This is a genomic window from Myroides phaeus, assembly GCF_900099675.1.
GTDB classification, from domain to species: domain Bacteria; phylum Bacteroidota; class Bacteroidia; order Flavobacteriales; family Flavobacteriaceae; genus Flavobacterium; species Flavobacterium phaeum.
This window is the reverse complement of record NZ_FNDQ01000019.1, coordinates 1-52,405: the sequence shown is the minus strand read 5'-3', so window position 1 is coordinate 52,405 and position 52,405 is coordinate 1. Positions and strand designations below refer to the sequence as shown.

Here is a 52,405-nt window from a genome sequence, read left to right as displayed (position 1 = left end):
TGTTTTATTTTTCTTTAAATGTACACCCCGATTGTCTTCTAAACCTTTAAATCCTTTGCTTTTAAATTTTCTTATCCATTGGAATAAGACAGAAGGATTTGAGATTCTATATCTAACACAGGTATCTGTCAAAGATAAATCACTATTTTGATGTTCCTGAATAATATGAATTTTTTCTTCTATAGTGAATTTGTTTTTGGAGATTCCATGTAATCCTTGTTCTCCATAAACTTCATATAGTTTAAGCCAAAAATAAAGGTTAAACTCACTGATTTTTTCTGATCGAGAAAGTCCCCTCATACTGTCTTTCCCTTCCAAAATAATAGTTACTATACGTAACTTAAATTCAAAATTGTATTTCTGTTTTCTACTCATAAAAAATGCCCCAAAAAGTGTCTAACTTTTTGGGGCATGTCTATTATATATGTCTTTTCTTTAAAAACAATCTAAAGTGTTTTGCTTTCGTATGAAGGGATTCCGTAGAAACTTTTGAACTTCTATCATTAAAGTTAGTAATAGTTTCTAAGTATTATATTTAGGAAGTCTTTAAAACGGTTTTAGAGAAGTGTTGTGAACATTATTAAAACATCACATCACTAGCTGAATCATATGTCTTTTTAATATCTGGTATACTTATATAATAATGTCATTAATAACTTCTTTGATACTTGTTTCGGACATTTACCACACAAATACCAAATATCTTCGGAAAAAAGGTTGTTTTTCGAGCCACTGTGGGGCTTGAGTGGTAAATGTCTCAAACAAGGTATGTTTAAGATTAAGCTTTGATATGTATTTTATTGCAAGTATAATCTAATGCATTATACTTTACATCTTCGTTTATTTTGCTTCTTATAGAAAAGCAATACTTATATTTAGTCCCTTATTTAGGGCTTTGGCTAGCTCTTTTTATTTCTTACTTAAATCAACTTCTTCTAATGGTATTAGTTTTGTTTTGTGTTTTACCTTATGGTAAATATAAAAGGCTAAGAAGAATGGAATACCCATATAGGTAATTAATATTGCTTGCCAATCAAACTTTCCTTCAAATATTAGTTCAGAATCTTGTCCGATAATTACTAAAATACACAATAACAAGGCAAATAAAGGTCCAAATGGGAACCACTTAGCTTTGTAAACTAAGTCTTTAACGTCTTTTCCTTGACGCGTATAAGCTCTTCTAAAACGGTAGTGACTAATTGCAATACCTAACCAAGCGATGAATCCAGTTAATCCAGACGCAGCAAGAATTAGGTCTACTGCTTGTGGGTGGACTGTTTGTATTAAGAAAATTAATAATACAATAACACCTGTTATAACTAATGCTATCATTGGAACTCCTTTCTTGTTGGCAGTACCAAATGCTTTTGCAGCCATTTTTTCTTTTCCCATCGCATACAACATACGAGTAGAGGCATATAAGCCTGAGTTACCAGCAGATAAGATTGATGTTAGAATAACTGCATTCATAATAGCTGCTGCAATAGCTAAGTGAGCGCGTTCAAATACTAAAGTGAACGGAGACTTTGCAATTTCTGTAATCTCAGCTCCTAATAAAGAAGGACTTGTGTACGGAATAATCAACCCGATTACAAAGATTGACAAAATATAAAATACTAAAATTCTCCAAAAAACTTGTTTGATTGCTTTAGGAATGTTTTTCTCTGGATTTTCTGATTCACCAGCTGTAATACCGATAAGTTCAGTTCCTTGAAAAGAGAAACCAGCAATTAAGAATACACCTAAAACAGATAAAAATTTACCTGAAAAACCACCACCTAAAAAGGGAGCCTCTTCTAATGTAAAGTTTTTCATACCAATATATTCACCTCCTAAAATACCGAATATAGTAAGTAGTCCTACACCTAAAAATAAAACTACTGTTACTACTTTAATTATAGCAAACCAATATTCTGACTCTCCATATGCTTTTACAGATAGCGTATTTAATCCAAAAATAATTAAGAAAAATAACAAGCTCCAGCCCCACGTAGGTAAGAAGTTCATAGGTTCCCAATAAGATACTACTACCGCAGCAATTGATATATCAACAGCTACTGTAATCACCCAGTTAAACCAGTAGTTCCATCCTAAAGCAAAACCAAGTGAAGGATCTACAAATCGAGCAGCATACGTACTAAAAGAACCAGATACAGGTAAGTATGTAGCCATCTCTCCTAAAGAAGTCATTAAGAAATATACCATTAATCCTATCATCGCATATGCCAATAAAGCCCCTCCAGGTCCTGCTTGATGAATTGCTTCTCCACTTGCCATAAATAGTCCTGTTCCAATACATCCACCTATGGCAATCATAGATATGTGTCTCGCTTTTAAACCACGAATTACTTTTGAGTTGTCTTTACCTTTTTCCATTTCTTAAATTTGGTACAAAAGTATAAAAACAAATTGTATTATAATTTGTAAAAACGCATAAAATATAATTTTTATTCAACAAAATGCTTGTTTATATGTGTTTTAGGTAATAAAACGAACTATTTTAAGTATGTTTGCTTGAATTATATTTAGTAGATTTGTGTAAAAACCAAATTAAATTCTCTTTGGTAAGGGGTAAAGAGAATATTATTAAGAATAATGCAATTAGACGAGTTTGTTTAAAAACTATGTCAAAAATGCTGTAGAAATTTTGCAAAGTGAAAAAATAAGTCAGTTTGTCAACAATACATTATAAGTATTGGTGTGTTTTTTCTCTTTTTAAAGGTACAATATGGCAGTTACTTGTTTCTTGGAACAACTATTGTTATAAAAATAGCTGTTGTTGCTGTTTTAAATAACCGTAGAATGGCAAATCAGCGAGCTATAAAAGGCATAATGTTTTAAAAAATGAAATAGCTTACTTTAATAATATTATAAAAGTATTTATAAATCAAAAGTTTACTCTTATATCTTGTAAAGTTGACTTTTTTAAATTCGCTAAAATTAGAAGAATAGCTTGGAAAGTTGTATTTTTGCCAAGTTTTATTTTTAACAACACAACAAATAAACGACTAAATGAAACAAACTAAGTATATTTTTGTTACAGGAGGAGTTACATCTTCTTTAGGGAAAGGAATTATCGCTGCTTCGTTAGCGAAACTATTGCAAGCACGTGGGTATTCCGCTACAATTCAAAAGTTTGATCCATACATTAACGTGGATCCAGGAACTTTAAATCCGTATGAGCACGGAGAGTGTTTCGTTACTAATGATGGAGCAGAGACAGATTTGGATTTAGGACATTATGAGCGTTTCTTGAATGTGCCAACATCTCAAGCGAATAACGTTACAACAGGTAGAGTTTATTTATCTGTAATCGAGAAAGAACGTAGAGGAGAGTTTTTAGGTAAAACTGTTCAAGTTGTTCCTCATATCACTAATGAAATTAAAGAGCGTATGCAATTACTTGGTAAATCAGGTGATTATGACATCGTTATTACTGAAATTGGTGGTACTGTAGGGGATATTGAATCATTGCCATACATCGAGTCTGTTAGACAGTTATTATGGGAGTTAGGAGATAACAATGCAATTGTTGTTCACTTGACATTAGTTCCTTATTTAGCAGCTGCAGGTGAGTTAAAAACAAAACCTACACAGCACTCGGTTAAAACATTGATGGAAAGTGGTATTAAAGCTGATATCTTAGTTTGTAGAACTGAGCACAACTTAAGTACTGAAATTCGTCAAAAATTAGCTCAATTCTGTAATGTAAAGCCAGAAGCAGTAGTACAGTCTATCGATGCTGATACTATCTATGATGTGCCTAACTTAATGTTACAAGAAGGGTTAGATAAAGTAGCGCTTAAAAAATTAGATTTACCAGAGAGAACTACGCCAGATTTAGTAAAATGGAACGAATTTATTCACCGTTTGAAAAATCCGAAACACGTAGTAAACATTGGTTTAGTAGGGAAATATGTAGAATTACAAGATTCTTACAAATCTATTTTAGAAGCATTAGTTCACGGTGGTGCTGAAAACCAAATTAAAGTGAACATTATTTCTATTCAATCAGATAATATTACTGCAAATAATGTTACAGAGAAATTGAAAAACTTAGATGCTGTATTGGTAGCACCAGGTTTTGGTTCTCGTGGAATTGAAGGAAAAATTGAAACTATTAAATATGTAAGAGAGAATAATATTCCTTTCTTAGGTATTTGTTTAGGTATGCAGATGGCAGTTATTGAATATGCAAGAAACATTCTTGGATTTACAAATGCTAATACTACTGAGGTAAACGAGAGTACTCAATATCCTGTAATTACGTTCATGGAAGAACAAAAGAATATTACAGATAAGGGAGGAACAATGCGTCTTGGTGGATGGGATTGTAAATTGAAAGAAGGAACTAAGGCATTCGATATTTATGGAGAAACAATGATTAATGAACGTCACCGTCACAGATATGAGTTCAATAATCAATATTTAGAAGATTTCGAGAAAGCAGGATTAGTAGCTTCGGGATGTAACCCAGATACAGGATTAGTGGAAATTGTAGAATTAAATACACACCCATTCTTTGTAGGAGTTCAATTCCACCCAGAATATAAGAGTACAGTAGCAAAACCACATCCTCTTTTTGTGAATTTTGTGAAAGCTGCTATGGAGAAAAAAACTAACTAAGTATATCACTTAGTAGAAGGTTAATTTCAAAAACACATTTGATAAATTACAAATTAAATAATGGAAGGAAAAAAAATAGATCGTAACAGTATTGTCGGCTTTGTTGTCATAGCCGGATTGCTGATTTGGATGATGTTTAACAATATCAACAAAGAGCAAGAAGCTATTGTAAAGGACAAAGAGATAGCGCAAAAAGAAGTTATTAAACAGATAGAGTCAGAAAGTATATCTAATGCAATAAGTAATCATGTAGAGAACGATTCTATTATGACTGAAGCGTTACGTTCGAAACTTGGTCCTTTCGCTTTTAGTGCAACTTTACCTTCTGCTCAAGAGGAGAAAACAGAGTTAAAAACTGATTTTCTTACTTTAGTAGTAGAAAATAAAGGAGGTAGCTTATCTAATGTAGTTGTAAATAAATTTGATAGTTTTAATAAAAACTCAGGGAAAACAGTTGAGTTAATTAAGGATGGAAATTCAAATTTCAACTTAGAATTACATACTTCAGATAATCGTGTGTTTAATACACAAGATTTATATTTTGAACCTGAAGTATCTAAAGAAGGAGAAAACCAAGTGTTATCTATGCGTTTAAAAGTGTCGGAAAACCAATTCTTGGAGTACCGTTACGTTTTAAAACCAAATGACTACATGATTGATTTCTCAATCCGTACACAAGGTTTAAACAAAGTTGTTGATTTAAGTAAAACTCCACAGTTAAAATGGGATTTAAAATCATATACTAATGAAAAAAGTATTTCTTACGAAAACCGTTATACTCGTTTATACTACGAATATGAAGGAGGTAAGGATAACGATTTAAGTCCTACAAGTAAAGACGACAATAAAACAGTAAAAGATGTTTCTTATATTGCATATAAACAACACTTCTTTACGTCAATCTTATTGACAAATAAAAACTTTACGTCTGTTGACTTAGTTTCTAAAAACTTAGTAATTGACGAAGATGTAGATACAGAATTTACAAAACAATTCTCAAGTACTATTCCTTTAGAATATTCAAACGGAGAGTTGAACTACGATATGAATATGTATTTTGGACCGTCTGATTACAAAATTTTGAAATCATACGACAAAAACTTAGACAATATCGTACCATTAGGATGGGGAATCTTTGGATGGGTTAACCGTTTCTTATTTATTCCAGTATTTGGATTATTGAGTTCATTCTTACCTTACGGTATTGCTATTATCGTATTGACAGTATTAGTGAGATTGTTAATTTCACCTTTAACTTACAAGTCATACGTTTCTCAAGCTAAAATGAAAGCTATTCGTCCAGAGGTTACTGAATTAAACGAGAAGTACAAAAATGACCCGATGAAGAAACAACAAGAAACAATGAACTTGTATTCTAAAGCTGGGGTTAATCCAATGGCAGGATGTGTACCAGCGTTGTTACAAATTCCGATTTTCTACTCGTTGTTCCAATTCTTCCCGTCTGCTTTTGATTTAAGACAGAAGAGTTTCTTATGGGCAACTGACTTATCATCATATGACTCAGTTTTAGAATTACCATTTAAAATTCCATTCTATGGAAGTCACGTGAGTTTGTTCCCATTATTAGCTTCTATTGCAATTTTCATCTATATGAAAATGACAACAGGAGATCAACAAATGGCGCAACCAGCACAAGAAGGTATGCCAGATATGAGTAAAATCATGAAGGTGATGATTTATATTTCACCATTAATGATGTTATTCTTCTTTAATAACTACGCGTCTGGATTGAGTTTGTACTACTTTGTTTCTAACTCTATTACTATCGGAATTATGTATGTGATCAAAAATCACATTGTAAAAGAAGAGAAGATTAAAGCTAAGATTGAAGAGAACAAAACTAAAAAAGACCGTCCGAAAGGAAGATTTCAACGTAAGATGCAAGAGATGATGGAACAAGCACAAGAGCAACAACGTTTGAAAGAACAACAAAATAAAAAGAAATAATCAAATATATTTTTTTACATTTAACACCCTTGATCTAGTTCAAGGGTGTTTTTTTTTATGAAAATAGCAATTATTGGAATGGGTAATATGGGTAGCACTTTTGCTAACGGTTTTATCAATTCACGTTTCATTCTTCCAGAAGATGTTTTAATCTATACGCGCTCTCAACGTGTAGCAAATGATAGTAGAAACATACACCAACTTTCTTATCGCTATGTATTGGATAGCGAATTAAGTAATCGTGATATCGTAATTATTGCTGTGAAACCACAGGATTTTAACCAATTGGCTTTAAATTTAAAGCCCTTCTTGAAGCCCGAGCAGATTGTAGTTTCTGTTATGGCAGGTATTTCAATTGAAGGAATAAAAGAGAAATTGGGTATTACTAAAGTAGTGCGTTCTATGCCAAACTTACCCACACAAATAGGTAAGGGGATGACAGTATTTACGGCTTCTGAGGAATTAGATAGAAAAGAGCTATTTATCATTCAAAACTTAATTAACACAACTGGTAAATCTGTTTATGTTGCAGAAGAAAATAAAATTGACGCAGCAACTGCGGTATCGGGTAGTGGACCAGCTTATGTGTTTTATTTTATGCAAGCAATGATTCAATCTGCTTTAGATTTTGGATTTGAACTTTCACAAGCAGAGTTATTGGTAAAACAAACCATTTCAGGAGCATTGGGATTATACGAGTCCAACTCTTTATCAACACAAGATTGGATAGCTAAAGTGTCGTCAAAAGGAGGTACGACAGAAAAGGCAATTGCTTTTTTTAATCAATGTGATCTTGAAAAATCATTGATTGAAGGAATAAACAAGGCTAAAGAACAATCTGAATATCTTGGAAACAAAATGAATCAAGAGTAAGGATAATAATATTAATATTTTCTTATCATAATTAAATGATAAGATAATTGAAAAGCTTTCTGTATTGTGGCATTTAATGTAAATTTGTTGCAATATTTTTTATTATGAAAAAAAGAGTAGTAGTAGGACTTTCAGGAGGGGTAGACTCAAGTGTTGCCGCTTATTTACTGAAAGAACAAGGATATGATGTAATTGGATTATTTATGAAGAATTGGCACGATGATTCAGTGACAATTTCTAATGAATGTCCATGGTTAGAAGATAGTAATGACGCCTTAATGGTGGCTGAGAAATTGGGTATTCCATTTCAAACAGTTGACTTAAGCGAACAATATAAGGAGCGTATCGTTGATTATATGTTTAACGAATATGAGAATGGACGTACACCAAATCCAGATGTTTTATGTAATCGTGAGATTAAGTTTGACGTTTTTATGAAAATAGCGTTGAGCTTAGGAGCAGATTATGTTGCTACAGGTCACTATTGTAGAAAAGGAGAGGAGGTAATCACTAAAGCTGATGGAACAGAGGAAACTGTTTATAAATTGTTGGCAGGTGTTGATCCTAATAAAGACCAATCTTATTTCTTATGTCAATTGTCACAAGAGCAGTTAGCAAAGTCTCTATTTCCAATTGGGGAGTTGTTAAAACCACAAGTGCGTGAGATTGCAGCTCAAATGGATTTAATTACGGCAGACAAGAAAGATTCACAAGGATTGTGTTTCATTGGAAAAGTGCGTTTACCTGAGTTTTTACAACAACAGTTGAAACCAAAAGACGGGTTTATCTACGAAATTCCTAAAGATGCCCCTGTATTTAAAGAATTAGAAGGAGTGGAGTATGCTACTTTAGAAGAGCAATTACAGGCAGAGGCTAAGGCTTTTGTGTACACACCAGAAATGGGTAAGAAAGTAGGAGAGCACTATGGAGCACACTTTTTTACAACAGGTCAGCGCAAGGGACTTAATGTAGGAGGTACGGTTGAACCCTTATTTATCATTGCTACAGATGTCAAAGATAATGTGATTTATACAGGTCAAGGGCATCAGCATCCAGGATTATTCCACAAATCACTTTTTGTAAAAGAGAGTGAAACTCACTGGATAAGAGAAGACTTAGCTTTAAAAGAAGGGGAGTCTATGGAGATTTATGCACGTATTAGATACCGTCAGCCATTACAAAAAGCGACTTTACATAAAGTTAAAAGTGGTATGTATGTACGATTTGATGAGCCACAATCTGCAATAACTGAGGGACAATTTGTATCTTGGCATATCGCAGACGAACTAATAGGTTCGGGGGTGATATCAAAAGTATAACCAACCAATCAAAAAATTATGAATAGAATTAAAGAACTCTTTGGCATCGAATATCCAATTATTCAAGGTGGAATGATCTGGAATAGTGGGTATAACTTGGCAAGTGCTGTAAGTAATAGCGGAGGACTTGGTCTTATTGGAGCCGGTTCTATGTATCCAGACGTACTTAGAGAACATATTCAAAAGTGTAAGAAAGCAACAAATAAGCCATTTGGTGTAAATGTTCCAATGCTTTATCCTAACGTTGAGGAGATTATGAATATCCTTGTAGAAGAAGGCGTAAAGATTGTTTTTACATCAGCAGGAAATCCAAAAACGTGGACCCCTTTTTTAAAGGAACACGGAATTACGGTTGTTCATGTTGTGAGTTCATCTAAATTTGCTTTAAAAGCACAAGATGCAGGTGTAGATGCTATCGTAGCAGAAGGATTTGAGGCCGGAGGACACAATGGAAGGGAGGAAACAACGACTTTTACATTAATTCCGATGGTTAAAGAGAGAATTTCGATTCCGTTGATTGCAGCGGGCGGAATTGCGTCAGGAAAGGGTATGCTTGCAGCTATGATTTTAGGAGCAGATGGAGTTCAGATGGGAACACGCTTTGCAGCATCAGTGGAGAGTTCTGCACATGATAATTTTAAAAATCTCTTATTAGATACACAAGAAGGAGATACAATGGTAAGTTTGAAAGAACTTGCACCAGTTAGACTTATCAAGAATGACTTCTATTTAGGATTACAAGATTTATATAAGAAAGGAGCTTCTGTAGAGGAGCTAAGAGAATACTTAGGACGTGGCCGTTCGAAAAAAGGAATGTTTGAAGGTGATCTTGTAGAAGGAGAACTTGAAATAGGTCAGATAGTTGGTCTTATTAATAAAATAGATACAGTTCAAAATATTATCACTGAGATAGTTGCTGAATATAACGAAGCGAAAAAAGGTCTCTATAATATTTAACATAGAAAATTAGTATATAAAAAAGTCATACATTATTTTTATAAATAATGTATGACTTTTTTGTTTTTTACCTCTAATATCATATATTTAGAAACTTAAAATAACATAACATAAAAATATTACTACTAAACCATGAGTTATTATAAAATAGAGAACCTTGAACAGTATTTTAAACATTATAAAAAATCTGTTCGAGAGCCACGTAAATTTTGGAGTAAAATAGCAGAAGAGAACTTTGTATGGTATCAAGTATGGGACAAAGTTTTTGACTTTGATATGGAAAACTCAAAATTTCAATGGTTTGTAAATGGTAAACTTAATATTGTAAAAAATTGTATAGATAGACATCTTGCAAAACGCGGAGATAAAGCAGCTATAATATTTGAACCTAATAATCCGGAAGAAGAGGCACAAACAATCACTTATAACGATTTATATATCAGAGTTTGTAAAATGGCAAACGTACTGAAGGATCAAGGTCTTAAAAAAGGAGATAGGGTTTGTATTTACTTACCAATGATTCCGGAGTTATCTGTAGCTATGTTAGCTTGTGCAAGAATAGGAGCAATTCACAGTGTGATATTCGCAGGATTTTCTTCATCTGCTGTTTCAAAACGAGTAAACGATTCTGAATGTAAGTTTGTTATTACATCAGATGGTAGCTTTAGAGGAAGCAAGACTATTCCGTTAAAGCCAATTATTGATGAGGCGTTAGTTAACTGTCCTTCAGTAGAAAGAGTATTAGTTGTAAATAGAACTGGTGCTGAAACAAAAATGGTAGAAGGTAGAGATTTATGGATAGAGCCATTATATGAAGAAGCTTCAACAAATCACGTAGCTCAAGTTATGGATGCTGAAGACCCTCTGTTTATTCTTTATACATCAGGATCTACAGGTTCACCTAAAGGAATGGTTCATACAACGGCGGGTTATATGGTACAAACGGCGTATTCATTCCGCAATATTTTTGACTATAAAGAAGAAGATATCTTCTGGTGTACAGCAGATTGTGGTTGGATTACAGGGCACTCATACATTGTTTATGGTCCTTTATTAAATGGTGCTACAACTGTAATGTTTGAGGGAGTTCCTTCTTATCCTACACCAAGCAGATTTTGGGATATCATTGATAAATATAAAGTTACACAGTTTTATACTGCACCAACAGCAATTCGTTCATTAATGACGGAGGATTACAAATATGTAAATTCACATGATTTATCAAGTTTGAGAGTGATTGGGTCTGTAGGAGAACCAATTAACGAAGAAGCTTGGCACTGGTACAATGACCATGTTGGTAAAAAGAGATGTCCAATTGTGGATACTTGGTGGCAAACAGAAACGGGAAGTATCTTGATTTCTCCGTTGCCTTTTATTACACCGACTAAACCAACTTATGCTACATTGCCATTGCCAGGTATTCAAGCTGTCTTGATGGATGAAAAACGAAATGAAATAGAAGATAATCAAATTGATGGAGCTCTGTGTATCAAGTTTCCATGGCCGTCTATGGCAAGAACAATTTGGGGAGACCACGAAAGATATCAAGAAACGTATTTTAGTCAATTTCCTGGTAAATATTTTACCGGAGATGGTGCATTAAGAGATGAAGTTGGATATTATAGAATTACCGGTCGTGCTGACGATGTTGTAATTGTTTCAGGACATAATTTAGGTACAGCTCCAATTGAAGACGCAATAAATGAACACCCAGCAGTTGCAGAAAGTGCGGTTGTTGGTTATAAGCACGACATTAAAGGAAATGCATTATATGGCTTTATTACGCTTAAAGTAGAAGGTGAATACCGTGATCGTGAAAACCTTATGAAAGAAATTAATAATCTTATTTCTAGTCATATTGGACCTATTGCCAAATTAGACAAGATTTTATTTATAGAAAGTCTTCCTAAAACGCGTTCTGGAAAGATTATGAGAAGAATACTTAGAGCTATCTCAAATGGAGAAACACAAGAATTTGGAGATGTTTCTACATTAATCAATCCAGAAGTAATTAAAACAATTATTGAAGGACATAATCAGTAGAAATACAGGTTTATAGATATAAAAGCCCTCGAATAACATCTTGATATTCGAGGGCTTTTTATTGATATGATATATTCAAGAGTTTATTATAAACTATACATTAATAACGCAATTGCAATAATGGCAATTATTAAACCTAAGACGTTCTTTTTACTAAGTTTCTCTTTAAACCCAAAATAACCTATTAAAGTTCCAAATACAATAACACCATAATTCATTCCTGCAAATACAATAGTTGGGTTTTGTGCAAAAGCTTTATGAGCATTTAGATAAAAATATATATTACCAAAATTTAAAACACCTATAATTAGCCCAAAAAGTAAAGTGTATTTTGTAATATTTAGTTTTGTTTTACTGAAAAAGCAGAATATGCCATAAAATAGTAAAGACAGTAATAAAGCAAGGATAAAGACAGAAGATAGAGTAGTTGTATAAGGAACAACTGAGTATAATGCCATTTGCTTAAATAGAATATCAATTACACCAAAACCTACAAATACTAAAATTAGATGTAATATATTTTTACTATTTATAGTAATTGCGTTTTTTTCTGCTTTACTAAGTATGAAGTAAACTGCTATAAAACCGAGAAATAACGAAATATATCTCAACAGTGTAATATTCTCTTTAAAAAAAAATATTGAAGCCATAATAGGAATAAAAAGAGACATTCGTTGAGCAATATCTGTTTTTAGAATTCCTGTATGCTTAATGCTTAAATATTGAAATATAAATATTGATGGTAGTAAAAGTCCTAAAACTAGGACCAATAGATAAGGGAAATTACTATCAACCATATTATAGTTAGGTTTAAAAATAAAACTCGATAAAGCTACAGTTGAAATATAGTTAATGATAATTATTTGATAAATATCAATAGGAAGTTTTTTGATTATTTTAAATAAAATTCCCACAGAAAGACTGCCAATAATACTCAATATAAGGTATAGCATTGTTTTAAAACTTAGGTTGCAAATATAAAGATTTAAAAGAATGTAGAAGTGTTAGGTGAGTAATTAAAACGATCTATTTTACATAATATGTATTATCGTATATTTAATATGTTAATTAAAAATATTTTGTTTGTAAAAAATTACTAAATTTGTAGAGATAGTGTTTTTTTTAAGCACTATGATTAGTAATTATAAAATAATGAAATGAATAATATTCCTCGTTTTAATAGCTGTGATTTATTAGATCAATATAATAATCATAAAGACTGTATAATCCTTGATTTAAAGGAAGTGATTGAATCTCAAAACAGTTTAGTTTCAATTGCCCACCATCATTTATTTTATCAAATATTATTTATTACAAATGGAACAGGTAAACATTTTATTGATAATAAGATATTTAACATCAATAAAGGTGATTTATTCTTTATTGCTCCTGCTCAAGTTCATAAATGGGATTTTAATGAGTCTACACAAGGCTATGTATTAAATTTCACTATTGATTTCTTTTATTCATATTTAGTTGATAAGGACTTTTTAAATAATTTTAAATTCTTTAGTCAACATAACACTGAAAATTTGTTCAAAGTTAATAAATTTTTCAATGAATTTGATAGAATGTTCAATAGTATAAAAATAGCTTTTAATAAAAATAAAAGAAAGGAATTCAATCTATTACATATTTATGTATTAGAATTACTTTTGACAGCTGTAGAGTTGTATGAAGCTAAAAATAAGGTGTCTGAGGACATAATACACCATTCAGCTTTGGTTAATAATTATGAAAAACTAATAGATAAACATTTTTATGAGCTGCGCTTTCCTAACGACTATGCAAAACTATTACATGTAAGCCCAAATTATTTGAATTCAAAATGTAAGAAATTTAAAGGTCAGTCTTCAGGTGAATTAATTAGAAATAGGATTTTATTAGAAAGTAAAAGATTACTTGTAAATACTAATTTAAGTGTTGCTGAAATTGCTTTTAAGCTTAGTTTTAAAGATAATTCTTATTTTTCAAGATTCTTTAAAAAACATATAGGTATTTCACCAGATGGATATAGGCGAAGTAAATAATAATCATAACAAATAGCCTGAAAACTAGTTTGTTTTCAGGCTATTTGTTATGGTCTTATAAGTAATTTTATAGAGTACCTTTCCAGTTCTCTTTTATATTATACCACAACTCTCCATTTTTAACTTCTAATGGACAATCAAAATTATTAGTATAAAGAGCACCTGTTCCTAATCCCTGTGGTAAATTTGACTGCAAAGTGTAGGTCCATTGTGCTATTGCATTCAGTCCTATATTACCTTCTAAAGCTGATGTAATCCACCAACTGATATTACGTTCTTCTGCTAGTTTAATCCATTCTAAAGTACCCTTAATTCCACCAACTAAACTTGGCTTTAAGATAATATATTGTGGAGTAATTTTATCTAATAAATCAGCTTTATCTTGATAGTTTATCACACCTATTAATTCTTCATCAAGTGCAATAGGCAAAGGAGTGTTTTTACATAGAACTGACATACTGTCATATTGCTTTTGTTTGATAGGTTGTTCGATACTATGTAGTTGTAATTCAGATAGTTGGTGTAATTTACTTAAAGCGTCACTTGGGGAGAAACCACCATTTGCATCAACTCTTAATTCAATGTCTTTTGAAGTAAAATGCTCACGAATATAACGCAATAATCCGAGTTCTTTTTCAAAATCGATCGCTCCGATTTTAAGTTTAACACACTTAAACCCTTGCTTTAACTTCTCATCAATTTGCTCTTTCATAAAGCCTTCTTCACCCATCCAAATCAATCCATTAATTTGAATAGAGTCCTCCCCTTTTGTAAATTTTGAAGGGAATAAAATATACGGGTTGTTACTTTCAAGTGATAGAAAAGCTTGCTCTATTCCAAATTGAATTGAAGGCCATTCAAGTAACTCATTCCATAATACTTCTTTTCCTAAATGGATATTTTGAACAACCCATTTTAGCTTGTGTTCATAATCAGGTCTATCATCAAAACTAAGAGAGCGCAGTATACCGCACTCTCCTATTCCTATTTTGCCATTATGTTCCAGTTTAATAAACCACGTTTCCTTTTCTGTAAGAATCCCTCTTGATGTTCCTGAAGGTCTCTTAAATTTAAGTAAATGTCTTTTATAACTTGCTTTCATAATTCTAATTATAATGTTAAGCTTTCTCCAATGTTTAAAAGCATTAAATCTTTTCCGTTTTCGAAAAACTTACGTTTAGCTTCTTCATGATCAATTTCAATATAACCAAACGTATCAAAGTGATAACCTAAAACCTTATCACATTGCACAAAATTTGAAGCAATAACAGCTTCGTTTATATCCATTGTAAAATTACTTCCAATAGGTAAAATGGCTAAATCAAGTTTAGTAAACATTGGTATTAACTGCATATCCATCGTTAATGATGTATCTCCTGCGATATAGATATTCTTGTTTTTACTTTCAATAACAAATCCTCCTGGCTGTCCTCCATAACTACCATCAGGAAAAGAACTCGAGTGTATAGCTGGAGTATATTTAAGTTTCCCGAAATCAAACAACCAGCTACCTCCATGATTCATTGGATGTGTTTGAAGTCCTTTAGCTTCATAATGCCCTGCAATCTCTGCATTTGATACAATTAGAGCATCAGGATTATTTTTTGCAATTCGCTCTACATCTGCGATGTGATCACCATGTGCGTGGGTAATTAAGATGTAATCAGCTTTAATTACATCTACGTCAATTGCTTTTGCCTCAGGTAATGGATTTCCTGTGATAAACGGGTCAACAATAATATTAATATCTTCTATTTGAATGCCTATACATGCATGTCCATAATACGTGATTTTCATAATTTATCTTTTTTAGAATACTAAAGCTAATGAAAATAAAACAGACAATAAGAAAGTTGATAAAGCAACAATCTTCATTTGTGTGTCTAATTCTTTAGGAATAGTGTTTTGTTTTACAAATATTAAATGTTTGATCAAAGGAATATAAGCTATTACAAATAGATAGTTAATAGCACTGAAACCAGCGTGTATTCCGTAGACTACTAATGCGGTTAGAGCGAATAGAATGATAAAATAATGGTATTTCTTAGCTCCTTCTCTTCCTAATTTAACAGCAAGTGTATTTTTGCCTACTACTTTATCTGCATCTAAGTCTCGCATATTGTTAATGTTTAAAACAGCAATACTCAAGTTTCCAATAGCAACTGCAGGCAAGATAACCCAGAAATCGAATATTTGCCCGTATAAATAGAAACTGCCTAATACACTTACTAATCCGAAAAAGATGAATACAAATAAGTCACCTAAGCCTCTGTAACCATAAGCTCCTTTTCCAACTGTGTATTTAATTGCAGCAACTACACACGCAATCCCTAAGACAAAGAAGAATAAAGAAGTAAAAAAATTGTCTTTACCGAATGATAAATAGATTAAGATTAATGCAACTATTAAAGAAAGGATTGATGTTACAATAACCCCTTTTTTCATTTGTTGAGCAGATAAGATTCCACTTTGCACAGCGCGTTGTGGACCAATACGATTTTCGTTATCAGTTCCCTTTACACCATCTCCATAATCATTGGCAAAATTTGAAAGTATTTGTAGCAATAATGTAGTCAAAATAGCAAACAAGAAGATACTTGTGAATAGTGTATTTGCCGAAAAAAAAGGATAAGCACAAGCTGATCCAACTATAATACCTGATACTGAAAGTGGTAGTGTACGCAGTCTTGCTGCACTAATCCACGCTTTAGTTTTAGTCATAAACTCTTTTAATTATTTTAAGCTTTTGTATTACTGCTTGCAGTAATCAAAGTCCAAAATTAAAGAGAAAATATGAAAGTTACTCCTTATTATTAGAAAAGCATTTAAATCAAAAGATAAAGAAGAACTGATGTGGCTTTGATAAATGTTATTTTGTGATGCTATGCAACTTAAATTTCAAGTACTTATTTGGTTTTACTAACGTATAATAAATAGCTGAAAAAGGATTTGCAGTAGATAAAGTGAAATGAATAATATCGTTTTCTTGTACTTCAAAAACAATCGCATTAGAAGAATTCCAATCAACTTTAGCACTTATAATATGTTTACCTGCATTGATATTAAAAGTCAATTCTTCGCCATTAGGTATTAATGCAATCTTATCTCCATCTAAAAAAACACTGTAGTTTCTATTTCTATCTACAACTGCTTTTTTGCGTCTCACTATTAATTGGGCCATTTTTTTTGGTTTATAAAGTGAAGTAAAGTTACATTGAATAATAAGATACCCCAAGCTATTGACTAAATAAATTATTCAACTTATTTTACTTGTAAAAAAAGCATTGCGAAGTAGTAAATTAAGGTATAGTAGTTAAAGTGAAGCTTTAAGTGTTATAGCTGCTGTGATTTTGATGTAAAAACCAGTGTTTTTAAGTCTGTTTTACACTTATAACTAAAAGTTATGTATTGTATTAATTAAGCGTATGTTATTGGTTTTCAATATAAATATGTTAGTTACTTAAACTATAAGATGAATTGATTTTAGAAGGAATTGTAGTTATCTATATTCATCTCATAACAAGGTATAAGCCTATGTCTAAGTGGGCAAATATACTCTTTTTATGTAATAATAATCAATTTAAAGGTATTCTTTTTCTGAGTTTATAAATGCTTTTTTGGGACTAAAAACACATTGAATTATCACCCAATTAGATATCTTATTAGACAAAATATTCTTGACAAGCATATAAATTATTTCTCAAATGATGCTCTTTTTTAAGAGATATTCCCCTACTTTTAAAAGTATAAATAGTGCTTCTTTTTATGATTCTCTACTCTTCTCTGATTAGAAATAGAATATCTTTTATAGCAGCGTCCTCTACTCTTTTATTTTGGATTAAATATATTAGTCGTTCTAAAAAAGAACTTATTTGTGCTTCAATAATTGTATTGATTTATTTATCTGTTGTTCGAAAGTAGATCGACTGTTTTTACTTTTGTCTTCACAGAGAAAGTAGAAATACAGCTGGTAAACGATATAGACTCTTTTTTAGATACTTTATTGTTTAGCCTTATAGGTTTGTGTGTTTTCAAATGGTTTTGCGTGCTTAAACACTTTATTTAGGGTTTTAGCTATATGTTTACATTGTAATTGAAAAGATTTCTTCCATACGAATTAAAAGAACAAACTTTAGAATAGCGCTATTTATCCTCTTTTTAGGATCGTTATATTTACTTGCTTTTAGTTCACTCATAGCTTTATTATCTAAAAGTATGAAGGTAGATTACTATATCTAAAACATTTATCTGTTCATTAGTTCGGTTTGTAATTTGTAAAACAACACAAGCTATGTTATTTCATTACCTTTTGTAGTGAAAAGAAAAGTTTCGTAGAGTATTTTAATATGAGATTATAGATTCAAAGTTGGTTTCTGCATTTGAATTAGAGTAATGTTTAAACAAAAAAAACCGACTTCATAAGTGAAATCGGTTTTAAATATTGTCAAGCAACTGCTTTTATATTCTTATTATGGAATCCATTTTTTAGGGAAGTTAGGTTTACGTTTTTCTAAAAACGCATTCCTACCTTCAATTGCTTCATCTGTCATATAGGCAAGACGAGTAGCCTCTCCTGCAAATACTTGTTGTCCTACCATTCCGTCATCTGTTAAGTTCATTGCAAACTTCAACATTTTAATAGATGTAGGTGATTTAGCTAATACTTCTTGAGCCCATTCGTAAGCTGTATCTTCTAATTCAGCATGCGGAATTACAGCATTAACCATTCCCATTTCAAAAGCTTCTTGAGCAGAGTAATTTCTTCCTAAGAAGAAAATTTCACGTGCTTTCTTCTGTCCAACCATTTTTGCTAAATACGCAGATCCGTATCCTCCATCAAAACTTGTAACATCAGCATCAGTTTGTTTGAAAATAGCGTGTTCTTTACTCGCTAATGACATATCACAAACTACGTGTAAACTGTGTCCTCCTCCAACTGCCCATCCTGGGATAACAGCAATAACTACTTTAGGCATAAAACGAATTAAACGTTGTACTTCTAAAATATTTAAACGGTGCATTCCATCTTCTCCTACGTATCCTTGGTGACCTCTTGCTTTTTGGTCTCCTCCACTACAAAATGAATAAACTCCATCTTTTGGCGAAGGTCCTTCTGCTGATAAAAGTACTACACCGATTGATGTATCTTCTTGTGCATCATAAAAAGCACGATATAGTTCGCTTGTCGTTTTTGGTCTAAAAGCGTTACGAACTTCTGGTCTATTGAAAGCAATACGAGCTACTCCACCACATTTTTTATATGTAATGTCTTCAAACTCGATCGCTGTTTCCCATTGTATCTTACTCATAATCTTTTTGAATTTAGGGTAAAAATAACCTATTTTTTGCATTATATTGCAATACTTAAAGATTATACCTCATGAAAAAACTTATAATTTCTATGTCACTGTTATTTGCAGTGATGAATTCTTACGCTCAACAATATGAATTTCAAAATATTATAGACATTGATGCGAATCCTGTAATTAGTCAAGGAAACACAGGAACTTGTTGGAGTTTTAGTACTTCTTCTTTTTTAGAATCCGAGATTATTAGAATAAAGGGCAAACATATTGATTTATCTGAAATGTATACAGTGCGTAATACATATCCAAAGAAAATAGAGAATTATATCTTAAGACAAGGAAAAGCCCAGTTTGGTGAAGGTGGTCTTGCTCACGATGTAATTAATAGCGTACGTGATTATGGTATTGTACCAATTGAAGCATATTCTGGTTTAATGGGGGAAGAAACGTATAACCACAGTGAAATGTTTAAAACACTTCAAAGTGTTATAGAAGCTTATGCTAAAAGTAAAGGACCAATTTCTATGCATTGGAAAAGTATCACTGAAAATATTCTAGATACTTATATGGGTAAGCAAGTAAAAGAGTTTACTTATGAAGGAAAGAAATATACGCCTGAGTCATTTTTAAAAATGACAGGAATTAATCCAGAGGACTACGTAACAATTACTTCTTTTGCAAACCAGAAGAATTATACTCCGTTTATTTTAAATATTCCTGATAACTTTTCTAACGGGAGTATGTATAACCTTCCTTTAGACGAATACATCAGAAATATTGACAATGCACTTGATAAAGGGTTTACCCTTTCTTTAGATTGTGATGTTTCTGAAGCAACTTTCTCATCTAAGCACGGTGTAGCTTTTGTAGCTACTTCTAAAGAAGATGAAAAGAAAGGTTTAACTGAGATAATCACTGAAAAAGCTGTGGACGCTGAGCTTAGATTAAAGGACTTTTATAGCTTTGATACGCAAGACGACCACTTAATGCATATTGTTGGAAAAGTAAAAGACCAAAAGGGAAATAGCTATTACAAGGTTAAAAACTCTTGGGGTGGAAATAGTGAACGCATCGGAAACGATGGTTATATTTATATGAGTGTTCCTTATATGAAACTTAAATCTATTTCTGTATTAGTACATAAAGATGCCTTAGTTAAAAGTACAAAAGACCAATTAGGGCTTAAATAAAAATAATAGAATAGACAATTAGCCAGTTGCTTGTAAAAGGGCAACTGGTTTTGTATTTTACAATAATGATGATTAAAAAAAGCAAACTAACATTATCACTACTAACTGCATTATGTTTTTGTGCGTGTAATAACACAAATAAATCTAAGGATTTAGCACTCGATACAGCGATTAATAAAGAACATAATATTCTAGTTGAAAATCCTTATAAGGTTGAATTTGATGAGCTTTCAAATAGCTATATAGAAAAGCAAAGGAAAGAAGTAGAAGAGTTTTATCGCAATAATATTAAAACGGGTGATTACACTGGGAGTTTTCTTGTCGCTAAGAACGGAAAGATTATCTATGAAGACTATTCTGGTGTATATGATCGTACTGGTAAAAAGGAAATTACAAGTGATACCCCACTCCACGTTGCTTCTGTTGGGAAAGTGATTACTGCTACTACTGTATTGCGATTAGTAGATCAAGGCAAAATTAGTTTAGATCAGAGTGTTTCCGAGATTATTCCTCGTTTTCCTTATAAAGAGATTACAGTACGTACTTTGTTGAGTCATCGCAGTGGATTGCGTTATTATGGATATTACGATAATGTTTGGGACAGAACAAAGACAATTACAAATAGTGACGTAATTAAGGTAATTGAAGAGCAAACGGTTGCATTAGATTTTAAACCCAATACTCGCTTTGCATATAGTAATACTAATTATGTTGTATTGGCGGAAATTGTTGAGAGAGTAACACAAAAGCCTTTTAAAAAGGCGGTTGCAGAGTTGATCTTTGAACCACTTGGTATGACGAATAGTTTTGTGTTTGATGATATTAATAATAAAAATAAGGTGTCTCAATCTTTTACAAGTAAGATGCGATTGATGGATTGGGATTATATGGATGGTACGTATGGGGATAAGAATATCTTTACTACTCCCCGTGATTTCTTGAAGTTTGATACTGCTATGTATTCTGATGCGTTTTTAAGTAAGAAAGTTAAGGATCAGATTTATCAAGGATATAGTTTTGAAAATCCAGGTATAAGAAATTATGGTTTGGGTATTCGCTTGATAGAAATGCAAAATGGTAAGTTTTATACTTACCACAATGGATGGTGGCGTGGAAACACTTCGTCATATATTCGTTTAGCTAAAGACAATACGTGTATTATTCTTTTCTCAAACAAATATTCGAGAACTACATATAAGACAATTAGTTTATCTCACCACTTTGGAGATTATCCTGTAGGCGATATTGAATTGTAATCTATTGATATGAAACAAATATTGTCTATGATTAATATGCAATATCACATAATTTAAGTCCACATATGTTTAGGGTTACTTCCCTTAGATGGCAGCTACTATTTGCAAATAATAATGATACTTCGCCACTTGTGAAATTACTCATTATTTGCAAATAGTCGATTTTAAGAAACAAAGTTATTGATCAACTACCCTTTATTGTAAATCTATTCTGATATTATATTGTTACTATCAATAAGTATGAATTTGATGTAGTACATTAGGTTTTAAGAGAATTGTCTCTTACTACTGGTTCAGATTATATCTAAAGAACATAATGTAACAGTTCTTTTACTATGAGGGTATTAAAATAAGGTATTTTAACATTTAAATGTTTTATAAGTAAAGAAATTTCTACATTAGGTCAAAAAGTTGTAAATTTAATAGTTAAAGTAGAACTGCTTAAAGAAGTTTTTTATTTAGATCAAAAGTAATATGTGATGCAACTAATTTATAGTTTGTTGAAGCAGGTGTAAATAGTAATGTTATTTATGTAGTAGAAGTATATAAATATGGCAAAGGTGTGGCTTATTTAAAAGGATACTATCCTAAATGTAGTTCATATTTTATCATAGCAGAAGAAAGTTTGGCAAATTTTTGTCACAAAGAGGTTTTAAGTAAAGAAATACCTGTTAAAACTGTTTTAATAAAAGCTTTTTGTGATAAATGGGATAGAGTAATTACTTGTTTTTTCGTGCTATTTGTGTCAAATAATCATGTTTATGTGCTAAACTTTTGTATTTAATATGTTTTAACAGAAAATGTAAGAAAATTTGCAAAGAGGAAAAATATTTATAACTTTAACTCTTCATGGTGTGGTTTCAATGCACACTATTCTAAAATAGATAAAACAAGCTTATTAATTAATAATCTGATTAAAGAAATTTATGAGTAGCAGTTTTCAATTCAAGTTTTTAAAGAATGTAAAAATAGAAGAGTTTTTAGAAGTGTTTAATAATGCTACTTCAGAATTCTTTGTACCAACTATTTTAACTAAAGAGCAGTTAGGTGAAAAAATTAAAGCAGAAGGCATTGATTTAAGCTTATCTGTTGGTGCTTATCATCAAAAGAAATTAGTTGGTTTTATTTTACACGCTAAAAACAATAAGAAGCTTTATAACGCAGGTACAGGTGTCTTGAGTGACTTTAGAGGTAACAATTTAACAGCTAAAATGTACGATTATGCAATACCTCTTTTTAAGAGTTTTCAAATGGATAAAGTAAGTTTAGAAGTTGATTCTTCTAACGAATCAGCTATGCGTACATACAGAAAAATAGGTTTTAAAAAATGGAGAACAGTTGAGTCTCTTAAGGGGAAAACAAAGATTAAAGTTAAAGAGAGTTTAAGGGATACTTTAACAATAGGAGATTTGCCTTATTATGAATATTTAGTGTCTTATATTGAAAAAGATTTAATACCTACTTGGCAAAATAGTGAGTTTTGTATTAATAATAATGACCGTGTTGTTGTTCGTAAAAAAGTTATGTTTGAAAATACAACAGCAGGTTACATTATTTATAATCCTATTGAAAATAGAATATTACAAATATGGGTTAAAGAAGCACATAGACGTATGGGAATAGCATCATTTATGGTTCATGAAGTATTTGGAAACAACGCTTCTTTTTATGTAACGAATATTGATGGACAAAACTTTGGAATACACTCTTTTTTTCGCTCTATGGGTGCTGAGTCATACCAAGAACAGGTTGAAATGGAACTCTATTTATCTTAAGAATTAAATATAAAGGAAGTCATACTTAAAGAGCCTCCTAGATATTTATCATTAAATGTTGTTACTTCATCTTTTTTAGTAACTAATCCTAAAACATATAATAGTGGAAAGTAATGATCAGGTGTTGGTATAGCAGACTGTACAGCAAGACCAAGTTTATCATAGCGAATTAAATTAGTAAAGTCTCGTGAGTAAACGGTTTCTTTAATTAATTCATTACTTTCTATTGCCCAATCAAAGCCATAATTATCTTCGTGCATTTTGTGCCAGTCTATAGCAGATAAATTATGAACTATATTTCCACTTCCTATTATTAAAACACCTTTTTTACGAAGTCGTGCTAATTGTTTACCTATTTCAAAGTGGTAATTTGATTCTTTGTAGTAATCTATACTTAACTGTATTACTGGAATATTTGCTTCTGGAAATAAGTGAACAAGTATAGACCAAGCCCCGTGGTCTAATCCCCAATCAAGGTTTTCATGTATATCAGCAGAAGATGTTACAATGTCTTTTACTAATGCAGGAGATCCTTCTACATTGTATTCTACATTAAAAAGCTCTTGAGGGAACCCTCTAAAATCGTGTATTGTTTCTAAGTTGGTATTTGAGGTAACATATGTTCCTTGGGTTAGCCAATGAGCAGATATAACAAGAATAGCTTCTGGTTTTGGAAGTTGTTTACCTAATTTTTGCCAATAAAGAGAAAACTCATTCTCTTCAATAGCATTCATAGGAGAACCATGCCCTACAAATAATGCAGGCATAGTAAACCCTTTATCCGGAAAGGACAAAAGGTTTTCTATTACTTGTTTCTGATTTATTGACATACTTATGATGCTAAAATCTTTTTAATATCCTTGTTGTCACCATAGATTACCATGATGTCTCCTTTATTTAATACAGTTTCATATGAGGCTATTCCTTGCACTTCATGTATTTTTTTAGATAAACCTAAAAAGTTTGTTTCTTCTCTAATTTTTAAAGTTGTTAGTACAACCAAGTTGTAGTTACTTCTAAAGCCTATTTCTCCTAATGTTTTACCTGCGAAACGTTCTGATACAGTGATTTCAACAATACTGTATCGTCCGTTAATTTCGTATGAGTCCACTACTCCTTTTATACATAGTTTTTTAGCCCAACGTTCAGCTGTTTCTTCTTCTGGGTGGACAATTTCATCTACTCCTATTGCTTGTAATACGTTTTCGTGTAAAGGAGTAATAGCACGACTAATCAAGCGCTTCACATTTAGGTTTTTTAATACAGCTGTTGTCATAATATTTGCCCCTTGGTCTTCACCAATGGCTACAATAACAATGTCTGTATTTGCTAACGGTAATCCTGACATCATATATTGATCTGTTGAATCAAGACAAATAGTATGCGAGATCATATCTTTATTAGCATCTACACGTGCCATGCTTTTGTCTACACCGATAACTTCATTTCCTTGTTCTGTCAATTTTTTTGCCAATGAAGCACCAAAGTTTCCTAAACCAATAATTATATATTTCATGTTCTAAATGTCTTAATTTATCAATATTTCTTCTGTAGGATATCTGTAGTTTACTAAAGTTTCTTTTTTGCTAATTGCAATTAAGATAGTAAGCATACTCACACGTCCTATAAACATAAGCATGATTAACGTTACCTTACTTGGATCGGTTAATTTAGCTGTAATTCCTGTACTTAATCCTGATGTACTATAAGCTGAAAAAGCTTCATACGCCAGTTTAATCAATTCTATCTTAGGTTCAAAAAAGGAAAGCGCAAATATGGCAATTCCAATTACAAATAAAGATAGGATAATAATTGCAAAGGCACGTTGAACAGATAGTTCATCTACTTCTCGTCTGTATATTTCAATACGTGATTTACCTTTCATCAAAGTCCAAATATTCAGTACTGCAATGGCAAATGTACTGGTTTTAATACCCCCTCCAGTTGATATTGGAGAGGCTCCAATCCACATTAAAAATATAATCAATAAGAAGGTCGATATACTAAATATATTATTATCTACTGTTGCAAATCCAGCAGTACGTGGTGTTGTTGCTGTAAAAAATGCAGTAACTAACTTTCCTATTCCTTCGTGCTCTGCTAATGTATTGTTGTACTCTAAGACATAAACTAAGAATGTACCACCAACTATTAATGCAATAGTTGTAATTAAAATAATTCGCGTACTTAAATTAATCACCCTTGGTAAGTAAGTACTTGCTTCTTTCATACTGAAAGGAAGAAGTCTATTTATTATAAGGTGCTTAATGTATTTGTAAACATTGAAAACGATAGGAAAACCAAGTCCTCCCATAATAAACAAACCTGCAATAATTAAGTGTAAAGGATAATTAAATCTATATTCTAAAGTGTAAAGGTTTTCAGGTAAAGTAGAAAATCCTGCATTACAGAAAGCTGATACAGCGTGAAATATAGAGAAAAATATACGTTGGTAAATTGATGTAAATTCTTGGTGGCGGATACTGATAAAAATCCCGACCATACCTATGAACTGTATGATACCTGAGATAATGATGATGCGTTTTAAAGTGGCAAATACATCTCCTAATTTATCTATATAAGACATATCTTTCAGTACCAGTTGATTTCCATACGATGCTTTTCCACGGAAGAAATAACTAAAGTAACTTGCAATTGTCATAATTCCCAGTCCCCCACATTCCATCAAGAAAATCATTACTGTTTTTCCAAATAAAGTAAACTGACTTCCTATATCTACGGTTGATAACCCTGTTACGCAAACAGCACTTGTTGCTGTAAATAAGGCGTCTATATATCGTAAACTACCTGGTGTAACCGTTGCCTTTGGAAAAGACAGCATAAAGGCTCCTATAAAAATAATCAGTAAAAAGCTGACTATAAATAACTGAGCGGGATTCATTCTTGTTTGCTTTAGGTTAAGCTGAAGCATAGAGAACTCCCGTACAACCATTAAGAATACACCAAAAAAGATTACAGCACTACTGTCAAAGAATCTATTAGTATGTTCTGGTTGCCACCGCGCTATAATAAGTATTAAAAATAGAACAACGCTAAATATGTCGAATATCTTAACACCTAAACTCTCATAATTATCCTTGCTAAAATACCTACGAGCAATGGCGATCATACCAATAGTTAAACAGATATTGTACAGAGAGTTTAGCTGAGCGTGGTAATCATTTAAAGTATTAAACCCTAAGTCATAAATTAAAATGAATAAGGTTATAAAACTAATGACAAAAGGTAAACGTATTAAAGCATACGTTAGTTTCTTTTGTAGGTTATCTTTTAAGTAATATAGTGGCATTTTATAAAACTAATTCTTGATAAAGATTTTTAAACAATACTTCTAAATCCATTGTCATCCCGGGATGAGGACGCGAAGCCTGAATACACGAACTCTTAACTGCAGTTAACCACCTAAATCTTTCGTCTACTTCAAGAGTAGCTATAGGATTGTTAGTTGATGTTCCTAAAGCTATTGCTTCAAAAGCTTTTACGTGCTTTTGAAGTATTTCAAAATCTATTTCACTTGAAAAACAAGTTATCTTTTTTTCATCTAAATGAAACTTTGCTAATAGTTTTCTTTTTGACTTAGAGAAAACAAGCAAACCTATATTGATAAATTCCTCTCGCTCTATTTTAGGAACAAGTCTTATGACTGAATACTCATATACGTGCATCTCGAAATTTTTTAGCTTCGTTAACGAATAAATGAGAATTTTCTAATCTTGTTTTTAAGAATAGAAAGTAAACCTCTCTAATTTCTTCTGGAGTTAAATCTACGTCCTCCCACTCTAACCAATCTGATGGAATTGTATCTGTTATTTCTTTCAGGTCTTTTTCTGTGAGAAGCTGTTTAAAAGCTGTATCTACTTCATCAAGTTGTTTGGCTTGTGGAAGTAAAACGTGGTCTTTTATAAATGAAAAAGGTGTTAGTGCACTTTTTTCCCAATTGGTAAATGAATGATGGAAATAGAAAGCTGCTCCGTGGTCAATTAACCACAATTCTTTATGCCAAATGAGCATATTGGTGTTTCTAAATGTTCTATCTACATTTGTTATAAATGAATCTAACCATACGATTTGAGAAGATAACTTTGGGTCAATCGTCAATGCTTCTGGATCATAAGTTAATGCTCCTGATAAAAAGTGTAAAGCTAAGTTTAACCCTTTACTAAATTGTAGCAAGTCTTGAATTTCTTCATCCGCTTCTGTTCTACCAAAAGCTTCATCAAGCTCAGCAAATACGAGTTCAGGAACTTTTAATTCCAGTTTTTGTGCAATTAAACCTCCAAGCAGCTCAGCGATTAGGGCCTTTACCCCGTGACCGGCACCTCTGAATTTAAGTACATATTTAAAATCATCATCTGCTTCTGCTAAGGCAGGTAATGATCCACCCTCTCTCAAAGGAGTGATGTATCTTGTTACCGTTACTGTTCTTAGCTTAGATAAATTACCCATTAATTATCTTTTTTTTTCTTTAAAAGTATGTTGCAATATTAACCAAAAAACCCTCATCGCTAATCACGATGAGAGTTAATTTTTTTCTTTTTTATTTATTTACTTGTTATATCTAAGTAAAAGAATATTATTTTAAACCTTTTTATGAAATTTTGTGTTTTTATAGATAGGACAGTTCTCTAAATGTGCTCCGTCTAAATATCCTGTACTCATTAAAAATTCATTGACAATTTCTTTACCTACAAACTTAAATTGCTTTTTAAATAATTTGAGCCATTGTTCTAAATCGAATTGTATGTGCAAATCTAACCAATTTTTGAAACTTCCAAACTCTTCTTGCAATTCCATGATTTTCTTTGCATTGTAAATTGCTGCGTTTATCTTTAAACGATTGCGAATGATACCACTATCTTGTAAAAGAGACGTAATTTTATCTTCTGAAAAATTTGCTACAGTTGGTATGTCAAATTCCTCATAAGCTCTTTTAAAGTTCACTCTTTTTTGCAAGATTGTATTCCAACTTAACCCTGCTTGATTTATTTCTAAGATTAAACGTTCAAATAATTCAGTATCATCTGATAATTCGAAACCATATTCGTAATCGTGGTAGTATTTGTTTGGATTGTCTGTTTTTTCAGGCAATTCATTACAAAAATCACAGTAGTGTTTTTTTACTGCCATATACTAGTTCGTTACTTTTATTTTCGCATCAGTTAATACCTTTTTAAAAGCAGTGCGTTGTTCAGCTGTTTTCAGACCAAAAACCTCTCTTGATTTTTTGTTGTTTAATTTTATTACTGCTTTTGTAGCCAATCCTTTAGGGAGTTTAACATATTTGATAGCAGTTTTATCAATCTTATTACCTGCTGTTTTTAATAAGAAGTTTTTAACTGTTATATATAAAAAATAAGCTACAATACCAGTAAATACATAGTCCATTTCTTTTGGTGTATTCCAATTGGCAGTAGTAAGTCTTACAATTCCCATAACAAGAATAAAGGTAGACATAATCCTTGAAGAGGTTAGTCTACCTTTATAGTTATCATTTATTTCTAATTGTTTAGTGTCTTTATTAAATGAAATCATTTAGCTATTTTTTGTCTTTGATTAAAAAACAAATCTAACAATAAATACTACATAAATTAGCTAATAGAATGTTAGTATTTAGAATATTTAAATTCAGAAGTTCTACATTTTTTTAAAGTATAAATATGGTTTTGAAGCAGTTTGTGTTCCATATTTAAAGTTGCTTAATCTATCTTCAATCCTTAAATAGCCAGCCTGTTCGCCAATTTCTATGTTACCAGAATAAATACCTTTACGCCTTAATTCACGGGTAGAACCTGAATTTTCATCTGCTCCAAAAAACTCATAAAAATCTTCAGTTATATTTGTTTTTAAAATACCCGCAGCTAAAAGATTATTCATTCTTAATACACGAGGCACATTACTTACTAATGGACATTCTAAATCATTAAATTGACTAATAACTGGTGTATGGCTATAATATAAAATACTGTCAATTTTTTGGCTTGTTTTTTTATATATTAAAATATAATCTCTCTCTTTACAAGTTCCCGAAGCTTTCTTAGCTATACCGACTTTCCCACTTCCAAGATCGTTACCGATATATTGATATTTACCTTCTGGTAAATCTTCAATGCTTTTTAACGGTGTATATACTTTACTTGATATTGGATCTTCTGGTTCGCTATTATCACTATTTGAGCACGCAACTACTGTTGCTATAGAAGCGATTAAGAATAAATATTTTTTCATAACACAATTGTTAATGGTTTGTTAAGCACTAATGTATGTAAATGTTGTCAATAAAAAAAGGTTTAAACTATTTAGCTTAAACCTTTTGTATTTTTAATAAAAACTCACATATTATTATCATAATTTACAGAATGATAATAAAAATATTTATTCATTTATTTTTTTGAAGTATAAATATGGTTTCCCTTTTATTTGGGATCCTGGTTTGTATCCAGATAAATGATCTTCAATTCTTAAATAACCTCCTTGCTTTCCTATTTCAACTGTCCCTTTATAAATAAGATTACGTTCAATTTTAAATTCTTTTCCTGGGTTTTCTTTTTTTTCTTCTTCAGTCAATGGTATCTTGGCATCTTCAGTCATTTGAGTACTTAAAACTCCAGTAGCGTTTAATCTGTTATTTCTTAATACTCGATCATATTCTCCACCAATCTTCTCACATTTTATTTCATTTTTTTTACCTATTACAGTTTTATAATTAGCATAAGTTATACTGTCTAATTTTTGATCTGTTTTATAAACAACTAATAAATCATTTTCTTTACAAGTTCCAGAAGTAGGATTTACTATCCCAACTTTACCATTACCGATGTCATTTCCTACATATTGATATTTTCCATCTTCTAATTCTGTTAAACTTGTTAATGGATTATAAGGCTGTGAGCTTATAGGATCTAAAGGTGAATTATCATCACTGCTTGAACACGAAGTGATTAAGGCCAATGTAGCCAAGAATAGAAAAGTATTTTTCATTTTTTATTGTTAATTCGTTGTTAATGCAAATATAACTAAAACTAAATGACATAAAAAAAGGTTTAAACCGTTAAGTTTAAACCTTTTTTTATGTTGATTATAATTTATTACAATTATGAGTGAATTGCTCTGTTGTCAGTTGCAGCTAATGCAGCTTCTTTGATAGCTTCTGCAAAAGTTGGGTGAGCGTGAGACATTCTTGCTAAATCTTCAGCAGATGCTCTGTACTCCATTGCTACTACAGCCTCAGCGATTAAGTCAGCACAACGAGCTCCGATCATATGGATACCTAAGATCTCGTCAGTGTTTTTATCAGCTAAGATTTTCACTAACCCATCAGTGTCAGCACTTGCTCTTGCACGTCCTAAAGCTCTGAATGGGAAACTTCCTGCTTTGTACTCTACTCCTTCAGCTTTTAATTGCTCTTCTGTTTTTCCAACAGCAGCAACCTCAGGCCAAGTGTAAATAACACCAGGAATTAAGTTATAGTTAATGTGTGGTTTTTGACCAGCTAAGAACTCAGCTACCATCACACCTTCTTCTTCAGATTTGTGAGCTAACATAGCACCACGAATAACGTCACCAATAGCGTAAACGTTTGGCGCAGTAGTTTGTAAATGATCGTTAACTTCTACTTGTCCTCTTTCTGTTAATTTGATTCCTGCTTTTTCAGCATTTAATCCATCAGTATAAGGACGACGACCTACAGCTACTAAAGTGTAGTCACCTTCTAAAGTTACTAATTCTCCTTTTTTATCTAACGCAGAAACTTTAACTACATCTCCTTCACGCTCAACACCTTGAACTTTGTGAGTAGTGTAGAATTTCATTCCTTGTTTTTTCAATACTTTTTGTAATTCTTTTGACAAAGCACCATCCATAGTTGGTAAAATTCTGTCAGCGTACTCAACTACAGAAACTTGAGCTCCTAATCTTAAGTAAACTTGTCCTAATTCAAGACCGATTACTCCACCACCAATAATGATTAAGTGTTTAGGTACTTCAGGTAATTTTAACGCTTCAGTAGAAGTGATGATTCTTTCTTTATCTAAAGTGATAAATGGCAATGTAGATGGTTTAGACCCCGTTGCAATAATCGTGTTTTTAGCAGTGATTGTTTCAACAGATCCGTCATTCTTAGTTACATTGATAGTAGTTGCATTTTCAAATGATCCAACTCCTTCAAAAACAGTGATTTTGTTTTTGTCCATTAAGAACTTAACACCAGCACACGTTTGATCTACTACCGCTTGTTTACGCTCGATCATCTTTGCTAAATCAACTTTTAAGTCTCCTGCAACTTCGATTCCATGATCAGCAAAATGTCCGAACTCTTCTACTAAGTGAGAAGAAGATAATAATGCTTTTGATGGAATACATCCTACGTTTAAACAAGTTCCTCCTAATGTAGGGTACTTCTCTACAATTGCTGTTTTAAATCCTAATTGTGCACAACGAATAGCAGACACATATCCTCCAGGTCCAGAACCAATTACAACTACGTCAAATGAATTCATAATATATTTTTTTCTTTTTTTGTTGTTTTACTTAATTCTACAAAGTTACACTTTTTATATAAGTAAAGGAAAATAATAGGCTAAAGTTTACCCTTAAAAGGTAAGAAAACCCTTATTAACACAAGACTTTTAATGCTCCTTGTGAAACTTTTATTTCAAATTTATTTGTGTCATATTCATAATACTCTCCATCCATTTGTAAACCATTCTTTTGTTGGTCTACTATCTCTACTTGTATTACATCTGTTTGAACGTAATCTGTCTTTCTAAACTTCTCTGTTTTTTTAAGCAGTACGTACAATCCAAACGTTAATTGCTTTAATAGTCCAATTCTTGGAACCATTAAATAATCTAATTTTCCATCTGTCAAACTCGCTTTAGGCGTTAATGACATATTATAGCCCATCTCATTTGAATTTGAGATGAACAGTAGTAAAGGATTTACTTCTTTTGTTTTGCCATTATAGGTAACAAGCATTTTTTTAGCTACGTATTCTTGTGCTGAGTTTAAAGCAGCATTGATATACGCACCTAATTTGCGTTTCCCTGACTTTTCATACTTATCAATAATCGTTGCATCAATTCCGAAGCCCATATTACTGAAAAAATACTCCCCATTAACACTTCCTACATCCATACTAAAGATTTTACCATCTCTAACACGCTTAATTGCTTGTTCGATGTCTTTAGGAATAGAAAGGTTTGAAGCAAGCCCATTTCCAGAACCAACAGGTACAACACCAAACGCAATATTTGTGCCAACTAATTCTGTTGCTACTTCGTGAATGGTTCCATCTCCTCCACAAGCTACAATAATATCCGCTTGTGCAGCAATCGCTTGTTGCGTTAATTCGATAGCATGCTTTTTATAAGTAGAAAATGATACGTGTATATCATATTGTGATTCATCAAAAAAAGGCTTGATGTAATCTAATGTAATATTGTGTTTGCCTTTTCCTGAAATTGGATTAACGATAAAATATATTTTTGTCATAATTACTAATACTAAAGCATTGAAATCTTTAAAACACGTTTGTTTATGCTTTGATTGGGCAAATATACAAAGGCAAAACTGTATATACTACTTAAAAAAGATAATAGAACTAAAAAGAAAAAAAGCCAACCGAAGTTGACTTAATACTTTATTTAATTGGTCCTTCCCACTCTGTAATTCCTCCTAAAAGGTTGAAAGTGCTATCAAAACCTAATTGTCCCATTAATAAACAAGCTTGGTTACTTCTACCTCCTGATTTACAGTATACGTAGTAACTTTTTGTTTTATCTAATTTTTCGATTTCGTCTAAGAATCCTTGTCCTTGGTAGATATCTATATTGATTGCTCCAGGAATTGATTTTTCTTCTACTTCTTCTTCTGTACGAACGTCTAATATAACAGCGTTAGCGTCTGCTTGCGCATTTTCCCACCACTGCTCTTGTGATAAATTTGCCATTTTTTCAAATCTAATGTTAAGTATCCAAATATAAAGTTATTCTGTTGTTTGACGAACTTTTTTTTATTTTTTTGAGTAAATGTTAACCTTTATACTTTAATTTGCTTTTTAAAACTAAGACAATGTCATCACATCATATCGTCAGAGACGACCAAGAGCCTGCTTTAATTATTGCTAATGGAGAGGCCTGCGACCGAAATTTAATGGATCAATTATTAGAGTGGTCTCCTCTTGTGGTAGTGTTAGATTCTGCTATTGAGAGGGTTATGGAATTAGGGATTAAGATAGATGTTTTAATCGGTGATTTTGATAGAGGGTTTGATGCGGATGCTTATCGCAAAAAACAATACCCTATTGAGATTGTACATCTGGCAGATCAGGAGTCAACTGATTTAGAAAAAGCATTTAGATATTTAATTAAACGTGGTATTCCGGCTGCAAATGTTATTTGGGCAACGGGTAAGCGTGCTGATCACACAATTACGAATATCACAAATATTGTGAGGTTTAAGGATCAACTTAAAATTACATTGTTTGACGACCACTCAAGAATTTATCCTTTGCCAAAATTGTTTAAGAAATGGTATGAAAAGGATACAATTATCTCTTTAATTCCTATTGGTACTGTAAAGGGTATTGTAACTGAAAACTTGTTGTATCCGTTAAAGAATGAATCTCTTATTTTGGGTGTACGTACAGGAAGTAGTAATTCTGTTTTGGCAGACGGACTCGTTACAATTACTTATGAAGAAGGTGATTTATTAATGATGGAGTGTCACGATTAAGAAACGTAAAAGTGATATAAAAATAAAAAGCCCGACTGCATAAGTCGGGCTTTCTAATAATAGTATTTTATTTATTTCAATAATTATTTCCCTAAGAAAATTTGGAAACCTAAAGATAAACCTAAACCATTGTGTGCAGAAGCACTTGCTTGATTAGATTTACTGTAGTTATATCCTACAATTGCTTCTAAAGCAACGTTACGGCTAACGAAGTGAGAGTACCCTGCATTGATATTGAATGCAAAAGAAGTATCGCTATCTCCTGAAACTTCAGCACCTGAGATACCTACAGCACCTTGTCCAAAGAATCTTCCTGTTTCACTTGCTCCTTCAGGAAAGTAGTATCTAACGAAAGGCATTACTTTGTAATTCCACTCATTATCATCACCTTTTACTGTTTGTAATCCAGCTCCTAATTCTAAACCAACTGCAATTCCATCAGATACGAAGTAACCAGCTCTTGGTGTAAAGTTGATATTGAAACTTTCTTCTTCAAAGCTATATCCTGTAGAACCTAACGCACCACCTACAATCCAATTTCCTTGTTTAATTGGTGTTTCTCCAACTTTTGCAGACAATTTTGGAGTCTCTACTGGTAATTTGCTTTGTGCATTAGAAGTTAAGATTCCACCTACTAATAAAGCTGCTAATAAAGTAATTTTTTTCATAAATTTCAATGTTTAGTTTTTAATTTGCCTTTTAAACTTAAAAGTAACGAGTGCTAATTTACTGAAAATAATTATTAGATTAACTAATTTTGTGACAATAATTCTCTTTTTAGCAATAAAAAGTCCTTATTGGTGTTAATTAAGCCTTCAATAAAGTATGCTCTCGCCTCTTCTATGTCAATGAAGTCAAAATGCTTGTACCACTGGTCTGATTCTACTATTTCCTTGAGTTTTGTGATCCTCTTGGCAGTCTCATTTGCAGTCCTTAGCAGATTGTTTTCACTATTAAGACAACCTTTGTGCTTAAAAGTCACATCTTTTTTTACTGAATTATAGATAATTGCATATAAAGCTTCGTTTTCATTGTTGGGAAAGAAGCTATCCCACGTAGCATAAGCTAAGCAATAAACATTGTTTTTTTTCTCTGTACTGATTAACTTCCAACGGCAGTTAGCTGCTCTACCCCAGTGGTTTGCGTATCTGGCTACACCGTTTTCGTCAAAGTAATACATACTCCCTGCTTTGCTCTTATAACTCGGCTCACGACCAGCTATAAAAGAATTAGAAATTTCTTTCCATTCACAGTAAGTATGCTTAAAAAAATTGTGTTTATTGTATTTTTTCATTCTAAAAAAGGTCTTTTTTATCTTCAATTATATTAATTCCAAGCTCTTGCATAGTAGCTTTGGCTTGTACCAATCCTTCTGCTGTGATTGGTTTGGTTGCAAAGTCAAGGAAGTAAGTTTCTATTCCTGCTTCTTTGGCATCTTTTGCTGTAAAAAACACACAAAATTCTGCTGCTAATCCGCAGATGTATAATTCAGTTATGTTTTTATCGTTTAAATAGCCTAATAATCCGGTGTTTGACAATTTGTTATTGTCATAAAAGCCGCTGTACGAATCTACTTCTACATTCATTCCCTTTCTAAAGATAGCGGCCACTTTATTGTTGTCCCACGCTGAAGTAAATTCTGCTCCTTTTGTACCTTGAACACAATGTTCTGGCCACAATACTTGAGGAATGCTATTTAAATCGATTACGTCAAATAATTGATGAGTAGGATGTTGCACAGCAAAACTTTTGTGATTAGCAGGATGCCAATCTTGTGTGGCTACAATTAAATCAAAGTTGGGTTGAATATCATTAATAACATCAATAATCTTATCTCCATCTGTTACAGCAAGACTTCCGCCTGGCAGGAAATCATATTGTAAATCAACAACTAAAAGTGCTTTCATCGTGTATAATATATTTGGTAGTTAAATAGTTTTTTTCAAATTGCTTGAAAAAAGTCGTCTGAATGTTCAAAAATACAAAAAATAGCTCGTATTTCTATTGTGGTAAGGGCTACTACTAAAGCGTTTGAATTCTGTTTAAGAGCTATTTATTATACTCCTCTTGTAAGTACACCAAGGCTTCTATAACTGCCTGTGTACCTGATTTAGGACTAAACCCTAATTCTGTTTTAGCTTTTGTAATGTCAAAATCTTGTTGTAATCCTGCAAACATTTTAATCTCTTTTGGGGTAACCATCGGTGCTTTGCCACTAATTTTAGAAAGCATTTCCAATAGCCAAGCTGATGCTAACAGAATAGATTTGGGCACTTTCATCGGTGTTATCAGTTTTAACTCCGGGTAAAGTTGTTGTGCTATTTGTATTGTTTGTGTGAGGGTTAAACACTTTTCATTTGCTAAAATATAGCGTTCCCCTGCCCTTCCTTTTTCCGCTGCAAGCCAACAACCTTCGGCAACGTCTTTTACATCTACCCAATTGACCGTAATTCCCGTATCTACCGGTACGCGATTTTTTAAAATGGTCTGCAATACGTTATAGGAAGTGTTTATTGGTGCAAAGGCTTTACTTCCAATCATAGCAGATGGCATAACAGCTGTTAGCGCAATACCATACTCTTTAGCTAAGTCAAAGGCGAGCTTTTCGCTATCGTTTTTAGAGTTGTAATAGGTATCTAAACGATTTGTATTGTACCCATTAACCTCTTTGGTAGGCATTTGATCGTAGTTTAATGCAGCAATTGAGCTAACGTAAACAATGCGCTTTACTCCTGCCTCATAAGCTGCTTCAATCACATTTCGCGTACCCATTAGGTTGTTGTCGTAAATTTCTTTCTGAGGGTTCTTTGCCCAAAGTTTAAAATTGGCAGCAACCGCATAAAACACATCGACTCCTTCTAATGCTTTGACAAAGGATGCCTTGTCTAACAAATCGGCATAGACAATTTCACAATCCAATCCCTCAAATGGTTTTGTATTGTTTATATTGCGAACAGTTGTTCTTACTTTGATTCCCTTTGATAAGAGTAGTCTTATTAGGTTATTGCCTAAATGTCCGTTTCCTCCCGATACGAGTGCTACTTGTTGCATTGTGCAGTAAATTGAAATAGTGTTGCCTACAAAGATAATGTTGTTTTATTTAGTTTGCGCGTAAAACAATCCACCTTGTAAGCAATCACTTTATTTTATCTGCTACAATATGCCATTACTTTGTAAGAAAGATAATTATTTTAAAAAGAAATTAGGTGTATTAGCTACAACGCGAAACTGGAATACAACGTGTAAACTATGTGAAATGGCTCAACTAATTAAATAGCATAAAAAAACTCGCACTGAAATAGTGCGAGTTTTCTATAGTAATGACTGTTAAGTCCTATCTTTCAAATTCTTTTAATGTTTCAGTGATGATACGTACACAGTCTAATAATTGTTCTTCGTTCATTACTAAAGGTGGCGCAAAACGAATAATGTTTCCGTGTGTAGGCTTAGCTAATAATCCGTTGTCGCGTAATTTTAAACAGATATTCCAAGCAGTATCACTTTCTTCTGTATCATTGATAAGAATAGCATTTAATAACCCTTTACCTCTTACCATTGAACAAATATTACTATTTGCAATGTATTTGTTTAATTCAGCTCTAAATACTTGTCCTAATTTCTCAGCATTATCAGCTAATTTCTCATCAAGAACAACGTCTAATGCAGCAATTGCAACAGCAGCAGCAGTTGGGTTACCTCCAAAAGTAGAACCGTGTTGTCCTGGTTTGATTACGTTCATAATCTCATCATTTGCTAATACAGCAGAGATTGGATATGCACCACCAGACAATGCTTTACCTAATACAAGAATGTCTGCTTGTACATTTTCGTGGTCAATAGCCAACATTTTTCCTGTACGTGCAATACCTGTTTGTACTTCGTCAGCAATGAATAATACATTGTGTTGTGCACATAAAGCTTTAGCTTCAGCTAAATATCCAGCGTCTGGTACATATACCCCAGCTTCTCCTTGAATTGGTTCAACTAAGAAAGCAGCAATATCAGCACTGTTTTCTTCTAAAGCTGCGCGTAATGCATCAAGGTTGTTGTATTCTACTCTAATGAAACCATCTGTGTAAGGTCCGTAGTTTTTACGGGCATCAGGATCATTTGAGAAAGAAATAATTGTTGTAGTACGTCCGTGGAAGTTGTTTTCACAAACGATAATTTTTGCTTGGTTCTCAGCAACTCCTTTTTTCTCGTAAGACCATTTTCTTGCAAGTTTTAAAGCTGTTTCAACAGCTTCAGCCCCTGAATTCATTGGTAATACTTTATCAAAACCGAAAAGTTTTGTGATTTTTTCTTCATATACCCCTAATTTATCGTTGTAGAAAGCACGTGATGTAAGCATTAATGTATTTGCTTGATCTGTAATTGCTTTTACGATAGTTGGGTGACAGTGACCTTGGTTTACTGCTGAGTAAGCAGATAAGAAGTCATAGTATTTTTTACCTTCAACATCCCATACATATACTCCTTCTCCTTTAGCTAATACTACTGGAAGTGGGTGATAGTTGTGTGCTCCGTATTTATTTTCTAATTCAATCGCTTGCGCTGATGTAAGTTTTTGTGACATGATAATATAGTTTTTCGCGTGTTTTTCTTCTTGCAATTTAATTCTTTTTTCATCAAATCTGCAAATGAAAGGTGTAAGATTACCTGAGAAATGAAGTATTCTTAGTAAAAAGGGACTTCAACTAATTAATAAACAATAAGTAAAGTTGTTTTAGTATATGACTTATTAAATTGTTTATTCATTTCTTTAAACGTATTAGTATTGATTTAGTCGAACCAAGTTCGACACTAATACCACATTGCTACCACACTCCTTCGGTAAAAAAGCTTATTTCCGAGGGAATGTGGTACTTGTGTCGAAGGAATGTGGTAGATGGTGCAAACAAAAGCTGATTATATATAGTGTAAAGTATAAAGGAAAGATGTTCTTATTAAGAAAGTAGTAGCTTATTAGGTTGCTAAATACTTCCCATAGAGTACAGATTTAATAGAATAAAAAACAAGGTTTATTTTCTCTTAAATTGCAAAATCTGCAATAAAAAGATACATATACCTTAAATTATACCTAAATTAGCCCTGAAATATAAAAAACAATACCTATGAAAAACTACTTTTATGCATTAGTTGCGGCAGTATCATTGGCTGGTTTTAGTGTTCAAGCTCAATCCCCTTCACCACTACACGTGGGGATCAAAGCAGGTGCTAACTTCACAGATATGTCAACTTCTTTAAAAGACTACAACAGTAAAAGTGCTACGGGGTTTGCAGTTGGAGCAATGGCGCGTTTTGATATTAAAAAAACGTATTTACAAGCTGAACTTCTTTATTCTGAAAAAAATGTAAAGTTTGAAGGAGCTTCTGATGTAACATCTAAAATGAAAAACTTAGAAGTGCCATTAGTAATTGGTTATAAATTTATCAACCTTCCTTTGCTTCATTTAAGAGGTTATGCAGGTGGTGTTTATACAAATATGGTTGGAGATAACTTTAAAGTGAAACAAGTTGGTGAGGTGTTTGACAACTTTGATAAGAACAATATCGGATACCGTGTTGGTGTTGGTGTTGATGTTTTAAAGTTTACTTTAGACGTTTCTTATGACGGTGGTTTTAACAACGTAAGTAAGGATTTTAAGACAAAACCTAATACTTGGATGGTTTCTTTAGGATATTTCTTCCTATAACTGAACGAGTTAAATAATAATTCAAAGAGCTGTGTGTAAATACAGCTCTTTTTGTTTTAAATATATTCTACTCACATTAAAAATTTCTTATTTTTGTGCTATGCAAAAGAATATAAACATATTAAATAAAAGAGCAAGGTTCGATTATGAGATACTGGACAAGTACACGGCTGGTATTGTATTAACGGGAACTGAGATTAAGTCTATCCGATTGGGTAAGGCTAATATTGCTGAAAGCTTTTGTGAGTTTCAAGGACACGAATTATTTGCTATTAATACACAGATAGAAGAATACGCACATAGTAAACATTTTAACCACAAGGCAAAGACGGAGAGAAAGTTACTTTTGAATAAAAAGGAATTAAAGTCTCTTTTGAAAAGTGTGCAGAACAAAGGTCTGACAATTGTTCCGTTGAGATTATTCTTAAATGAACGTGGTTTAGCAAAATTAGAAATTGCTCTTTGTCGTGGTAAGAAAAACTACGATAAACGTGAAACTATAAAAGATAGAGATACGAAACGCGATATTGATCGTTTGAAAAAATCACATTAATATTGACTTAATGTAATACAAAAAAGAGGCTGTAATCTTAATAATTACAGCCTCTTTTTATTTAGTTTTTATTTTCTAACATGGGAACAAATTTAAAATCTCCGTGTTCGTATTTTTCAAAATGTGTTTCACTGACGCGAATTAATTCCGTCATTGTTTGATCATTATCGCCAATTGGAATAATCAACCTACCTCCTACGTTTAATTGTGCCATTAAAGGTTGTGGAATAAAAGGAGCCCCTGCTGTTACGATTACACCGTCAAACGGCGCGTAATTAGGTAATCCTTTATAGCCATCTCCAAAGGTCATTAATTTAGGTCTAATACCCAATTTAGGCAATAAGGTAGATGTTTTTCTAAATAATTCACTTTGGCGTTCAACACTGTAAACTCTTGCCCCCATTGCTACTAAAACGGCAGTTTGGTAGCCACTTCCCGTTCCTATTTCTAATATTTTATCGTCTTTCTTTACTTGTAGTAGCTGAGACTGAAAAGCTACAGTATAAGGATGTGATATGGTTTGTCCAGCTCCGATAGGAAAAGCAGTGTCTTGATAAGCGTAATCCTCGAAGCTTGAGTCTAAAAATAAATGTCTTGGCACTCTTCTAATGGCTTCTAAAACATTTGAATCAACAATTCCTTTTTGTCTAAGTATTTCAACTAACTGGTTCCTAAGACCTTGGTGTTTTGCAGAATCTCTCACTTTTAAATGGTTATTTCCTGCAAAATAAGCAATATTTTATATTAAAAGCAATCTTTAAAAGGGCGATAAAAAGAAATGAAAAAAAGTTTAGCTTAATATATTGAAACATTCGCTAAATAAATTATATTTTTGTTTTCAAAATCTGGTTTTATGCTTAAAGTTGGAGTATTGGGAGCAGGACATTTAGGTAAAATTCACCTTCGTTTGCTTAACCAATCTGAAAAATATGAATTAGTAGGATTTTATGATCCTTTTAAAGAGAATGCAGAGAAAGTTGCTGCTGAATTTGGATATAAGAATTTCGAATCAATACAAGAATTAATTGATGCTGTAGATGTTATTGATATTGTAACTCCTACTCTATCTCACTTTGACTGTGCTAAGTTGGCTATTGAGTCTGGGAAACACGTATTCCTTGAAAAGCCTATTACAAATACAGTTGAAGAAGCAGAAGAAATAATTGCTTTAGCTAAGAAGCATAATGTTCTTGGACAAGTGGGGCACGTAGAGCGTTTTAACCCTGCTTTTCAAGCGATAAGTTCTAAAATTGAAAATCCAATGTTTATTGAAACACACCGTTTGGCAGAGTTTAACCCTCGTGGAACGGATGTACCTGTAGTGTTGGATTTAATGATTCACGATTTAGATGCTATTTTAAGCGTTGTTAAATCGCCTGTTAAACACGTTAGTGCTTCTGGTGTGTCTATTTTGAGCGAGTCTCCAGATATTGCTAATGCACGTATCGAATTTGAAAACGGATGTGTGGCTAATGTTACTGCAAGCCGTATTTCAATGAAAAATATGAGAAAATCTCGTTTCTTCCAAAGAGATGCTTATATTTCTGTTGATTATTTAGAGAAGACTTGTGAGGTGGTTAAGATGAAGGATGCTCCTGAAGTTCCGGGTGATTTTGACCTTATTCTTCAAAATGCAGAAGGTGTTAAGAAACAAATCTATTATGACAACCCAGAAATTTTAGCGAATAATGCTATATTAGATGAGTTGGAAACTTTCCACGATGCTATTGTAAATAAAACAACTCCAATTGTAACGTTAGAAGATGGTACGAAAGCTTTGCGCTTGGCTCACCAAATTATCGATGCTTTTGGTAAATAATATTAACTAAAAACAATCATTATGAAAAATATTGCCGTTATTGGTGCAGGAACTATGGGGAATGGTATTGCTCATACTTTTGCTCAAAAAGGTTTTAAAGTTCTTTTAATTGATATCTCTGATAAAGCGATTGAAAGAGGAATGAATACAATCTTGAAAAACTTAGATCGTATGATTTCTAAAGGAACAATTACTGAAGCTGATAAAAAAGCTACTATTGAAAACATAGTTACTTTTACAGATGTAAAAGATGGTGTGGTAAACGCTGACTTAGTTGTAGAAGCTGCTACTGAAAACGTACAATTAAAACTTAATATATTTAAACAGTTGAGCGAAGTTTGTGATGAGAACGTTATTTTGGCGTCTAACACTTCTTCTATCTCTATTACACAGATTGCTTCTGTGGTAAAAAACCCAGAACGAGTGATTGGTATGCACTTTATGAATCCAGTGCCTATTATGAAATTGGTTGAAATTATTAGAGGTTACAATACTTCTGACGAGGTTACTAAGAAAATCATGGACTTGTCTAAAGCTTTAGATAAAGTACCTACTGAGGTAAATGATTACCCTGGGTTTGTAGCTAACCGTATTTTAATGCCAATGATTAACGAGGCTATTGAAACTCTTTATAATGGTGTAGCAGGTGTAGAGGAAATTGATACTGTAATGAAGTTAGGTATGGCTCACCCAATGGGACCGTTACAATTAGCTGATTTTATCGGTCTTGATGTTTGTTTATCTATCTTAAACGTAATGTATGATGGATTTAAAAATCCTAAATACGCGCCTTGTCCATTGTTAGTAAATATGGTAATGGCAGGTAAATTAGGAGTGAAATCTGGTGAAGGATTTTACGATTACAGCGAAAGCAAAAAGGCTGAAAAAGTAGCTAAAATGTTTTCTTAAGTAAGAATTGAAGAAACAAAATAATTTATAAAACAGAAGAGTGTTTGCCTTGGTCAGACACTTTTTAACCCAAATTACACAGGAGATGTATAGGTGAGATTGTGATGCTTGGTAGTTGTTACGGCTAAATAGAGATAACCCCTTATTTCTGATTAGCTTAAGAATAATTATAAAGTATTTCTAACTACCGGTAAAAAGATCTGTTGTGCAGTTTGGGTTTAATATTTTTGATACCATATTAGAATGGCAAAGATTATCCCCTTTAAAGGTTTGCGCCCTACGCGTGATAAAGTTAGTTTGGTGAGTTGTAGATCTTTTGAGGACTACAATGCAGTGGAAATTGCGTATTTATTAGATTACAATCCGTATTCTTTTTTACACGTGTTGAACCCTGCATATGTTAATCCTCAGAAAGTTACGTATGATAAGAGGTTTAAAATGGTGGCTGCAAAGCTAAAAGATTTTAAAAAAGAAGGTATTCTTGTTACAGAGGATAAGCCTATCTTTTATTTATATCAGATTACGACTAAATCATGGCAATTTACAGGTATTGTGGCGGGTACTTCTATTGAGGATTATCAGAGTAATGTGATAAAAAAACACGAGGATACTCTTGAATACAGGGTTAAATTGTTTAAGGAGTATTTATACCACAGCAGATTTAACACAGAGCCTGTATTGATGATGTACCCTGATCAGAAAGATATTGATCTGTGGATTACTAATCACAAAGCGAATAAACCTTTGTATGATTTTACGACGGTTACAAAGGAACGCCATACTATTTGGAAGATTGATGAGGACTCAGATATTAGTTGGCTGTGTCAACAGTTTGAGAAAGTAGATGAAATTTATATTGCTGATGGACATCACCGATGTGCTTCTGCTGAATTGTTGCAGACAGAACACAAAGATAATCCGCAAGGACACGATAACTCTGTAATGACTTTCTTAATTGCGGAAAACAATATTAAGATTTATGAGTTTAACAGAATTATTCACGATTTGAATAATCATACAAAAGAGGAGTTCTTAGCCTTGTTACAGGAGAAGTTTATTGTCGAGAATAAGGAGCAACAATTGTGGAAACCGACCAAAAAGATGGAGTTTGGTATGTATTTAGATGGGGATTTCTATGCTTTGAAATTGAAAGAAGTAAAAGAAACGTCTGATATATTACAGCAATTGGATGCACAGATTTTATATGATGAAGTGCTACACCCTATTTTGGGATTAGATGATTTGCGTAATGATGCAAGAATTGACTATGTTCCTGGTAATGAGTCAATCGTAAATATCAAAGAATTAGTAGATGATGGTGAGTATGAGGTTGGTTTTATGCTTTATCCTACTAATGTTGAAGAGATTAAAGAGGTTGCTAATAACGAGCTTATTATGCCACCTAAGAGTACATATATAGAGCCAAAGTTTATGAACGGGTTGCTTATTTATGAAATTTAAAATAAAAAGATTATGTCTATTACACAGAATTTAAAACAGGTTAAAGAGACCTTACCTGGACATGTAACGCTTGTAGCAGTTTCTAAAACTAAGCCGAATGAGGATATTTTAGAAGCTTATGAAGCGGGACAAAGAATTTTTGGTGAGAATAAGATTCAAGAGATGACGGAAAAGTATGAGGCTCTTCCAAAAGATATTGAGTGGCATATGATTGGCCACGTGCAACGCAATAAGGTGAAGTATATGGCTCCTTATGTTTCGTTGATTCACGGGGTAGACAGTTTTAAGTTGTTAAAGGAAATCAATAAACAGGCAAAGAACAATAACCGCGTTATTAATTGTTTGTTACAAGTGTTTATTGCACAAGAAGAAACGAAGTTTGGACTTGACCAAAATGAATTAGACGATATCTTTTCAAGTGAAGAATTCGAAGCTCTTGAGAATGTAAAAATAGTGGGACTTATGGGTATGGCTACTTTTACAGATGATCAGGAAGAAGTGAAAAGAGAGTTTACTTCTTTGAAAGAAACTTTTGACCATTGTAAAATGTATTACAACGAGATGGATAACGTGGAGTTGCAAACAGTGTCAATGGGAATGAGTAACGATTATCCTATTGCAATAGAATGTGGAAGTACGATGGTTAGAATTGGAAGTAACATTTTTGGAAGTCGTAATTATTAATAAATAGAGAGAATAAGTTGTACGCGATTTTAGATATAGAAACTACTGGTGGGCAGTTTAATGAAGAGGGAATCACAGAGATTGCAATCTACAAGTTTGATGGTAATCAAATTGTAGATCAGTTTATCAGTTTAGTAAATCCAGAGAAGGAAATTCAACCGTTTGTTGTGAAATTAACGGGAATCAACAACGCAATGCTGCGATTAGCACCTAAGTTTTATGAGGTGGCTAAGCGTATTATTGAAATAACAGAGAATTGTGTTATTGTAGCACATAATGCTGAGTTTGATTACCGTGTTATTCGCAATGAATTCAGGCGCTTAGGATATGATTTTGCTCGCAATACGTTGTGTACAGTCGAATTGTCTCAGAAGCTTTTACCAGATATGCAGTCGTATAGTTTGGGAAAACTAGTACGTTCTTTAGGTATTCCTATTGCTGATAGGCATAGAGCAAGTGGTGATGCCTCTGCTACGGTTAAATTGTTTGAGTTATTATTATCTAAAGATCACGAAAAGACAATCTTAACTTCTATGATTAAGTCTGATATAAAAGTAGGCTTGAACCCAAAGTTCTTAGATATTGTAGATACATTGCCATCAAATGTTGGTATTTACTACATACACGACAACTTAGGGAAGATTATTTATATCGGAAAAAGTAGGAATATAAAGAAGAAAGTGTTGCAACACTTTACAAGTAATTCTCCTACGTTTAAAAAGGTTCAGCAAGAAACCTATACTGTTACTTTTGAAAAAACAGGAAATGAGTTGATTGCACTATTAAAAGAGGCTGAGGAAATTGCTGTAAATAAACCGAGGTATAATAAAGTGGCAAAGAAGAGTGTATTCCCCTACTCTTTGTACTTGAAATATAATCAAGCAGGTTTTGTTTATTTAGCAATTGAAAAAACAGATGGAAGAAAGAAAAACCTAATGGCTTTTACTTCTCCTAATGAAGCACGTAAATTCATTACAAAGGTATTTAGTAAGGATGAAGTGCAACCATTTGTAGATTTTATTTATGAAAAGAAATCAAATAAGGTAACGGAAGAGAATTTCTCGGATACTTTAGAGGCAACGTTTGAAGAATATAATATGCAAGTAACCTCTTTGTTGAATACGTATAATATTGATGATCACAATCTATTGATAATTGACAAGGGAAGAAAAATAGAGGAGAAAAGTGCTGTTGCCTTAGCAATGGGTAAACTAAGTGGTTTTTGCTTTTTTAACTTGAATTATCAGGTAAATGATCCAGGACGTATTGCTGCGAACTTAACGCCTATTTCTTTTAATAGAAATAATCGCAATATCATTCTGAACTATTTGAATAAGAAAGTTGGTTATAAATTAATACACTATTAAAAACTATTATTAGTGAGACGGAGATTAAAAAATAAATGGGATATTTTAAAGCAGAAGATTTATATCATTATTTATGGTTCTAATACTTTTGCAGGTAAATTGTTTGACCTTGCACTTTTAGGAGTTATCCTATTGAGTGTTTTATTGGTAATGCTTGAGTCAATTGAGAGTTATGATTTAAAACACCATAAAGGTCTTCTGATCTGTGAGTGGGTTATTACAGTTTTCTTCTCTTTAGAATATGCTCTTCGAATTTTATGTAATAAAAAACCGTTAAGGTATATTTTTAGTTTCTATGGTATTGTGGATTTAATATCTATTTTACCGATGTATTTGTCGTTCTTTATACCTGGTTCTCGTGTGCTTACAGTAGTAAGAGCGCTGCGTTTACTTCGTTTATTTGGTATTCTAAACTTAGTACCTTATATCGGACAAGAATCACATTTAAAATTGGCGATTAAAGCAAGTAGAACTAAGATTATTGTATTCGTTTACTTCATTTTGGTTGTTTCTATTTTATTGGGGGCCTTGATGTATGTAATTGAAGGAAAAGATAGTGGCTTTAGTAGTATTCCGCGTAGTATTTATTGGTGTATCGTTACGATGACAACGGTAGGTTATGGAGATATTGCTCCACAAAGTACCTTAGGTCAGATGATTGCTTCTTTGATTATGATTATGGGTTATGGTATCATCGCCGTGCCAACAGGAATTGTAACAGCTGAGTTTTCAAATATTAAACGAAATAGATTAGATGCTAAGAAAAGAAGAAACTGTTCTTCTTGTACTACTACGATTTATGATGAGGATGCTAACTACTGTTATAATTGCGGTCAAAAATTAGGAGATGTTTACGGAAAATAAGAATTATTTAATTGTTGTGATTGGTCCTACTGCTATTGGTAAAACGGCTTTAGGAATTAAAATAGCTAATCATTTTAACTGTGATATCATCTCGTGTGATAGTCGCCAGTTTTATAAAGAGATGGCAATAGGAACTGCTGTTCCAACGGAAGATGAATTAAAGGCTGCAAAGCACCATTTTATACAAAATATTAGTATTGAAACTCCTTATTCTGTGGGGGATTTTGAGCGAGATGCAATTGTTAAGTTAAACGAATTGTTTAAGGAGAATCCCGTTCAAGTAATGGTAGGTGGTTCAGGTTTATTTGTGAATGCTGTTTTAAATGGTTTAGATGAGTTTCCAGATATTGATCCGGCTATTCGCGAAGGCTTAAACAAAGACTTAGCTGAAAAGGGATTAGGATACTTACAAGAGATGTTGAAGGAGTTAGATCCTGTGCACTATGAAAAAGTAGCTATTGATAACCCACAACGCGTTACACGTGCTTTAGAGATTTGTATTGGTACAGGACAACCTTATTCATCGTTTTTAAACAAGAAAGAGAATACGCGTAACTTCACTCCTATTGTTGTCGGATTGGAGGCAGATAGAGAAGAAATGTACAATAGAATCAATAAGCGTGTTGATATTATGATGGAGAAAGGTTTGCTGAAGGAAGCCGCAGAGATGTATCCACATAGAGAGATAAACGCGTTACAGACGGTGGGATACCGTGAGTTATTTGCGTATTTCGACAAAGATTACGATTTAGATTTCGCAATTGAAGAGATAAAAAAGAATACACGCCGTTTTGCTAAAAGACAGATAACTTGGTTTAAACGAACAGATGGAGTTACTTGGTTTAATTACCTTACTCCTATTGAAAAGATTATTGATGCTATAAACCTAAAAATGAACTAATATGCCTATTGCTCCTACTTTTACATCTATCTATGAACAACGTTTTATAGTTGATTATTTTGATTGTGATACGGAAGGAAATCTTAATATTGTAGATTTTTGTAAGTTAATACAGATTGCGTCAGCGCAGCATTCAGTTTTAGGAGGAATTAGCTTTTGGGACTTGCAAACAGTTAACCAAGCTTGGGTTGTAAACAAATTCAGGGTTGAGATAACAAGAGTTCCAAAATGGCAGGAAGAGATTAGAGTTGTTACGTGGATTGAGAAGTTAGATGGTATTCGCTCTGTTAGAAATTTTGAAGTGTTCATTGAAGATGAGAAAGTAGCTGGTGCGAGTTCGCTTTGGGTAATTTTGAATACGGTTAGACGTCGTCCTGAAATGATGACGCTACCACACGATCACTTTATTAAATACACAGATAAAAAAAGTATAGATGGAGAGTTTGTCAAATATGCAAAGCCTGAAGCCTTAGATAAATTAGTTGATTCGCAAGTGCAATATTCTGATTTAGATATGGTAAATCACGTAACTAATATTAAATACTTAGAGTGGATTGTAGATGCCGTTAAAATGAATGATATCCATATCGACTCGATTAAAGTGGTAGATATGGTTTTTCAAAAGGAATTGCGCTTTAAAGAGGAGTATTCTGTATTCAAATCTAAAGAGGGTAATAGCAATCATTATATGATTAAAAATAAAGAAGATCAGATTAGTTTTCAATGTATTATTGAGTAGTAATGTGATATTATATTATAAAAAAGGCTGTTTTGAGTTTTCAAAACAGCCTTTTTTTGTGGTGTTATAAGGATTTACTTTAATCGTTATATTCTATACTCTATTGAAAGTTACTATGCCTAATTACACAATATAAAAATAAAAAAAGCTACTCAATTCGTTGAGTAGCTTTTTCAAAATATAAATACTTAATTATATTTTGAAATTAGTTTCCTACAGTTATCTTCTTCAAGTCCTAATCTTTTTCCGAGTCTTATTAAAAGTAATTCTTCTCTTTCCGAAATTTCACCATCTTCTAAATAAAATTTTATTTCTTCAATAAAATCTAATTCTTCATCAGTTAGTTTTGTTCTGCTATCTATTAGTTCTTTCGCTCTCTCTTCAGATATACCTAAGCGAGTACGATGCCTATCAAGTATTCTTAAATCTCTTTCTAAAAGCTGATCACTTTCTTCTAATAGAAAGTCTAATTCTTCTAAATATTCTTCTTCTGTTTGGTCTATTTGAATAATTGTCTTTGTTGGTTCTAAGTCATTACTATTTCTAATGTCAGAAATGGGTCTAAAAACTACTTTAACACGCCATTCAGTGATTGAGCTATTTTTTATTTGAATAGTAACTTCTTTTTGGTTTTCAACATTAACTTTAGCTAAATATGCAGAAACATCAACTTTAAGGTCATTAATTTCATTTGTATTAAGAATTTGACTCTCTTGTGAAGAGATTAATTCAGTGTGATCTAATAAATTTCCTTGGAGACGTTGTTCAGCAAGGCGTTGCCAACTTGTTTCATGAGGATACCATACTAATCCAGCTGGAATATAAGGTTCTTTAGTAGGGTTAAAATTCTGACTTTTGGCAACTTTTAATTTGTTCTGCTTTTCATCAAAAGTATTGTTACTACTTGAATGATCGACATTAATTCCAGCTTTTATAACTGATGCATCTACATTAATGTGTTTTTTGATTTCTTCACTATTGAAGGAATCTTCTCCTTTAATATTTTCAATAGAAATACTTGAAGCTCCAAGGCATTGTAATAAATAACAATATTCATTAATGCGATCAGTTAATAATTCATAATCATAATTATTAATTGAGACATAACAATTTTCATTAAAAGGGTGACCAATATATAATTCATTTTTAATAGGATGATGAGGAGGGAATTTTATATTGGGTAAATTATTAACTTCAAGAACAACTAAATTATCCGTTTTATATTTTTCATTATTACTGCTTAAATAAATAACTTTTTTCTCTTTGTATTGTAATGATGGAAAAATATTTATATATTTTTGATAAAGATTGTATGCTCTTTCTTTACTCCAAAAACCACTTCTTTCAGGATCATCATATAGTTTAAAACCATCTTCAAATAATTCAAGTGCTGTATAGTAGTCTTCATTAATTTCATATAATTCTGATTGTAATATAGTTGCTCTACTATACCAATGTTCATTTTCTAAATCAAGAGATGTTTCTCTTAAAGTTTGTAATATATCAAAAGATTCAGAAAACTTATTTGTTAATAGAAATAGATGCCCTCTATCAAATTGATATGAAAAATAGGGTTCTAAATCGTTATAAGAATTTGATATTTCGAGTGCCTTACTAAAATCACTATTTGTAATAGCCTCATTAAAATTATTTGTATATTCTTTAAAATAATCGTCTTGATCAGTTTCTATTTCTTTTTTTACTTGAATTAGTTTTGTAAAAAAATCTTCTAAGGTTTTTCTTACATGTGGGGTAAAAGTCTTTTTCCCAAAACAAGCTGAGGGATAATCGCTATAATTATTTTCATTATAAAAATAAAATCTAATGCTTTCTTCGTAGACTTCGACGCTTTCTATACTATCAATTTCTAGATGATCTAAAAGATCCTTTTCTTTATCCCAACCGGTTGTATTTACAGTTTTGAAAAAGGAAATTCTATTTTTAAAAAACATTGTACAAAAACAATATGTTCGATCAGCAGTGAAAAAATCACCTTTATGAAAAATTTTGTAATTAAAAATTAGAAAAATCTCCTCATCTCTTGAGATTTGATGATTATTTCTAAATTCTAATAATGTAGCTTTGTTCCACCACAGGTTTTCAAAACTTACAGTGTCTCTATATTGTAAATCTTTGTTGCTATATTCGTTGATAAAATTAGTTTCAGTGATTACGCGTTTGATTACTTGACTATCCATAATAAAAAAAATTTCTTGTGCTAAAAATAGAAATGAAAAAGGAGTAATAATAATAAAATTTAGTAAATACGATCTTTTTTTGAGTAAACATGACTAGTCCTAAAATAGATTGACAAGTTTTTAAACAATACATCCTGAGGGATTTTCTCTCTGGATTTTTTTATGCACATAATTTGGAGTGAGCATATTTAATCCTAAATGAGGTCTAAAGTTATTATAAATATAAATACTTTACCCGTTGTGCATTATGAATAAGAAATAAAAAAAGTTGTCCATGCTTATAATAAGCAGTAAATTTAAGATTCGACCCAAAAATTTACCAATGGACAACTTGCTTGCAAATTACGGAAGAATCTTAGAAGTATTACAATCAATGAGTGAAAATACTTTACTTTCTTATCAAAGACGCAAACCTAAACTAAGTGATATTGAACTGATAAGTCTTTGCTTAACAGCAGAATATCTTGGTATAGATAGTGAGAATTATTTGTTTACACTTTTACCTAAGGAATTAAAACAAAAAATAGATCGCAGTGTTTATAATAGAAGAAAACGTCGATTGTTTTTTCATATTGAAGCTTTGAGAGTCAAAATATCAGAATTGGTAACGAATATTCAAACTCATTATATTATTGATAGCATGCCACTAGAGGTTTGTAAACTATCAAGAAGTAATAGAGCTAAGATTTGTAAAGAACAATACGATACTTCTCCTAATCAAGGCTATTGTGCATCTCAATCTATGCATTTTTATGGATATAAATTACATGCTATATGTTCGTTTGAAGGTGTTTTTCACAGTATAGATTTAACTAAGGCTTCTGTACATGATATCAAATATTTAGAGGATGTAAAATACCAAATGAATGATTGTGTGTTAATTGGAGATAAAGGTTATTTATCAAGTACTGTACAATTAGATCTATTTGAGAGTGCTAATATTGAATTAAGTACTCCTAAAAGAAAAAATCAATTAGATTATAAGCACCTTAAAGAAATCGATTATCTAAAATGCACAACGGGTATACTTTGTTTTATTAGTTGTTCTAATTCTTGTTTAGTATTTGTTTTAAAGAGTAAAAATTCTTGTTTTAATATTCCATTAATTCTTTCAGCTAA

48 protein-coding genes and 1 pseudogene are annotated in these 52,405 nt (G+C 32.2%); 22 read left to right on the top strand and 27 right to left on the bottom strand.

All coding sequences use genetic code 11. From position 1 onward, the window contains the following. Together BLT46_RS10100 and BLT46_RS10095 are read right to left on the bottom strand one after the other, a co-directional pair. Positions 1-375 (bottom strand): transposase (locus BLT46_RS10100; RefSeq protein WP_143021890.1); only part of this gene is annotated, 375 nt, incomplete at its 3' end. A gap of 534 nt (positions 376-909) precedes the next feature. Further along, positions 910-2,376 carry an amino acid permease gene (locus tag BLT46_RS10095; protein ID WP_218127664.1) on the bottom strand — a complete coding sequence of 489 codons (1,467 nt, stop codon included), beginning with the start codon at positions 2,374-2,376 and terminating at the stop codon, positions 910-912. Positions 2,377-3,012: 636 nt separating this feature from the next. On the opposite strand from BLT46_RS10095, the gene BLT46_RS10090 reads away from it, so the two are divergent. The 6 genes from BLT46_RS10090 (at position 3,013) to acs (ending at position 11,786) form a co-directional block, all read left to right on the top strand. Continuing rightward, complete coding sequence (locus tag BLT46_RS10090) at positions 3,013-4,626, top strand: CTP synthase (RefSeq protein ID WP_090409831.1); 1,614 nt, start codon at positions 3,013-3,015, stop codon at positions 4,624-4,626. Positions 4,627-4,686: 60 nt separating this feature from the next. After that, the gene (gene yidC / locus BLT46_RS10085; protein ID WP_090409829.1) at positions 4,687-6,594 is read left to right on the top strand and encodes a membrane protein insertase YidC; all 1,908 of its coding nucleotides are present in this window, start codon (positions 4,687-4,689) and stop codon (positions 6,592-6,594) included. Positions 6,595-6,651: 57 nt separating this feature from the next. Next, positions 6,652-7,467, top strand: a complete 816-nt coding sequence (gene proC, locus BLT46_RS10080; RefSeq protein ID WP_090409827.1) for a pyrroline-5-carboxylate reductase — start codon at positions 6,652-6,654, stop codon at positions 7,465-7,467. Between the two features lie 104 nt (positions 7,468-7,571). Then, the gene (mnmA, locus tag BLT46_RS10075; protein WP_090409825.1) at positions 7,572-8,786 is read left to right on the top strand and encodes a tRNA 2-thiouridine(34) synthase MnmA; all 1,215 of its coding nucleotides are present in this window, start codon (positions 7,572-7,574) and stop codon (positions 8,784-8,786) included. Between the two features lie 18 nt (positions 8,787-8,804). After that, on the top strand, positions 8,805-9,743 hold the full coding sequence (locus BLT46_RS10070) for an NAD(P)H-dependent flavin oxidoreductase (protein ID WP_090409824.1): 939 nt from the start codon (positions 8,805-8,807) through the stop codon (positions 9,741-9,743). A gap of 132 nt (positions 9,744-9,875) precedes the next feature. After that, complete coding sequence (acs, locus tag BLT46_RS10065) at positions 9,876-11,786, top strand: acetate--CoA ligase (RefSeq protein ID WP_090409822.1); 1,911 nt, start codon at positions 9,876-9,878, stop codon at positions 11,784-11,786. 86 nt (positions 11,787-11,872) lie between these two features. Here the strand turns inward: acs and BLT46_RS10060 are convergent, their stop codons facing one another. Then, positions 11,873-12,583, bottom strand: coding sequence for an EamA/RhaT family transporter (locus tag BLT46_RS10060; RefSeq protein ID WP_245722978.1), 711 nt, complete (start codon positions 12,581-12,583; stop codon positions 11,873-11,875). A 360-nt stretch (positions 12,584-12,943) separates the two neighbouring features. Between BLT46_RS10060 and BLT46_RS10055 the strand changes: the two genes are divergently transcribed. Further along, positions 12,944-13,816, top strand: a complete 873-nt coding sequence (locus BLT46_RS10055) for a helix-turn-helix domain-containing protein (protein ID WP_090409818.1) — start codon at positions 12,944-12,946, stop codon at positions 13,814-13,816. 67 nt (positions 13,817-13,883) lie between these two features. On the opposite strand, the gene BLT46_RS10050 is transcribed toward BLT46_RS10055, so the two are convergent. From BLT46_RS10050 to BLT46_RS10030, 5 genes are all read right to left on the bottom strand, one after another. Next, complete coding sequence (locus BLT46_RS10050) at positions 13,884-14,918, bottom strand: o-succinylbenzoate synthase (protein WP_090409816.1); 1,035 nt, start codon at positions 14,916-14,918, stop codon at positions 13,884-13,886. An 8-nt stretch (positions 14,919-14,926) separates the two neighbouring features. Next, positions 14,927-15,613: a metal-dependent hydrolase gene (locus BLT46_RS10045; RefSeq protein ID WP_090409814.1), complete on the bottom strand. Its 687-nt coding sequence runs from the start codon at positions 15,611-15,613 to the stop codon at positions 14,927-14,929. 12 nt (positions 15,614-15,625) lie between these two features. Beyond that, complete coding sequence (gene menA / locus BLT46_RS10040; protein ID WP_090409811.1) at positions 15,626-16,537, bottom strand: 1,4-dihydroxy-2-naphthoate octaprenyltransferase; 912 nt, start codon at positions 16,535-16,537, stop codon at positions 15,626-15,628. Between the two features lie 148 nt (positions 16,538-16,685). Continuing rightward, positions 16,686-16,997 (bottom strand): hypothetical protein, encoded by a 312-nt coding sequence (locus BLT46_RS10035; RefSeq protein WP_090409809.1) that lies wholly within the window; start codon positions 16,995-16,997, stop codon positions 16,686-16,688. A gap of 1,288 nt (positions 16,998-18,285) precedes the next feature. Then, a complete protein-coding gene (locus BLT46_RS10030) occupies positions 18,286-19,125 on the bottom strand; it encodes a 1,4-dihydroxy-2-naphthoyl-CoA synthase (protein ID WP_090409835.1) in 840 nt (279 codons plus the stop codon). Positions 19,126-19,196: 71 nt separating this feature from the next. On the opposite strand from BLT46_RS10030, the gene BLT46_RS10025 reads away from it, so the two are divergent. The 3 genes from BLT46_RS10025 (at position 19,197) to BLT46_RS10015 (ending at position 23,343) form a co-directional block, all read left to right on the top strand. After that, positions 19,197-20,312, top strand: a complete 1,116-nt coding sequence (locus tag BLT46_RS10025; RefSeq protein WP_090409807.1) for a C1 family peptidase — start codon at positions 19,197-19,199, stop codon at positions 20,310-20,312. A 65-nt stretch (positions 20,313-20,377) separates the two neighbouring features. Beyond that, the gene (locus BLT46_RS10020; RefSeq protein ID WP_245722977.1) at positions 20,378-21,568 is read left to right on the top strand and encodes a serine hydrolase domain-containing protein; all 1,191 of its coding nucleotides are present in this window, start codon (positions 20,378-20,380) and stop codon (positions 21,566-21,568) included. Positions 21,569-22,494: 926 nt separating this feature from the next. After that, positions 22,495-23,343: a GNAT family N-acetyltransferase gene (locus BLT46_RS10015; RefSeq protein WP_090409803.1), complete on the top strand. Its 849-nt coding sequence runs from the start codon at positions 22,495-22,497 to the stop codon at positions 23,341-23,343. Here BLT46_RS10015 and ygiD read toward each other — a convergent pair. The 12 genes from ygiD to BLT46_RS09955 form a co-directional block, all read right to left on the bottom strand. Next, positions 23,340-24,173, bottom strand: a complete 834-nt coding sequence (gene ygiD / locus BLT46_RS10010) for a 4,5-DOPA-extradiol-dioxygenase (RefSeq protein WP_090409800.1) — start codon at positions 24,171-24,173, stop codon at positions 23,340-23,342. The genes BLT46_RS10015 and ygiD overlap by 4 nt on opposite strands. 2 nt (positions 24,174-24,175) lie before the next feature. Continuing rightward, positions 24,176-24,859, bottom strand: a complete 684-nt coding sequence (locus tag BLT46_RS10005; RefSeq protein ID WP_090409799.1) for a potassium channel family protein — start codon at positions 24,857-24,859, stop codon at positions 24,176-24,178. Positions 24,860-24,871: 12 nt separating this feature from the next. Then, the gene (locus BLT46_RS10000) at positions 24,872-26,653 is read right to left on the bottom strand and encodes a TrkH family potassium uptake protein (RefSeq protein WP_090409797.1); all 1,782 of its coding nucleotides are present in this window, start codon (positions 26,651-26,653) and stop codon (positions 24,872-24,874) included. Between the two features lies 1 nt (position 26,654). Beyond that, on the bottom strand, positions 26,655-27,029 hold the full coding sequence (locus BLT46_RS09995; protein ID WP_090409795.1) for a DUF3037 domain-containing protein: 375 nt from the start codon (positions 27,027-27,029) through the stop codon (positions 26,655-26,657). Continuing rightward, positions 27,016-27,810 carry a HipA family kinase gene (locus BLT46_RS09990; protein ID WP_090409793.1) on the bottom strand — a complete coding sequence of 265 codons (795 nt, stop codon included), beginning with the start codon at positions 27,808-27,810 and terminating at the stop codon, positions 27,016-27,018. Before BLT46_RS09990 ends, BLT46_RS09995 begins: the two co-directional genes overlap by 14 nt. Before the next feature lie 132 nt (positions 27,811-27,942). Next, the gene (locus tag BLT46_RS09985; protein WP_090409790.1) at positions 27,943-28,491 is read right to left on the bottom strand and encodes a DNA-3-methyladenine glycosylase I; all 549 of its coding nucleotides are present in this window, start codon (positions 28,489-28,491) and stop codon (positions 27,943-27,945) included. Between the two features lie 3 nt (positions 28,492-28,494). Next, positions 28,495-28,896, bottom strand: a complete 402-nt coding sequence (locus tag BLT46_RS09980; RefSeq protein WP_090409788.1) for a hypothetical protein — start codon at positions 28,894-28,896, stop codon at positions 28,495-28,497. A 102-nt stretch (positions 28,897-28,998) separates the two neighbouring features. Next, positions 28,999-29,589, bottom strand: coding sequence for a hypothetical protein (locus BLT46_RS09975; RefSeq protein ID WP_090409786.1), 591 nt, complete (start codon positions 29,587-29,589; stop codon positions 28,999-29,001). 147 nt (positions 29,590-29,736) lie between these two features. Further along, positions 29,737-30,321: a hypothetical protein gene (locus BLT46_RS09970; RefSeq protein WP_143021893.1), complete on the bottom strand. Its 585-nt coding sequence runs from the start codon at positions 30,319-30,321 to the stop codon at positions 29,737-29,739. 134 nt (positions 30,322-30,455) lie between these two features. Beyond that, positions 30,456-31,859 carry a dihydrolipoyl dehydrogenase gene (gene lpdA, locus BLT46_RS09965; protein WP_090409782.1) on the bottom strand — a complete coding sequence of 468 codons (1,404 nt, stop codon included), beginning with the start codon at positions 31,857-31,859 and terminating at the stop codon, positions 30,456-30,458. Between the two features lie 115 nt (positions 31,860-31,974). Continuing rightward, a complete protein-coding gene (locus tag BLT46_RS09960) occupies positions 31,975-32,853 on the bottom strand; it encodes a diacylglycerol/lipid kinase family protein (RefSeq protein ID WP_090409779.1) in 879 nt (292 codons plus the stop codon). Positions 32,854-33,001: 148 nt separating this feature from the next. Then, entirely contained in the window at positions 33,002-33,310 is a 309-nt protein-coding gene (locus BLT46_RS09955; protein WP_090409777.1) for a rhodanese-like domain-containing protein, read from the bottom strand. A 122-nt stretch (positions 33,311-33,432) separates the two neighbouring features. Between BLT46_RS09955 and BLT46_RS09950 the strand changes: the two genes are divergently transcribed. Continuing rightward, entirely contained in the window at positions 33,433-34,095 is a 663-nt protein-coding gene (locus BLT46_RS09950) for a thiamine diphosphokinase (protein WP_090409775.1), read from the top strand. A gap of 83 nt (positions 34,096-34,178) precedes the next feature. Here the strand turns inward: BLT46_RS09950 and BLT46_RS09945 are convergent, their stop codons facing one another. The 5 genes from BLT46_RS09945 to rocD all read right to left on the bottom strand — a co-directional run bounded on the left by BLT46_RS09945 (position 34,179) and on the right by rocD (position 38,671). Continuing rightward, positions 34,179-34,763 (bottom strand): porin family protein, encoded by a 585-nt coding sequence (locus BLT46_RS09945; RefSeq protein ID WP_090409773.1) that lies wholly within the window; start codon positions 34,761-34,763, stop codon positions 34,179-34,181. 83 nt (positions 34,764-34,846) lie between these two features. After that, positions 34,847-35,389: a hypothetical protein gene (locus BLT46_RS09940; protein ID WP_090409771.1), complete on the bottom strand. Its 543-nt coding sequence runs from the start codon at positions 35,387-35,389 to the stop codon at positions 34,847-34,849. 1 nt (position 35,390) lies between these two features. After that, the gene (gene pncA, locus BLT46_RS09935; RefSeq protein WP_090409769.1) at positions 35,391-36,002 is read right to left on the bottom strand and encodes a bifunctional nicotinamidase/pyrazinamidase; all 612 of its coding nucleotides are present in this window, start codon (positions 36,000-36,002) and stop codon (positions 35,391-35,393) included. A gap of 142 nt (positions 36,003-36,144) precedes the next feature. Continuing rightward, entirely contained in the window at positions 36,145-37,146 is a 1,002-nt protein-coding gene (locus BLT46_RS09930) for an NAD-dependent epimerase/dehydratase family protein (protein WP_090409767.1), read from the bottom strand. Positions 37,147-37,429: 283 nt separating this feature from the next. Further along, positions 37,430-38,671 (bottom strand): ornithine--oxo-acid transaminase, encoded by a 1,242-nt coding sequence (gene rocD / locus BLT46_RS09925; protein ID WP_090409833.1) that lies wholly within the window; start codon positions 38,669-38,671, stop codon positions 37,430-37,432. A gap of 538 nt (positions 38,672-39,209) precedes the next feature. On the opposite strand from rocD, the gene BLT46_RS09920 reads away from it, so the two are divergent. Then, a complete protein-coding gene (locus BLT46_RS09920; RefSeq protein WP_090409765.1) occupies positions 39,210-39,791 on the top strand; it encodes a porin family protein in 582 nt (193 codons plus the stop codon). A 100-nt stretch (positions 39,792-39,891) separates the two neighbouring features. Then, the gene (smpB, locus tag BLT46_RS09915; protein WP_090409763.1) at positions 39,892-40,344 is read left to right on the top strand and encodes an SsrA-binding protein SmpB; all 453 of its coding nucleotides are present in this window, start codon (positions 39,892-39,894) and stop codon (positions 40,342-40,344) included. 61 nt (positions 40,345-40,405) lie between these two features. On the opposite strand, the gene BLT46_RS09910 is transcribed toward smpB, so the two are convergent. Next, entirely contained in the window at positions 40,406-41,047 is a 642-nt protein-coding gene (locus BLT46_RS09910) for a protein-L-isoaspartate(D-aspartate) O-methyltransferase (RefSeq protein WP_090409761.1), read from the bottom strand. A gap of 150 nt (positions 41,048-41,197) precedes the next feature. On the opposite strand from BLT46_RS09910, the gene BLT46_RS09905 reads away from it, so the two are divergent. The 8 genes from BLT46_RS09905 to BLT46_RS09870 all read left to right on the top strand — a co-directional run bounded on the left by BLT46_RS09905 (position 41,198) and on the right by BLT46_RS09870 (position 49,088). Next, the gene (locus BLT46_RS09905; protein WP_090409759.1) at positions 41,198-42,163 is read left to right on the top strand and encodes a Gfo/Idh/MocA family protein; all 966 of its coding nucleotides are present in this window, start codon (positions 41,198-41,200) and stop codon (positions 42,161-42,163) included. Between the two features lie 21 nt (positions 42,164-42,184). After that, positions 42,185-43,072 carry a 3-hydroxyacyl-CoA dehydrogenase family protein gene (locus BLT46_RS09900; protein WP_090409757.1) on the top strand — a complete coding sequence of 296 codons (888 nt, stop codon included), beginning with the start codon at positions 42,185-42,187 and terminating at the stop codon, positions 43,070-43,072. Between the two features lie 243 nt (positions 43,073-43,315). Beyond that, the gene (locus BLT46_RS09895; protein WP_090409755.1) at positions 43,316-44,533 is read left to right on the top strand and encodes a DUF1015 domain-containing protein; all 1,218 of its coding nucleotides are present in this window, start codon (positions 43,316-43,318) and stop codon (positions 44,531-44,533) included. Between the two features lie 12 nt (positions 44,534-44,545). Continuing rightward, entirely contained in the window at positions 44,546-45,217 is a 672-nt protein-coding gene (locus BLT46_RS09890) for a YggS family pyridoxal phosphate-dependent enzyme (RefSeq protein WP_090409752.1), read from the top strand. A gap of 17 nt (positions 45,218-45,234) precedes the next feature. Then, positions 45,235-46,584, top strand: coding sequence for an exonuclease domain-containing protein (locus tag BLT46_RS09885; RefSeq protein WP_090409750.1), 1,350 nt, complete (start codon positions 45,235-45,237; stop codon positions 46,582-46,584). 12 nt (positions 46,585-46,596) lie between these two features. Further along, entirely contained in the window at positions 46,597-47,448 is an 852-nt protein-coding gene (locus BLT46_RS09880; RefSeq protein WP_090409748.1) for an ion transporter, read from the top strand. Further along, positions 47,432-48,349: a tRNA (adenosine(37)-N6)-dimethylallyltransferase MiaA gene (gene miaA, locus BLT46_RS09875; protein WP_090409746.1), complete on the top strand. Its 918-nt coding sequence runs from the start codon at positions 47,432-47,434 to the stop codon at positions 48,347-48,349. The genes BLT46_RS09880 and miaA overlap by 17 nt, the downstream gene beginning before the upstream one ends. Before the next feature lies 1 nt (position 48,350). Further along, on the top strand, positions 48,351-49,088 hold the full coding sequence (locus BLT46_RS09870) for an acyl-[acyl-carrier-protein] thioesterase (protein WP_090409744.1): 738 nt from the start codon (positions 48,351-48,353) through the stop codon (positions 49,086-49,088). A gap of 188 nt (positions 49,089-49,276) precedes the next feature. On the opposite strand, the gene BLT46_RS09865 is transcribed toward BLT46_RS09870, so the two are convergent. Beyond that, positions 49,277-51,286, bottom strand: coding sequence for a hypothetical protein (locus BLT46_RS09865; protein ID WP_090409741.1), 2,010 nt, complete (start codon positions 51,284-51,286; stop codon positions 49,277-49,279). 322 nt (positions 51,287-51,608) lie between these two features. On the opposite strand from BLT46_RS09865, the pseudogene BLT46_RS09860 reads away from it, so the two are divergent. Continuing rightward, positions 51,609-52,271: pseudogene (locus BLT46_RS09860) on the top strand (IS982 family transposase); the annotation flags it as partial. Positions 52,272-52,405: the final 134 nt, after the last annotated feature.

Coding starts and splice junctions, on each gene's coding strand:
- mnmA (WP_090409825.1), top strand. CDS start 7,572: ATGAAAAAAAGAGTAGTAGTAGGACTTTCAGGAGGGGTAGACTCAAGT.
- BLT46_RS10000 (WP_090409797.1), bottom strand. CDS start 26,653: ATGCCACTATATTACTTAAAAGATAACCTACAAAAGAAACTAACGTAT.
- BLT46_RS09975 (WP_090409786.1), bottom strand. CDS start 29,589: ATGAAAAAATATTTATTCTTAATCGCTTCTATAGCAACAGTAGTTGCG.
- yidC (WP_090409829.1), top strand. CDS start 4,687: ATGGAAGGAAAAAAAATAGATCGTAACAGTATTGTCGGCTTTGTTGTC.
- BLT46_RS10015 (WP_090409803.1), top strand. CDS start 22,495: ATGAGTAGCAGTTTTCAATTCAAGTTTTTAAAGAATGTAAAAATAGAA.
- lpdA (WP_090409782.1), bottom strand. CDS start 31,859: ATGAATTCATTTGACGTAGTTGTAATTGGTTCTGGACCTGGAGGATAT.
- BLT46_RS09905 (WP_090409759.1), top strand. CDS start 41,198: ATGCTTAAAGTTGGAGTATTGGGAGCAGGACATTTAGGTAAAATTCAC.
- rocD (WP_090409833.1), bottom strand. CDS start 38,671: ATGTCACAAAAACTTACATCAGCGCAAGCGATTGAATTAGAAAATAAA.
- BLT46_RS10055 (WP_090409818.1), top strand. CDS start 12,944: ATGAATAATATTCCTCGTTTTAATAGCTGTGATTTATTAGATCAATAT.
- BLT46_RS09920 (WP_090409765.1), top strand. CDS start 39,210: ATGAAAAACTACTTTTATGCATTAGTTGCGGCAGTATCATTGGCTGGT.
- BLT46_RS09985 (WP_090409790.1), bottom strand. CDS start 28,491: ATGGCAGTAAAAAAACACTACTGTGATTTTTGTAATGAATTGCCTGAA.
- BLT46_RS10025 (WP_090409807.1), top strand. CDS start 19,197: ATGAAAAAACTTATAATTTCTATGTCACTGTTATTTGCAGTGATGAAT.
- BLT46_RS10005 (WP_090409799.1), bottom strand. CDS start 24,859: ATGAAATATATAATTATTGGTTTAGGAAACTTTGGTGCTTCATTGGCA.
- BLT46_RS10035 (WP_090409809.1), bottom strand. CDS start 16,997: ATGGCCCAATTAATAGTGAGACGCAAAAAAGCAGTTGTAGATAGAAAT.
- BLT46_RS09870 (WP_090409744.1), top strand. CDS start 48,351: ATGCCTATTGCTCCTACTTTTACATCTATCTATGAACAACGTTTTATA.
- menA (WP_090409811.1), bottom strand. CDS start 16,537: ATGACTAAAACTAAAGCGTGGATTAGTGCAGCAAGACTGCGTACACTA.
- BLT46_RS10030 (WP_090409835.1), bottom strand. CDS start 19,125: ATGAGTAAGATACAATGGGAAACAGCGATCGAGTTTGAAGACATTACA.
- acs (WP_090409822.1), top strand. CDS start 9,876: ATGAGTTATTATAAAATAGAGAACCTTGAACAGTATTTTAAACATTAT.
- miaA (WP_090409746.1), top strand. CDS start 47,432: ATGTTTACGGAAAATAAGAATTATTTAATTGTTGTGATTGGTCCTACT.
- BLT46_RS09930 (WP_090409767.1), bottom strand. CDS start 37,146: ATGCAACAAGTAGCACTCGTATCGGGAGGAAACGGACATTTAGGCAAT.
- ygiD (WP_090409800.1), bottom strand. CDS start 24,173: ATGTCAATAAATCAGAAACAAGTAATAGAAAACCTTTTGTCCTTTCCG.
- BLT46_RS09950 (WP_090409775.1), top strand. CDS start 33,433: ATGTCATCACATCATATCGTCAGAGACGACCAAGAGCCTGCTTTAATT.
- BLT46_RS09895 (WP_090409755.1), top strand. CDS start 43,316: ATGGCAAAGATTATCCCCTTTAAAGGTTTGCGCCCTACGCGTGATAAA.
- BLT46_RS09890 (WP_090409752.1), top strand. CDS start 44,546: ATGTCTATTACACAGAATTTAAAACAGGTTAAAGAGACCTTACCTGGA.
- BLT46_RS09990 (WP_090409793.1), bottom strand. CDS start 27,810: ATGGGTAATTTATCTAAGCTAAGAACAGTAACGGTAACAAGATACATC.
- BLT46_RS10070 (WP_090409824.1), top strand. CDS start 8,805: ATGAATAGAATTAAAGAACTCTTTGGCATCGAATATCCAATTATTCAA.
- pncA (WP_090409769.1), bottom strand. CDS start 36,002: ATGAAAGCACTTTTAGTTGTTGATTTACAATATGATTTCCTGCCAGGC.
- BLT46_RS09900 (WP_090409757.1), top strand. CDS start 42,185: ATGAAAAATATTGCCGTTATTGGTGCAGGAACTATGGGGAATGGTATT.
- BLT46_RS09980 (WP_090409788.1), bottom strand. CDS start 28,896: ATGATTTCATTTAATAAAGACACTAAACAATTAGAAATAAATGATAAC.
- BLT46_RS09995 (WP_090409795.1), bottom strand. CDS start 27,029: ATGCACGTATATGAGTATTCAGTCATAAGACTTGTTCCTAAAATAGAG.
- BLT46_RS09960 (WP_090409779.1), bottom strand. CDS start 32,853: ATGACAAAAATATATTTTATCGTTAATCCAATTTCAGGAAAAGGCAAA.
- BLT46_RS10090 (WP_090409831.1), top strand. CDS start 3,013: ATGAAACAAACTAAGTATATTTTTGTTACAGGAGGAGTTACATCTTCT.
- BLT46_RS09940 (WP_090409771.1), bottom strand. CDS start 35,389: ATGAAAAAATACAATAAACACAATTTTTTTAAGCATACTTACTGTGAA.
- BLT46_RS09945 (WP_090409773.1), bottom strand. CDS start 34,763: ATGAAAAAAATTACTTTATTAGCAGCTTTATTAGTAGGTGGAATCTTA.
- BLT46_RS10095 (WP_218127664.1), bottom strand. CDS start 2,376: ATGGAAAAAGGTAAAGACAACTCAAAAGTAATTCGTGGTTTAAAAGCG.
- BLT46_RS09955 (WP_090409777.1), bottom strand. CDS start 33,310: ATGGCAAATTTATCACAAGAGCAGTGGTGGGAAAATGCGCAAGCAGAC.
- BLT46_RS10050 (WP_090409816.1), bottom strand. CDS start 14,918: ATGAAAGCAAGTTATAAAAGACATTTACTTAAATTTAAGAGACCTTCA.
- BLT46_RS10020 (WP_245722977.1), top strand. CDS start 20,378: ATGATGATTAAAAAAAGCAAACTAACATTATCACTACTAACTGCATTA.
- BLT46_RS10060 (WP_245722978.1), bottom strand. CDS start 12,583: ATGGTTGATAGTAATTTCCCTTATCTATTGGTCCTAGTTTTAGGACTT.
- BLT46_RS09865 (WP_090409741.1), bottom strand. CDS start 51,286: ATGGATAGTCAAGTAATCAAACGCGTAATCACTGAAACTAATTTTATC.
- smpB (WP_090409763.1), top strand. CDS start 39,892: ATGCAAAAGAATATAAACATATTAAATAAAAGAGCAAGGTTCGATTAT.
- proC (WP_090409827.1), top strand. CDS start 6,652: ATGAAAATAGCAATTATTGGAATGGGTAATATGGGTAGCACTTTTGCT.
- BLT46_RS10045 (WP_090409814.1), bottom strand. CDS start 15,613: ATGAAAATCACGTATTATGGACATGCATGTATAGGCATTCAAATAGAA.